We start from the raw sequence: 57,072 nt of genomic DNA on the forward strand, positions 1-57,072 counted from the left end.
AAACCAAAAATATAAATTCGGGGGGGGGGGGTGCGGCGTGGGCGCCCCCCGCGCCCCTTTGGCTTCTCGCTCAGCCGACCGGTCGCACCTTGACCGCGGAGGAGACCACAGTGTTTCCGCCCGGGTCCGAGACAGTCACCCGATAAGTCGCCCCGGATGATGAGTACGAGGACGCCGCGTCGGTATCGATGAATGACATCGTCGATCGTTCCCAGAATGGAACCGAGACGGTCCTCTTGTTAATGACGGTGTCATCTCGAGTCAACACATAGGTCAGCTTCAGGTCATCGCGATCCCACAACTGATTCCATGTCACGACGACCCTGCCGTCGGTCTGAGGATCTGCCGTCAAGCCGACAGCGGAAGGGCCGCCGACTGGGCCGACCTCATTCGGGGCGATGGAGGGAATTGCCATTCTGACCAGCCCTTGCTGGGGCCTGCCCGACGCCATAGGAAACTCGCCACCCAACGATATGTACTTGCTATTGCCCACCACAGACCACGCGGCCTGCTTCTGGGCCGTGTAGCTTCCGGTGCTCAACTGGGGGAACCAGTTGAGCAGGCCGGGGGCAGGTTTGCCCTCGAAATTCGTATAGGCCTTGGACGTCGTCTGGCCGTTCTTGGCGACAGTTCCTGCCGCGTTCTTGGTGACTGCGAGGGCTTGGAACCACCGTGTCCGCGGGGACGTGTCAGGGAAGCCGCCAATGTTGCTGCAGTAGTGGGGATGGCCGGCACTGTAGACGATATCGCCGATCGGCGCGACGCTGTAGGTGTCACCGTGGCAGTCTTGGAGCCATTTGAGGGTGCCGTCTTTACTGGAGGCGGCAAAGACCCCTTCGAAGTTGCCTTTTCCCCAGGTGTAGCCGGTGCCATAAACGGTGTTGCTGTCCGCGGCTAGACCCCAGACGCCTGCCTTGCTGTTGCCGTTCTTGACGATCTTGTTGACCTTCCAAGTCTTGGTCTTGCCGTTGCTGGGGCTGACAGCTCCGGATCCGGATGCCTTAGTCGAATTCAATTTCGAGAAGGATCCACCGGCGACTAGAAGTTTGCTCTTGGAAGTCAACACCAGCGCTCGCACGGTTGCGTTGGCCTTGGCCTTCCAGCTGGTGAGCTTTCCGGTCTTCGCGCTGATGGCGGCCAGACGAGTTCGTGCCTTCTTGTCCACTGAGGTGAACAGCCCCCCAGCGAATATCTTCTTGGAATCTGCTGCCAGCGCGTAGATCGGGCTGTTGAAAGACGGTTTGGGGGACTTGAGCGCACCGGTGGTGACATTCAGCGCTGCGAAACGGCCACGCTTCGTCGTACCCACCTTGGTGAAGGTGCCACCGACGTACAGAGTCTTCTTGTCGCTTGAGACCGCAAGGGCTCGAATGACACCGTTGAAGGCCTTCGGCGCGAATTTGGTGACCAGCTCTCCGGTGGTGATGTCATAGGCAAGCAGGTTGGACCGAGGGGTCTCCTGCGTCCCTGCGGGCGCGCCGGCCGGTCGGGCCGCCGTAAACTCGCCGCCGGCATACACGACATTGCCGATCATGACTTGCGTCCAGACGACACCGTTGATCTGCACAGTCGGCAGCGCGTCTGCGGTGACGGTGGCCGATGTGCGGTCGCGCAGTGGCGGGACAGCCGCGACCGCAGGTTGTGCTAGCGCAGCGGTTGCCGCGAGCGAGGTGGCGCCAAGTAGCGCGACCATGCGCAGGATGCCCCTCTTTCGTTGTGAATGTGCGTTACGTAGTCGCGGTTGAGCCACGATGTCGATCCCCCCGGTAGATCAGCCTCTTCGGGCGCGAGTCCCGTAGTAAGTTCCTCCGTCGGCAGCGTAGCGCGTCGTCCCTGTCGGCAACCTGTGAGCGTCCGTCCGGTTGGCTCAAGGTTTGCTCATCAGGCTCAAGATTCGCTCAAGATGGACGGAAGGCAATCCCGGACCGTGACCGCTAGACGATGTGATTCCTTCTGCTCAAAGCATCGGTACGATGATGGGGAGCCGAGGAGTGCCTCTGATGAAGATCACCGTTGTGGGGGCAGGCTATGTGGGCCTGGCCAATGCCATTTTGCATGCGGATCGACACAATGTTGTACTGCTGGATGTTGACCCCGTACGTGTAGCCGCAATTAATCGAGCTGAATCGCCAATTCGGGACAAGGGAATTGAAGACGTTTTGGCTGGAGGCGGTCTTGCCCTGAAGGCAACCACCAACGACGACGAGGCCTACGTGGATGCCGACTACATCGTGATTGCCACGCCAACGAACTACAACGCCAGAACCCACCTTTTCGATACGAGTTCGGTCGACCTCGTGGTAACGAGGGCTCTTGCCGTGAACCCGGCAGCGACGCTCGTGATCAAGTCCACCATCCCTGTTGGATTCACTGATTTGCTGCGCAGGCGACATCCGGGGGCGACGATCTTCTTTTCGCCAGAGTTCCTTCGTGAAGGGCAGGCGCTCTATGACAACCGACACCCGTCGCGGGTCGTGGTTGGCGACGACTCAGAGCGAGCCATGAGTTTTGCCGCCTTGATGGTCGAGGGTGCATCGGGCGCGGACGTGCCTGTGTTGACGATGACTTCAGCCGAGGCTGAGGCACTCAAACTGTTCGCCAACACCTATCTCGCCCTTCGGGTCGCCTACTTCAACGAACTGGATACCTATGCGGCGGTGCGCGGTCTCGACCCGGCGAAGATCATCCAGGGCGTCGGCCTCGACCCCCGGATCGGCACGCATTACAACAATCCTTCCTTCGGGTATGGCGGCTACTGCCTGCCCAAGGACACCAAGCAATTGCTGGCGAACTATGCGGAAGTTCCGCAGAATCTGATCGCGGCGGTCGTCGATGCCAACACCACGCGTAAGGACTTCATCGCCAGCGACATCTTGAGCCGTGGGCCTCAGGTGGTGGGCATCTACCGCCTGGTGATGAAGGCCGGCTCGGACAACTTCCGGTCGTCGTCGGTGCAGGGCGTGATGAAGCGGATCAAGGCCAAGGGCGTCGAGGTCATCGTGTACGAGCCGACCCTGGAGGACGAGCACTTCTTCAACTCCGAGGTCGTCCGCGATCTCGACGAGTTCAAGCGTCGGTCCGACGTCATTGTCAGCAACCGGCGGGCACCGGAGTTGGCTGACGTGGCAGACAAGGTCTACACCCGAGATATCTACGGCTGCGACTGAACGCGACGCTGCTCAGCCGAGGCGCCGTGCTTCCAGGTAGTACCGCTTGTCTTCGGCCTCGCCGAGGGAGAAGGTTTTCCGTGGAAGCGCACCGTCGGCGACGATGGAACTGAAGAAGACGTCCTTGGCGACCGACGGCAGCAGCACACCGAGATTGCCCGGCCTGCGGCCGAGTTCCTCGGTCACGTCGGCGCCGTGAATGTAGTCGACGTCCGCCGCGTCCTGGTCGACCAGCGCATCGATGACCCGTTGCAGGGTGCCTGCGGCGATACTCGCGGCAGGATCGTCCAGTGAGTAGAGGGCGAAGCCGTCCGCGTCGACGTAGCCGAACTGCTGAGCCTCCTGGCCCTCTATCTGTGCGAGGACATCGGTGAGATCGGTGGAGGTGATACGCGTGAAGCCGCCGCATTGAGCGGCAAGGGCTTGCTCGAAAACGGTTCGATCTGTGCCGAAGAGCACACGGTGGATCGGCTCGAACTCCAGCCCGGGGTCGTGGATGTTCTCCAGTTCGACAAGGCAGAAACGCGCCGGATGGTTCTCGAACTGCTTGGCCGTCAACGACGACTTGATGTTCTCCCAGATGCTCTTGGCGGTGGCGAAGCTGTGATTGCCGTCACCCATCGCGAACAGCAGCGGGTTGGCCGGGTCGAGATCGGCATGCAGCGCGCCGAGGCCGGCGGCGACCCGGGACAGGTCACCGGGGGAGTCCACGGCCCAGCCGGTCACGCGTCCGCCACCCAGCATCAGTTGGGTGTCATACAGCAGTGCCAGCCGGTCGGTGTCTGCCGTCAGTGGCTCGATCACGCGACGGGCGTCGTCGCTGATCAGCACCATGATGTGCGGCAGTTCGACTGCGGCCTCCTCGCGCACTCGAACGCGCGGTGGCAGTCGGTCGAGAATGGTGCCCTCGGTGGCGCGGATCAGCGTTCGGGCATCGTCCGCCCACGAGTAGTGCTCCAGATCGAGAGCGGCCATCAGGCCCCATCGAACCGCGCCGCGGTGGGTTTCGCGACGCACCAGAACCATGGTTTCCGGACGAGACTCGAACAATTCCTTGTCCAGGTACTGACGCATGGCCGAGTTGATCGCGCTGATCCGGGCCTCGGAATCGGGCTGACCGAGATAGACCTCCGGAAAGATCAGATTCAACGTCGACGGTTGGTCACCGACGATTCCGCGCACCTGCTGCCAATACTCGGGCTGGCTGGTGAACTGGTCACAGGCGACGACCGCCCAAGCGTTCAGGTCGATGCCTGGCCGGGGCAGCAGGATGTCCGGCACCCGCACCCCGACCCGTGCCAGCGTGGCGTGCAGGTCCATGGTGTTCACGTTAGCCAGCGCCGATCGGGCTTGTCGAAATCCAGTGGCCCACCGATGGTTGAGCTTGTCGAAACCCGTCTACCGGCAAATCAGCTCACTCGGACAGGTACTCAACCAGACGCAGATCAGCATCAGGAGGGATGAACCCGATGTTCTGCAGCTTCTCGAGCCCCAGCGTGCTGTGGATGGGCCGCGGCGCCATCGTCTTGCCGGCGAAGTACTCCGCGGTGGTCACCTCGGTGACGTCCGCAGCATCCCGGCCGCGCAACTCGAACACTCGCTTGGCGATCCCGGCCCAGCTCATAGTGGGTCCGGAATTGGTCAGGTTGTAAGTGCCTGCCGGGGCGTCGCTGCTGACCAGGTGAGCAATGCCCGCTGCCAAGTCGGAGGTGAAGGTGAGGCGTCCGAACTGGTCACCGACCACGCTCGGTTTCACTCCGCGATCGGCCAGTGAGGCCATGGTGCGAACGAAGTTGTTGCCGTCGCCGATCACCCAACTGGCGCGGACGATCCAATGCCGGGGGAGGGTAGCCACCAGTGCGTCGCCCGCTGCCTTCGTCTGCCCGTAGACCCCCAGGGGGCTGAGCGGCTCGTCCTCGGTGTGTGACTCGATCGTGCCGTCGAAGACGTAGTCGCTGGAGACGTGCACCAGCGGGATCCGGTGGGCACGTGCGACCTCGACCAGGCGTCCGAGCCCGGTCACATTGACGTTCCATGCGTCGCGACGTCCCTCGGCGGTCTCGGCCGCGTCCACAGCGGTGTAGGCGGACGCGTTGACGATCAACCCGACCTGGCTCCACGGCACCGCCCCGAATGTCGCAGGATCGGTGACATCGAAATCAGGACGCCGCAGCGGCGTCGCCTCGGGGAAGACGCGCAGCAGTGCCTGCCCCAGCTGACCGGACGCCCCCACCACCACGGTTCGCTTGGGTGCCATCGGTGTGACGTCCGCGAGCCGGGGATGGGCCTGGTCGGCAGCGGATATTTCGGCCTGGTCCAGCGGGATCGGCCAGTTGATCGCGACGGTCTCGTCGGCGAGGTTGAGATAGGTGTAGGAGCTGCGGGCCTCGGGGCTCCAGTGGTCGTTGACCAGGTAGGAGTAGACCGTGTCGGGTTCGAGCGCCTGGTAGCCGTTGGCGACTCCGCGCGGCACGAAGACCGCCTTGTCGGTGCCCATGTCGAGGGTGACCGAGGTGCCGAAGTTCTCCCCAGGGCGCAGATCGACCCAGGCGCCGAAGATGCGGCCGTGGGCAAGCGAGATCAGCTTGTCCCAGGGCTCGGCGTGCAAGCCGCGGGTGCTGCCGGCGGTCGCGTTGAACGACATGTTGTTCTGCACCGGACCGAAGTCGGGCAGGCCCAGTTCGATCATTTTGGCGCGCTGCCAGTTCTCCTTGAACCAGCCGCGGGCGTCACCGTGCAGCGGCAGGTCGAGAACCAGCAGGCCTGGGATTGCGGTGGTGGTGACGGTCAGGTCGGCCATCACTGTCCCGTCTTGGCGTACTTGGCTTCGGTCGCGGCCTTCATCGGACGCCACCAGGCCTCGTTGGCGCGGTACCAGTCGATGGTGTCGGCCAAACCCGAACGGAAATCGGGGAAGCGCGGAGTCCAGCCGAGCTCGGTGCGCAGCCGAGTGGCGTCGATCGCGTACCGCATATCGTGGCCCGGGCGATCGTTGACGTGATCGTAGGCGTCCGACGGCTGCCCGGTGAGTTCGAGGATCAACTCGATCACCGTCTTGTTGTTCAGCTCACCATCGGCGCCGATCAGGTAGGTTTCGCCGATCTTGCCCTTGTCGATGATGTCGAGAACGGCCGCGTTGTGATCATCGACGTGAATCCAGTCGCGCACGTTGAGGCCGGCACCGTACAGCTTGGGCCGGATGCCGTCGATCACGTTGGTGATTTGGCGCGGAATGAACTTCTCGACGTGCTGGTAGGGCCCGTAGTTGTTGGAGCAGTTGCTGATGGTGGCCTGGACGCCGAAGCTGCGCACCCAGGCGCGCACCAACAGGTCGGAACCGGCTTTGCTGGAGCTGTACGGGCTGGACGGGTTGTAGGGCGTGTTCTCGGTGAACTTCGCCGGGTCGTCGAGTTCCAGGTCGCCGTACACCTCATCGGTCGAAATGTGGTGATAGCGCTTCTCGTGCCGCCGCACGGCCTGCAACAATTCGTAGGTGCCGACCAGGTTCGTCTGAATGAATGGCGACGGGTCGTTGAGCGAGTTGTCATTGTGGGATTCAGCGGCGAAATGCACGGTGATGTCGTGGGATGCCACCAGTTCGTCGACCAGCGCGGGATCACAGACCGAGCCCACCGTGAGCCGGAACCGTTCTGCGGGTAGCCCCTCCAATGAGGCCGCGTTGCCGGCGTAGGTGAGCGCGTCCAGGACCGTGACCGTGTGGTCGGTGTGATCGAGGACATGCCGGACGAAATTGCAGCCGATGAATCCGGCTCCGCCGGTGACGAGAAGCGAGGACATGGGGGCCATCCTATTTTGGCTGGCGCCGGGCTTGCCCGGCTCTACCGATGGGATGGAAGACTCCACCGCACCGTGGAAGGATGCCGGTCATGCGTGGCATCATCCTGGCGGGCGGCTCCGGGACGCGTCTGCACCCCATCACCCTCGGTAGCAGCAAGCAACTGGTCCCGGTGTACGACAAGCCGATGATCTACTACCCGCTCTCGACGCTGATCTTCGCCGGCATCTCAGAGGTGCTGGTGATCAACACCCCGCACGAGCAGGAGGCGTTCCAGCGGCTGCTGGGTGATGGGTCCCAGTTCGGCATCTCGATTAGCTATGCGGTGCAGCCCGAACCCAAGGGTCTGGCTCAGGCGTTCACCATCGGCGCCGACTTCCTCGATGGCGAAGCGTGCTGCCTGGTGTTGGGCGACAACATCTTCTACGGCCAAGGCCTGGGTACCCAACTGAAGCGGTTCAACGACATCAATGGTGCGGCGGTCTTCGGCTACTGGGTGGCCGACCCGACCGCCTATGGCGTCGTCGAACTCGACGACAGCGGACTCGCGCTTTCGATTGAAGAGAAGCCACAACACCCGAGGTCGCACTACGCGGTTCCCGGCCTGTACTTCTACGACTCCGACGTGGTGCCGATCGCACGGAACCTGGCACCATCACCCCGGGGCGAGTACGAGATCACCGACGTCAACCGGGTCTATCTCGAACAGCGCAAACTGCAGGTATCGATTCTTCCGCGGGGGACAGCCTGGCTCGACACCGGAACTTTCGACTCGCTCAACGACGCCAGCAACTTCGTTCGCACGATCCAGGCCCGCCAGGGCCTCCAAGTAGGTTGCCCGGAAGAGGCGGCCTGGAGGCAGGGCTTCCTCTCTGACGACGACTTAGCCGGTCGGGCGGCAGCCCTCGCCAAGTCGGGCTATGGCGACTACTTGTCGTCGTTGTTGCTGCTGTAGTTAGCTGTCAGCCGCCCGTTTGGAGCAAGTCGTGTGATCAGTCACGCTTCTGAACACCTATCCTGAGTAGGGCTGCACTGTCTTCCTAGTCCCGGGCGAGGAGTCGTTGGCAGGGTCGTTTGGTCCAACACCCTGTGTGGCAGCGTGAACGCTTGGGCGGGCTTCATTCCGTTTCCTGGACTACCGCGTCGAAGATCCACTTGCGTCATCTGCCTATAAGCGCAGTCGAAGTCTTTGAACCCCCGATCCCAGGCGGCAGGGAGGTTGAAGTCACTTTCCCGACCGACCAGACCGCACGGAGGTGTTGGACACCGGGCGTTCCTTGATCTCACTGTCAGCCGGCAAGGAACATGAATGAACCGGTAGGGGCTGGCGCTGAGAGCGTCCGCCGTCCTGCCGCTTCGAGTAGACAGGAAACAACCTAGTAGCGCCTGACGCCACCCCCTCAGTCCGACAGACTCGGTCTCGTCATGGATTTGTTCGACGCGAGAGAGATATGTCAAAATGACAGGGCACACCTCACCCCCCGGAGGGACCGCCCCCAAAATGTCACGTGCGACTACCCCTAAGCCTGCAATTTTTCAAGTTGTCTCACACCGAGATGCCCCCATGTCGTGGGACCTCGCACCGATAGCCGAAATCGCTAATGTCGCACGACGGGCCGAAAGGCTCGTTGGCCTAGCAAGCAGCAATGCCCCCACCAACGGCGGGGTGCTCTGATGCGTCTTCTCGACTCGCCCCTCGCGCAGCGTGCACTGGCCGTGCTGGACGTCTCCAGCTGGCTGCTGGCAATTCTCGTGCTCCTTGTCGGACGCTACGACTTCGCGCTGGCCCCGGCCCAATGGTCGAGTGTGCTCTGGTATGCGTCCATCGCGGCGGTTCTTCAGCTCACGGTGGGTCTAGGTATGCGTCTCTACCGCGGCGTCGGACACATCGGCAGCTTCTCCGAGGCAACCGTGGCGGCACGCGTCGTGGCGGTGGTCGGCTTGCTCGTCGGTTTGCTGTCACTGCTGTCATCGCGCGATCTGCCGCGCGGCGTGGTGGTCAGCGTGCCGCTAGGCGCACTCGCACTGATGGGCGCTGTCCGCATCGCGGCACGCGCAATGGTGGCGCGTTCGCTGCGATTGCAGCGCCAGGCGTCCCGCGAGGACGTGCTCATCTACGGCGCCGGCAATGCCGGACGGCAACTGGCGCACTTGATCTTCTCGGATCCGGACGCGCCCTATCACGTGCTGGGCCTGATCGACGACGACCGGTCGAAGCGGCATCTCCGCTTCGATTTCGGGCGGGTGTTGGGTGATCGCTCCATGCTGCTTTCCCTGACCGAGAAGCTGGGCGTCAGCACGGTGATCCTGGCTATCCCGTCAGCTCCGCCCACCTTCCTGAAGAGGGTGTCGGACGATCTGGAGCGCGCCAACTTGAAGCTGCTGGTGCTGCCGCCGGTTCGCGACATCGTCGGCGGACGGGTGCAACTGAACCAGCTACGGGAGTTCGACGTCACCGACATGCTGGGCCGCGACCCGATCGACACCGATCTCGAAGCGGTCGCCGGCTACCTCCGGAACAAGGTCGTCCTCGTCACGGGAGCAGGCGGATCGATCGGCTCAGAGATCGCTCGCCAAGTTCACCGGTTTGGCCCCAAGGAGCTCATCTGTCTCGATCGCGATGAGTCCGGGCTGCACGCGGTTCAGTTGTCGATCTACGGCACGGCCCTGCTCGACTCCACGGACATGGCTCTCTGCGACATCCGGGATCGCGATGCTCTGGAGAGGATTTTCCGCACGCATCGTCCTGACGTGGTCTTCCATGCTGCGGCGCTGAAGCACCTGCCGATGCTGGAGAGCTACCCCGACGAGGGCTGGAAGACAAATGTACTGGGCACGCTCAACGTCCTCGAATGCGCCACTGCGGCCGGAGTGAGTTGCTTCGTGAACATCTCCACCGACAAGGCCGCAGACGCCACCAGCGTGCTCGGCCGGACCAAGCGCAAGGCCGAGCAGCTCACGTCGTGGTTCGCTGAGGACGGAGAACGGCGCTACCTCTCGGTGCGGTTCGGCAACGTGCTGGGCTCGCGGGGCTCGGTGCTGCACACGTTCCGGGCGCAGATTCGGCGCGGCGGCCCGGTGACCGTGGTCGATCCGGACATCACCCGGTTCTTCATGACGATTCCGGAGGCGTGCCAACTGGTGATTCAGGCCGGTGCCATCGGTGAGCCGGCGGCGGTGCTCGTGCTCGACATGGGGAAACCGGTGCGCATCGTCGACGTAGCGAAGCGAATGATCAAGGAATCAGGAGAGAAGATCGAAATCATCTACACTGGCTTGCGGCGTGGCGAGAAGATGCACGAGGTCCTGTTCAGCGAGGCGGAGGAGTCCATTCCCACCCAGCATCCGCTGATCGCTCGCGTGCAGGTGCCGGCGGTCGATCCGGATGAGATCCGGAGCCTGTCCGCAATGCCGAGTGCCTCACGGGTGCTTTCCGTAGTCGGCGGCACGGATCATTCCCCTGAGGTGCGGCTGATGGCCAAAGCCACGCCCGCGTGAGGCCCTTGTCACGTCAATGGACTATTCGCTTCAGCTAGGGGCCTGGTGGGTCATTGGCCTGGCTGGCCTGGTGAGCCTGGTATCGCCCGTGGCCCTGCGGCCGGTGCTCGAGCGGCACGGTATCATCGACCGGCCGAATGATAGATCTTCTCATATCCTGCCCACACTGCGGGCGGGTGGAGTCGCACCGCTGGTTGGCTTCTTACTGGCCTGCGCACTGCTCGCCACGTTGGTCGATGATCAGTCGCGATCGGTAATCGTGATCATTGGCGTGGGCGCCGCACTGGCGGGTTTCCTCGGTCTCGCCGAGGATGTTCACGGGTTGTCGGTAATCACCCGCGCCGCGGGCCACTTCGTGGTCGGCATCGCAATGTCGACCCTCCTCGGCGCGGTCTTCGCCGCCTCCTGGTGGCAGATTGCCCTCGGTGCGCTGGTGACGATGGTCTACGTAAACGTCGCGAACTTCATGGACGGAATCAACGGCATATCCGGATTGCACGGGTTAGCCGTCGGTGGCGCCTACGGGCTGTTCGGGTTGCTGTCGCAACTCTCCTGGCTGATGCTTCTGGGCATGGTCATCGCTGCCATTTTTGCTGTGTTCCTGCCATGGAACCTGCGGAAACCCGGGATCTTTCTGGGTGATGTCGGCAGCTACCTGCTCGGTTCGTCGATAGCAGGTGTGGGCATTGCTGCCTGGTTCGCCGGCGTCGATCCCGTCGCGGTGCTGGCTCCCGCCGCGATCTATTGCGCCGACACGATTTCGACGCTGATCAGGCGCATGCTGCGGAAAGAGCCAATTCTTCGCGCCCATCGCAGTCACACCTATCAGCGGTTGACCGACACCGCTCTCGCACACCTGCAGGTCTCCGCGATCGTGACATTCTTCAGCTTGGCCACCGCCGCCATCGGCATCCTAGTGCTGCGTGGTTGGCTTGCGCGTTGGCCAGGGCTGCTGCTGATGGCGGGCGTCTGCGCTCTATACCTCGCACTGCCGCGGCTTCGCGGCCATCGTTTGCCCAAGCCTGCAGCCGAACATTTGAAGCCATTCGAGCTTCCCGGCGCGATCCCCGCGCGGGTCGACTTCCGACCAGCGCGTTGGGCTGTGCTGGGCTCATCGGGCTTCGTCGGTGCGGCCCTGGTGTCTCATCTCCGGTCGCTGGGGTACGAGGTTGATCCGGTGCCGGCGCCCCGCCTCGTCCTCGACCCAGCCTCGGACGATGCCCAGGCCATCTCCGCGTCAGCACTCGGTGACGGCGAACTGGAAGCGCTGGCGTCCAGGCTTCAGGGCATCGACGTAGTGGTAAACGCCGCGGGTCTGGCCACCCCCGACGCTCCGCCCAGCGACGAGCTTTACGGGGCGAACGCGCTGCTGCCGGCCGTGGCCTACCACGCCGCCGAGCGCGCCGGCGTCCCACGGACGATCCACCTCAGCTCCGCCGCGGTGCAAGGCCATCGGCCCGTGCTCGACGAGACCGCCGACGCCTCGCCCTTTTCGCCGTACTCCAGGTCGAAGGCTTTGGGTGAGCGCGCGTTTCTCGCGGCTGGCCGGACGGGCAGTTCGGACGCGATCGTGATCCGTGCGACCAGCGTCCAGGGGGCCGGACGCCGGACGACGAAGTCCCTGCGCAGGATCTCAAGGTCGCCGCTGGCGAGCGTGGCGGGCGCCGGTCAGGAGCCCACGGTGGTCAGCAGCATCGACGGACTCGTGGACTTCATCGGCCGGGTCTCCTCCAGCACGGCCACCCTTGGCCCGATCCTGCTTCAGCCGTGGGAGGGCTTCACCGTGAGCGAGGTGCTTCGGGCCGCGGGTGGTGTCGAACCACGACATCTGCCGGCCTGGGGATGCCGAGCCCTGCTGGCCTGCACGCGACGGGTCGGCGGCGTAGTCCCCGAGATCGCCGGCGCCGGACGGCGCCTCGAGATGATGTGGCTGGGGCAACGACAAGCCTCTGCCTATCAGGCGGAATTCCCGGCGGTCCCACGCCATCGGCTTGAGTCGATCCTGGCCGAATCGGACGCCGCAGCATGAAGATTGGAATCCTCAGCCAATGGTTCGATCCCGAACCAGGCCCTGCTTCGCTGCCGGGCGTCTACGCTCGTGAATTCATCGCGTCTGGTCATGACGTGAGCGTCCTCACCGGCTTCCCCAATTACCCAACGGGCCGGATCTATGACGGCTATCGGCTGAGTCGGCGACGTCGTGAGTTTCGGGATGGGGCGGCGGTCACCCGAGTTGCGTTGTACCCGAGCCACAGTGCGTCCGCTCTCGGCCGCATCTCGAACTATGCCTCCTTCGCGGTGTCGGCCACGGCGTCCGGGGGGTCGGCGCTGCGAGGTGCCGATGCCGTCTGGGTCTACAACTCTCCGGTTACGGTGGGGCTGCCGCTTTTCTGGCATACCAGGGCAGGCCGCACGCCGTTCTTCTTGCATGTGCAAGACCTCTGGCCGGACTCGCTGATCGAGAGCGGCATGGTGCCGCGCGGGCAGTTCGGGAAGCTCGCGTCGGTGGCGGTCGATCGCCTGGTTCGCCTGACCGAGCGGCAAGCGGCGATCGTAGGAGTCAGCTCGCGAGGAATGCGCGAGGTCATCTTAGAGCGCCATCCTCGAATCGATCCGAGCAAATTGATCTACGCGCCCAATCCGACGAACGAAGAACTCTTCCGCTCGGCTGCCCTAGTTCGCGGCGAGCTTGGCCTGCGCGTCGAAGGAACCGAGAAGGTCGAGTTGATGTATGCGGGCGCCATCGGGGAGGTGCAGGGCCTGGATACGCTGCTCGACGCGGCGGCGATGCTGAGCGAGCACTCGCACATCCAGTTTTCCATCGTCGGCGATGGCATCAGCCGCGAGCGACTTGAGCGGCGCGTGGCGAGCGAAGACCTTCACAACGTCCGTTTCCTCGGCCGCGTCCCCCAGACTGCGATACCTGAATTGATCGCGCGAGCGCAGATCCAGATCGTTAGCCTGGCCGCAGCCCCGTTCCTCGCCTACACGACGCCGAGCAAGATCTCGGCACTGTTGGCGTCGGGCGTTCCCATCATTGGTCAACTGTCAGGCGATGGCGCGCGGCTCATTCGCGATTCCAGCGCCGGCACAGCGATCACTCCGGGCGATGCTTCAGGACTCTGCGCGGCCATCGTCGAGATGGTCGACGGCGGCCCCGCTTTGTGGGCGAAGCTGGGCGCCGCTGGCCGCGCCTATTACGAAACCAATTTGTCCGCCCGAGCGACCGCAGCCGCCATACTCCGCTCGCTGTTTCCGATCGAGGGAACGTCGTGAGGCGCGTTCGTCACCTCGGTCGCGGTGGCTCTGCTGCTGGCGATGCCGAAGGTCGGGATACGCGTCGATGCCGCCCGGAGCAGTGCCGAGGAACCGGAGTTGGCGGGCCAATCACATCAGAAGCGAGAATCGACCCAGTGCCACCCACTGAGCTGCCAAAGGATCCCCACACCAGATGAGCGAAAAGAAGACCGTGACCGTAAACCACACCATCAAGGACTCCGTCGTGGCCATCACCGGCGGAACCGGGTCGTTCGGCTCGACGATAGCGATGGATCTGCTCTCAAAGGGTGTGGGTGCCATCCACATCTTTAGCCGCGACGAGGCCAAGCAGGATGCCATGCGCCGGCGCATCGACGACCCGCGGCTGCGCTACTTCATCGGCGACGTTAGGGACGCCGACAGCGTGCGGCGGGCGGTCAGCGGCGCCGACTTTGTCTTTCACGCCGCCGCGCTCAAGCAGGTGCCGTCGTGTGAGTTCTTCCCTGAACAGGCAGTGAAGACCAACGTGCGCGGCAGCTACAACGTGATCGAGGCCGCGGCCAAGGCGGGGGTGCGCTCGGTGGTCTGCCTGAGCACCGACAAGGCGGTCTATCCGGTCAACGCCATGGGCATGACCAAGGCGCTGATGGAGAAGACGGCGCAGGCGTTCGCCCGGAACAACCCGCGGTCGGCGACCACCGTCTCGCTGACCCGCTACGGCAACGTGATGTACTCGCGGGGGTCCGTGATTCCGCTGTTCATCCAGCAGTTGCAGGACGGCAAGCCGTTGACGCTGACCGAGCCGCTGATGACCCGCTTCCTGATGTCGCTTCAGCAGTCCGTCGACCTCGTCTACCACGCGTTCTTCCACGCCATGCCCGGCGACCTGTTCGTCCGCAAGGCGCCGGCCAGCACCGTCGAGACGCTGGCGCGCGCCGTCGCCTCGCTGCTGGGCGAGGATGATCCGGAGATACGGGTGATCGGATCCCGGCACGGCGAGAAGTTGCACGAAACGCTGCTGAGTCGCGAGGAGATGGTCGAGTCCGACGACCAGGGCGAGTACTTCCGGGTTCCGTTGGACGCCCGCTCGCTGCAGTACGAGCTGTTCTTCGACGAGGGCGAGACCCGGACGGCGACCGTTAGCGACTACACCTCGGAGAACACCGAGCGGCTCTCGGTCGAGGAGACGAAGGATCTGCTGCTCACCATTCCCGAGATCGCGGCGCTCTTCGAGCGCTCCGTCGCCTGATGCGGATCCTGGTCACCGGGGCGTCCGGGTTCCTCGGCTGGCATACCCGGGTCCGGCTGCGAGCGGTCACCGACCACGACGTGATCGCCGTCGGAGCGGCGAACTGGCGCGATCTGCCGGAGCTCGTCGGGGCCGCCGACGCGGTGCTTCATATCGCCGGCATCAATCGGGCACCCGAGCGCCAGGTAGAAGTGGGAAACGCCCGGCTCGCCCGCGATCTTGCCGAGGCGCTCGATCGGGCGCCCGGAGCGCCCACCGTCCTCTACGCCAACACGATTCAGGCGGGCAACGGCACGCCGTACGGAACCGGCAAGGCGCAGGCCGCCGCGATCCTGGCCGAGGCGGCGGCGGCCAAGGGTGCGTCCTTCGTCGACGTCGTGCTGCCCAACCTCTTCGGCGAGCACGGCCGGCCCGAGTACAACTCGTTCGTCGCCACCTTCGTCCACAAAGTCGTCGCCGGCGAACCCCCGGAGGTGCAAGACCGTGAGGTGGCGCTGCTGCACGTCCAGGACGCCGCCCAGGCCTTCATCGACCAGTTGGGCAGCGCGGGGGTGCAGCGGGTGACGCCGACGGCCACGCCGACCGGTGTCGCCGCCGTGCTGGAGACCCTCCGGGCGCAGTTCGCCGCGTACCGGCGCGGCGAGATGCCGGCGCTGCGGTCGCGTCTGGAGGTGAACCTGTTCAACACCCTGCGGGCGGCGATGTTCCCCGCTCACTACCCGATCCCGCTGGTGCGGCACACCGATCAGCGCGGCAGCCTGGTCGAGACGGTCCGGGCGCACGGCAGCGAGGGCCAGACGTTCGTGTCGACCACGGCGCCCGGGGTCACCCGCGGCCAGCACTTCCACCTCCGGAAGGCGGAGCGGTTCGTGGTGGTCGGCGGCCGCGCCCGCATCTCGCTGCGCAAGGTGCTCACCGACGAAGTGGTCAGCTTCGACGTCGACGGAGCCTCGCCCGGCATCATTGACATGCCCACCCTGTGGGCGCACGAGATCACCAACACCGGCGACAGCGAACTGATCACGGTGTTCTGGACGAACGAACTGTTCGACCCCGAGGACACCGACACCTACCCCGAGGACGTCTGATGACCAAGGTCATGACCGTAGTGGGCACCCGTCCCGAGATCATCCGGTTGTCCGAGGTGATCAAGCGGCTCGATGCGACGGTCGACCACGTTCTCGTCCACACCGGTCAGAACTACGACTACGAGCTGAACGAGATCTTCTTCGAAGAGCTGGGGCTGCGCAGGCCCGACCATTTCCTCGAGGTCGATACCTCCAGCCTGGGCCACGTGCTCGGCGAGGTACTGATCAAGACCGAGCAGGTGCTGCTGCAGGAGAAGCCGGATGCCTTCCTGGTTCTCGGCGACACCAACAGCTGCGTCGCGGCCGTGATGGCCAAGCGGATGCGCGTTCCCGTCTATCACATGGAGGCCGGGAATCGCTGCTTCGACGAGAACGTGCCCGAGGAGACCAACCGACGGCTGATCGACCACGTGGCCGACTTCAACCTCGTCTACACCGAGCATGCGCGGCGCAATCTGCTGGCCGAAGGGCTGCACCCGCGCCGGATCCTGCTGACCGGGTCGCCCATGTACGAGGTGCTCACCGCCCAGCGTCCGGCCATCGATGCGTCCGACGTCCTCGATCGTCTGGGCCTCGACGAGCGCGGCTACTTCCTCGTCAGCGCGCACCGTGAGGAGAACGTCGACGACCCGGAGCGTCTGTCGGCGCTGCTGGACTGCCTCGAAGCGGTCCGCGAGGAGTTCCAGCTGCCGCTGCTGGTGTCGACCCACCCGCGGACCAGGCTGCGCTTGGAGGCGATGGGGCGGCACTCGAGCGACGACATCCGGTTCCACAAGCCCCTGGGCTTCCACGACTACAACAAATTGCAATTGAAGGCGCGATGCGTCCTTTCCGACTCCGGCACGATCGCGGAGGAGGCCACCGTGCTGCGGTTCCCCGCCATCACCCTGCGGGACTCCATCGAACGTCCCGAGGCCCTCGATGCGGGAGTGATCGTGATGACCGGCCTGGACACCGCCAACGTGCTGGAAGGCATTCGGGCGATGGACTCCACCTCGCAGGCTCCACGCGATTGCGATCCCGACGAGTACTGGGTGCCCAATTGCTCCTCGCGAACCGTCAACTACCTGCTCTCCACCCATCGGCGCCACCACGCCTGGGCCGGGATCCGTCGTGACCGCTGATCGGGGCCTGCCGCCGGAGACCAACGCCGCCGACCCGCACGACCATGGTGGCCAGGGCGGCGACCGCGTGCCGATGCTGCTGGTCGGGGGACTCTTCGACGACCGGCAAAGAGAGATCGTGGAGAGGGATTCGCTGGGCCCCACCCAGGCCGCGGCGGACGTCCTGCAGTGGGGGTTCGTGCGTGGACTGGAATCCATTCCGGAGGTATGCCTCACGATCGGGACGGCCCCGTTCGTCGGGTCGTACCCGAAGCGCTTCCGGCGTCCGTGGATCGAGAGCAGGCCCTTCGAGCACGGCGACGCCGGCCGGAACAGGCAGATCGGATTCCTCAACCTGCCGCTGGTCAAGCATTTCTCGCGGGCGGCCGCGCTCTCTCGCTTCGGCCGGCGCTGGGCCCGCCACCAGCCCGCCGATGGGGTTGCCCTTGGTTACTCGCTTAGCCTCGAGATCGTCTGGGCGCTCGCCGCGATCAAGAGGGCGAATCCGCTGCTGAAGGTCGGAGTGATCGTTCCCGACCTACCGGAATTCATGAATACCCAGGAGAAGCCGCGCCTGGACTATCGCATCTTGAAAGCGGTCGAATCGCGCCTGGTGAGGCACCTCATGTCCGCCTTGGACGCCGGTGTGCTGCTGACCGAGTCGATGGCCCGGAAGCTCCCGCCGAAGCCGCACGTCGTGATCGAAGGGATCGCGCCGCCGCCGGTCGACACGGCGCCGTCCTGGGCCGGGGTGTCCGACGCCGACCGGCAGGCCCTCAGCGGGCGAAAGGTCGTCGTGTATGCCGGAACCACCAATGTCCGGTACGGAGTCATCGAGTTGTGCCGCGCCTTCCGGGCGGTTCCCGGGGACGACCTCGCTCTGGTCGTCTGCGGCGCAGGCGATGGGGCCGAGCAGATAGCCGAGCATGCGGCGCTGGATCCCCGGATTCGGTACTTGGGGCAGCTCCCCCGGTCGACGGTCCTCACCCTCGAGAACTCCGCGACCATCCTGGTCAACCCGAGGTCGAGCAAGGAGGAGTTCTCCGCGTACTCGTTCCCGTCGAAGATCCTCGAGTACATGTCGACCGGAGTTCCGGTGCTGTGCTATCGGTTGGGCGGCATCCCGGCTGAATACGACTCGTACCTGACCTACGTCTCGGGCGACTCGGTGGACGACTTCGCCGCCTGCCTCCGAGAGATGCTGGGTTCGCCACCGGGGGAGTTGGCCGCCAAGGGGCAGGTCGCCAAGGAGTTCGTTGAGGCGGAGAAGAGTGCGGCGGTGCAGGCTCGCAAGATCGTCGCGTTCCTCACCCGCTCCCGCCCGGGCGCGCGGGCCGTCCGCGGCCTTCGGAGGGTCGACGCATGAGGATCTGCTTCATCATCGGCACGCTCAAGTTCAGCGGCGCGGAGAAGGTGCTGACCGCGCTCGCCTCTCACTTCGCCGAGCTCGGACACGACGTCCATGTCGTTCTCACGCTGGCGGGCAGAGGCGACGCGTCCGGCCCCGACCGCCCGTTCAGCACTCATGAGCTGGTCGCCGACGGCGTCCGCCCGGTGCGGATCCTCCGGCGGCTGACCCGGATCCGAGGAATCGTGGCGAAGGTGGCGCCCGACGTCTCGATCTCGTTCGGATACGCAAACAACATCAACACCATTCCCGCGCTGGTCGGCAACGGGGTGCCGCACATCGTGTGCGAGCGAAATAATCCGCTCTACGATCCGCCCGGGCGGGCCCCGGTCTGGATACGCCGCATCCTGTACCCGCTCGCCGCCGCGTTCGTATTCCAGACGGAAACGATCCGCGAGCTCTTCCCTCGCGGCATCCGGCGGCGCAGCGCGGTGATCGCCAACCCCGTGATCGACACGTTCCCCGACCGCCCCCGCGAGGACGGCGAAGGCTCGGAGCGAAGAATCGTCACGGTCGGCCGCCTGAGCGACCGGGACAAGAATCAATCGATGCTGATCAGGGCCTTCGCGCGGCTCTCCGACGACTTTCCCGATTGGGTTCTGGAACTGTACGGGGACGGCCCGGACAGGCAGCGGTACGAACGGATGGTGGCGGCCGTCGGGCTGCCCGACCGAGTCCGGTTCCGCGGTCAGGTGGACGACCCCGGTGCCGCCTTGGCGAGCGCCGACGTCTTCGTGCTTCCGTCGCGGACCGAGGGAATGCCGAACGCGCTCATCGAGGCCATGACGGCCGGTGTCGCGTGCGTTGCGACGGATTGTAGCGGCGGAGGTGCTGCCGCGCTGATAGTCGACGGCGTCAACGGGTTGATCTGCGCCAACGAGGACGAAGATGCACTGGTCGCCTCATTGCGCCGGGTGATGCAGGAGCCGGAGCTTCGGCAGGATCTCGGTCGCTCGGCCCGCCGCATCCGTGAGACTCATTCGCTCGAACGCATCGGGCGCGAGTGGTTGGAGACCATCCATGCGCAACTCCGATAGCCCGCGATCTCCCCGCTGGCTCGACCGGCTGGCCGAGGTGAACATCGTCGGCTTCATCATCTCCGCCTACCTGCTAGAGACGAGCGCGACCAGTACGTACTTCCAGGTGGCACAGGTCGTCTTGGTGGTATCGGCGTTCTGCATCGTCGTGCACAGTGCCCGATTCACGTCCGGTCTCCTCGTTCCGTGGGCCGGCGCGCTCTGGGTGACGGCCTCGGTGGCGGTGCTGGTGAATCAGGCCGAGTTCACCCCGGAGTTCCGAACCTTCGCGGTCAACTGCGTGCTGGCCGTCGCCCTCCTGCAACTGCTGTCGAGCGAACGGCGGGTGGTGCTCGGGCTGACCGCCTTCGGCATCGGCGGGCTGCTGGCCGCGGTCTCGCTGCTGGTCCAGATCGACCCGAGCGTGCCGATGACCTCCGACGTGTCCCAGGCGTGGAGCCTGCGCCTGGGCAGCAGCCTGCCCGGGGCCAATCCGAACATCGCGGGGATGTATCTGGCGATCGCCTTCGGTGCGGCGCTGAGCCGGGCGCTGGCGCCCTCAATGCGCCGCGTGCTGCGACTCTGTTGGCTTTCGGCGTCGGCGGTGATCTTGCTCGCGGCGTCCTTGACGGGCAGCCGAAAGGTGATGATCTACTGCGTCGTCGCCGCCGTGGTGCTGGTCGCGCACTTCAGCCTGCGCCTGCTGCCGATCCTGGTGGCCGCCGCAGCTGCGGTGGCCTGGGCGCTGCTGAACATCGAATGGCTTTATGTGATCGTCGGACACCGGTTGGTGGGCCAGGGCGACGTGACCGAGTCCGATGCACTCCGCGTCCAGGCTCTGGAGGACTCCATCGACGCGTTCCTGGCGCACCCGGAGGGTACGGGTTGGGGATCCTCCCAGCAGTTCCTCTCGGTGCTGAACTACACCCATAGCAACTATCTTGAAGTGCTGGTATCCGTCGGTTTGGTCGGGCTGGTCGCCTATTACCTCATCCACCTCCGGATCCTGAGTGGGGTCAGGCGGATGGGGGCCGTGGTCGGGCCGGCCATCTCCGCGTCGGTGATCGCAGGCCTCGCGCTGGACGTGGTGCAGGTGACCTACCTCTACAAGGCGCCCTTGCTCATGCTGACGCTGGGAGCCGCGGCATTCCGTCTCGCACCCCGGAAGACCCCTTCCGTCCCGGACCGCCGGACGACGAGGCGCGGCGGCGGCCACGAGCCGGCGCTCGGGCGCGCCCCGTCGCGCGCCGGAGTCGTCACCGGAAAGCGCACAGGCGTCGAGAATGTCCACCGCTGAGGGTCAGGGATTCGCCCGCGGAGCCCTGAGCTTCTCGGCCATCGTCGCGCTCGGCGCGGCCGTCGGCCTGTTCGTCACGCCGTTCACCACCCGGATGTTCGACCCCGCCACGCTCGGCAAGATCAACATGTTCGGTGCGTATCTCGCGCTGCTGCAGATCGTCTCGCTCGTCGGCCTGGATCAGGGCTACATGCGTTTCTACTCGGACAGCCCGAACTCTGCGTCGCGCCTGCTTCTGCTACGGCACTGCCTGATGCGATCGGTGCTCGCGTGGGCGCTGGTGGGCGTTGCCGCGTGGTTGCTCTGGGAGCCGATCTCCATCGGGATCGTCGGCATGCCGCAGGCAGAGATCCCGGCGATCCTGATCGCCGCCCTGCTCGGATCGGTGGTGTTTCGCTATGCCCAGGTCTGGAGCAGGGTGGCCGGCCGGGCCAGGGACTTCCTGCTGCTCACCGTGGCGTTCGCCGTCCTGACGAAGATATCCATCGTGTTGGCCGGCATCGTCGATTCCGGCTACCTGAGCGGGATCATGTTCCTCGGCGTGGGTTACGTGGTGGCCGGCATCTACGCGCTGGTCACCCTCCGGCAGGCTCGGACGACGGCGGACGCCGAGATAGCGACGCCACCCGCGGGACGCCCGCTGCTCGCGTACTCGTTTCCGTTCCTGGTCACGGGCCTGCTGGGACTGGCGTCCACCTCGCTCGTCTCCATACCGGTGGAGCGGATCCTCGGCTTCGAGGCCGTGGGTGTCTTCTATGCCGGCCTCTCGCTGGCTTCCTTCGTCGCCGTGGTGCAGATGGGTATTCAGTCGTACTGGTCGCCGTACGCCTACGCCGTCCACCGCTCGGGGGCCGACAGCCTGCGGGCGGCACAGCAGGCCGTCGCGCTGGTCATCTGCTCGGTCGGCCTGCTGTGCGTGGTGGCGACGCCCCTGTTGTTCCTGCTGCTCGGAGCCGCCTTCCGGGGGGCGGCCGAGTTCTTCGGGCTGTTGGTGGCTCCGCCCGTGCTGACCCTGCTGGGCGAGGTGGGCGGGGTGGGCCTGCTGCTGGCGAAGAGGAGCTGGGCGTATTCCGCGTCACAGATCGTGGGGGCGGTCGTAACCGTGGGTTGTTGCCTGTGGCTCGTTCCCGGGCGTGGACTCGTCGGGGCAGGTATGGCGATGACGCTGGGCGCCCTGATCACGGCAGTGTTGCGGATCACCATGGCCCGCTCGCACTTCCGCCCGTTCGCCCGCCCCGTCCTCGCGACGGTCACGATCGCGCTATTCCTCGGGGCGGCGTCCCTTCAAGCAGTTCCGGCGATGCCCAGCGGAACTCCGGTCGTGCTCTGCGCCGCGGCATGCCTCGCCGTCGTCCTGGTGATCAACCGCAGCGACGTGGCCAGGATCGCCGTGGCGTCGCGCAGGGAGCTGTTGACCCTGCTGTCGCGGCTCCGGGGGGCGTCCGTCGACAACAGGCGATGACGGACGCGCGGAGCTGCTCGGCGATCTCCTGAGCACCGGGCGGCTGGTGTGCGGTCGATCTAGAGCCGGACGGTGCGCGGATTCTTGCTGGCCCCGCGGGTGTCGAGGAAGATCGGGCTGCGGTCGGGCAAGTCCTCCAGGTCGTAGCACGAGTGGGCCTGCAGCAGCACCACGATCTGCGCTTCCTTCGCCGCTGCCACGGCGTCCGGCAGGCTTCGGAGTCGGACGCCGTTGCTCGCCTTGATCTCCCACTCCGGCACGAACGGATCGTGATAAGAGACCTCGGCGCCCCATTCCAGCAGCTGTTTCGCCAGCGGATCGGCGGGGCTTTCGCGACGGTCGGAGATGTTGGCCTTGTAGGTCACCCCGAGGAGGAGAACCCGTGCGCCGTTCACGGCGATGCGACGCTCGTTGAGCGCCTGCCAGATTCGGTTCGCCACGTAGAGCGGGGCAGCGGTGTTGATCTCCTCGGCGAGCTCGACCATCCGGAAGGCGTAGCCCAGCTGGGCCTTGACGCGATGGCTCAGGTAGGACGGGTCGACCGGGATGCAGTGTCCGCCCACCCCAGGTCCGGGGCGGAAGGCCATGTATCCGAAGGGCTTGGTGGCCGCGCAATCGATGGCATCCCAGAGGTCGATTCCCAGCTGGTGCGAGAACCGCACCATCTCGTTGACCAGCGCGATGTTGACGTGCCGGAAGGTGTTCTCGATCAGCTTGGCCAGCTCCGCCTCCTTGGCACCCTTGGCCTCGATCACGGTATCGACGAATGCCGCGTAGAAGTCGCGCGCCGCCCGGGTGCACGCCGGTGTCAGCCCGCCGACGACCTTCGGGGTGTTCTTGATGCCGAACTCGACGTTCCCGGGATCGATCCGCTCCGGAGAGAAGGCGATGTGCACGTCGGTGCCCACCCTAAGCCCACCGGCGACAACGAGCGGGGCGAAGACCTCCTCCGTGGTGCCCGGATAGGTCGTCGACTCCAGGATCACCAGCGCACCGGACGCCACGTGCTTACCGATCGCCTGGGCGGCGCTGGCCACGGGCCGCAGGTCGGGGCCGCCGTCGCTGCTCAGCGGCGTGGGCACGCAGACGACCACGACGTCCGCCGACGCGATGCAGCGAGGATCGCTCGACGCGGCATAGCCACCGCGGAGACCCGCCTCCAGCTCGGCGTCCGCGACGTCGTCGATGTGCGAGACGCCGGCGTTCAACTGCTCGACGACCGCGGAGTTGCTGTCCAGGCCGACCACCGAGAAGCCCTTCTCGGCGGCCCGGAGCGCCATGGGGAGACCGACGTATCCCTGTCCGATGACAACGAGATTCTTCCTCATCAGAGCTCCTTGAACCATGCGACGGTCTCGGCCAGTCCCTGCTCGAGGCCGATCGGCACCACCGCCGGGAAGAGCGAGCGAAGAACGGTGTTGTCCGCTTGGGAATGCTTGACGTCACCCGGGCGTGGTTGTCGGTGCACGACCTGCGCAGTCATGCCGGACGCCGCCTCGAGTTCGGCGATCAACTCGAGCAGGGTGGTGTTGGTGCCGAAGGCGAGGTTGACCGGTTCCGGGTGGGAGAGTCGTCGTTCGCTGGCATCGAGCAGCACGCGGCAGACCGTCCCCACGAAGGTGAAGTCGCGGGAATGGCCGCCGTCTCCGTTGACCGGCAATGGCTCTCCCCGCATCAGTGCGTCGATGAAGGTCGGAATCACCGCCGCGTAGACATGGCCCGCGCGCTGCCGCGGCCCGTAGACGTTGAAGAAGCGAAAAGCCAGGCTCTTCATGCCGAATGACTGCTGGTATGCCAGCGGATACTGTTCGGTGGCGAGCTTGGAGACCGCATACGGGCTCATCGGGCGAACCCATTCCCGCTCGCTCTTCGGCAGTGCGGGGTTGAGGCCGTATACCGATGACGACGATGCCGCCACCACGTGGGAGACCCCGCGCGCACGGGCTGCTTCGAGGACTGCCAGCGTTCCGGTGGCATTCGCGGCATGGGTGGCCACCGGGTCGCTGATACTGCGCGGCACACTGCCCAGTGCGGCCAGGTGCACCACGGAATCGACTCCGTCCATGGCGTCGGCCAAGAGGTCACCGTCGAGGATCGAGCCGGGAAGGAAGCGCAGGTCGAGTCCCTGCAAGTTTTCCTGGTAGCCGGTCGAGAGGTCATCGATGACGACGACCCGATGGCCGTGGGCCATGGCGAGCCGGGCGAGATTGGAACCGATGAAACCGGCTCCGCCGGTGATGAGCAAACGCAAAGTGGAGTCCCCTGGGGTGGGTGGGTGAAAGGGACGTACCTCACCCTAGTTGACCGGGTGAAGGACGCGATGAGCTTGGTCAGCGCGCGGGCTAATCGGATGGGCTGGGAGCCTGTGATTTCAGTGGACCGGCCGAACGGAATGCTCGCGTGCTCACTCCATCATGCATTGTTGCCAGCCGGCACCTTTGTGGGGCGCGTGCTGCGATGTAACCGATCGTGGTGAGGGGCACCCTTCGCCGCGGATTCGTGTTTGTAGTGGTAGTAGTAGCCGTCGCCGTTCCCCACCTTTGCCTTGTTCAGGACGATGCCGAGCGTGGTGCCGTTCACCTGGTCGAGGGTGGCCACCGAGTCCTCCAACTCGGGCACGGTCACCACACCGCTCCCCGCAACGATCAACGCCCCGCCGGTCATAGTGGAGAGGATCGCGGCATCGGTGACCGGCAATAGCGGAGCAGCGTCTATAACGACGATGTCATACACCGCGGTCACCTCTGCCAGCAGCCGCCTCATCGCGTCGGAGGCCAGCAACTCGGCCGGATTGGGCGGAATTTCTCCCGCGGCAACGACATGGAAACCCCCGCTTCCGATCGGCTGCACCACATCCTCGAGGGCGGCCCTCCCGATCAGCACGGTGGTTAACCCCACCGATCCTTCGATGTTGAGGTACTTAGCTACCGTGGAGCGGCGCAGGTCGGCGTCGATCAGGAGTACCTTCTTGCCACCCTCGGCGAGGGTGCTGGCGAGATTGATCGACGTGGTCGACTTCCCTTCGCCAGCAATTGACGAGGTGACGACAAACGAATTGCTCTCTGTCCCGTTGGCGACCTGGAGGAACTGCAGATTCGTGCGCAGTTTCCGATAGGCCTCTGCACGCAGGGAATGCGGATCGGTGAACATGACCAGTGGGTGCTCAGCGGCGTCCGGATCGAAGGGGACTTTCGCAATCACTGAGTGATCTGTGGCGCGGACCACATCATCTTCGGTGCGGATCGAGCGGTCGAGCGTGTTGCGTAGGACAGACTGCCCGAATCCAAGGGCGAGGCCGGAAAGGAGTCCGACCGCAAGGTTCAGCACGGTGCGAGGAGTAGTCTTTTCCAAGGGGATGGTGGCCGGAGTCACGATGGTGGCGACTACCGCGCGCTTACCGTTCGAGTCAGCAGGCGACAGTTGCTCGACCGTAGTAACCAACTGCTCGCTGGTGGCCTGCGCGATGCGAGCGCCCAACTCAGGGTCACCATCGACCACCGCAATCTCGATGAGTGCGGTATTGGTTGGGATGGATGCGCTCACCGAATCGGCCAGTTTCGCCGGAGTGATGTCGAGCTGGAGTTTCGTGATGACCGGCTGCAGCACGGTTGGGGTGGTTGCAACCTGCGCGTAGGAGCGCACCTGATTGGTGGCGTAGGTGGCGCCCTGTGCCAGTTCCGAGGCGGAGTCGCCACCGCGAACGGCGAGGAAGACCGCGCTTCGAGCGGTGTAAGTCGGCGGTGAAAGTAGCGTGACCATTGTCGCGCCGACAAGCCCGATCAGTGTGATTGCGACGATGCTGACCCAGTATTTGCGCAGCACGGCTACATAGTCGCGCAGTTCCATTCTTGGCGTGCTCCTTGGGGGGTGTTCCGCTACGGGGGGTTAGCGGCCGTCAGATTCTAGCGCCAAAGACCCGTGTTAACACAATCCACACTCTGCCGCGCCCGACCCGCCGTCAGAGATGCAGCACGATCTCCCTCCCCAGAGATGCGGCATGATCTCTCCTGTGACTAGCGAAACCGAGAATGATCGGCTCCGGGTACTCAGCGTGTGTGTCGGCAATATCTGCCGATCGCCCGTCTCGGAATTCCTGCTCCAACACGAGCTGGGTGACCGGGTGGAGTCGACCAGCGCGGGCACCCACGCCCTAGTGGGGCAGCCGGTGTATCCGCCGATGGCGTCCCGGCTGGACGCGGTCGGCGTCGCCCACGACGGTGCCGCTCGACAGGTGGACGAACCACTGCTGCGTCAGTCCGACCTCATTCTCACCATGACCCGGGAACTCCGCTCACGGGTGGTTGAGCTGGTGCCGGCCGCGGTGCGGCGAACCTTCACCCTCGCGGAGTTCGCCGAGATCGTGGCGGCCGCTCCGCACCTGGCGCACCCGCCGTCCGGGCGAGCCGAGCTGATCCCGCTGATCACCGCCGCCGCGGCCCAGCGGTCTGCCGTCGCCGGTCGGGGCGCCGACCTCGACATCGCTGACCCCTATCGACGGCAGGACGCCGACTATGCGGTGGCCTTCGAGCAGATCCGCCGGTGCGTAGCGGTGATCGCGGACGCGTGGCGCTGACCGATCGCCGCCGCGCCTGGTGGCAAAGTGGGCGCAATGAGGCGACTCGGGGTTCTTCTGTTCGCTGTGCTGCTGACGCTCGCGGCGTGTGCGCGGCAGGCGCCGGCGACCACGTCCGAGACGCCGGGATCTCAGGGCGTGCCGGCGGTGCGCGTCGGTGCCACGTCCGATCCGACCGTTCAGGTGCTGGCCGAACTGTATGTGCAGGCACTCTCGGGGAAAGGCAGAGCAGCCCAGGTCGTCGAGGTCGCTGACGACGTCAACGGCCAGGTGAGCCGGCTGATGGCCAACGAACTGGACGTCGTGCCGACGTTCGCTTGGTCGGCAGCCCAGTCGCTGCAGGTCGACTCGTCCGACCCGCAAACCCTGGTCTCCGACCTCGCCACCGCCCTGGACGGGGAGGTCGCGGTGCTGCAGCCGTCCAAGGTTGACCGGGCCTGGCGATACGTTGCGGCCAAGTCGAACGTCTCACTGCTCGACCTGACCAAGAAGACCAAGGTCGTCGCGCCCGAGCGGTGGCGCAAGGCGCCCGACGGCGAGGCCGGTCTGGCGGCGATCTATCAAGTGAAGCCGTCCGTCACCACGGTGGCGGGGGCCGATCGGCGGCTCGCGCTGGTGAAGGGGGGCACCATCGGAGTGTTCGACGGCACCGAACCGCAGAGCACGGACGCCGCGGTGAAGCCGGTCGACGACCCGAAATCCATGACCACCGCCGATCCCCAACTCGCGCTGCTGCGTCTCGACCTCGCTGGTGATGACACTGTGCTTGATGTCGTTCAGCAGTTGCATGGGGCGTTGGACAATGCGGCAATCATCGAGATCCGCAAGCGATCGGTGAACGAGGGCGTCCCGGCTGCGGTGGGGGAGTGGCTGAAGGCGCATCCGCTGAGCTGACCATTGGCGCGGTGGGAGATCCTGGCCTTCGCCGGGATGACGGTGGTCGGGCTGAGTCGGCGGCGGTCGCGGGTTGGCCGAGATCGGGGTCTCGACAAGCTCGACCAACGGTGGTTTCGACAGAGCCAGCCAACGGTGGTCGGGCTTCGACTAGTCGGGCCGTCGATTTGGCTTGTCAGCCGAACAACTCACCCCAGGTGCGCACGGAGACGATGCCGGTTTGCGGCAACTTGTACTTCTTCTGCAGGGTCCTGACCGCCTTGTCCGTCTTGGCGCCGAATTTGGTGCCACCGTCGACTTTGTAGCGACGGGCCTCGAGTATGTTGTGCACGGCCGCGACCTGGTTGCCCTTGGCGCCCTTCCGGACGTCGGGAGCGAGCCGGGTCAGGGTGAGCGGATCGGCTTTGCCGGTTGCTGTCAGCTTCCGCTTCTTCTGGTACGCCTTCACCGCTGACACCGTGTCGGTGCCGAAGTAGCCGGTGGTCTTCACCTTGTGGCCGGCCTTGATCAGCAGATTCTGCAGCGCTGTGATCTTCGCCCCGCGATCGCCCTTCTTGAGGGTGAGGGTGATGTGCAGGTCGTATTTGGTCAGTCCGTACTTGGTGATCAGTTTGTACACGCTGTCGGCGTACGACTTCTTGGACGACCAGCCTGCCTTCGCGATCGCGTTCAGGAACGCTTTGGGGCTGGTTGTCTTCATCGCCGACTTGTAGCGTCCGGTCGACAGCACCGCACCCTGGTCGGTGACCGAGTCGCTCATCGACTTGTACTTCCGGTATTTGGTTCCGTTCACCTTGAGGCAGCTCTTCGAGACTTTGCTCTTGGCTCCGCCGCACAGGATTCCGAAGTAGTTCTTGGCCTTCTTCGTCACCGTGCTCTTGCCCGAGTCGGAGTGGTACAGGCCCTGGGCGATCGTCACCGAGGCCGGCACCCTGGTGGTCGCCTGATTGCGCTGCGCCAGCGGTGCCAGTGAACTGATCAGGGCCTTGTTGGGGTCGGTCTTCGGCTTCTTGGGTTTCGGGGCCGGCTTCTTGGGTTTGGGCTTGGCTTTCGGCTTGCTGACGTCGAACCGGTACAGGTTCCAACGCTTCATGGTGTTGATCACCAGCGTCGAGTAGTTGGGGTCGGTCGCGTAGCCGGCCTTGTGCACCGCCTTGATGAACTTGTCCGGATCGTTGGTGTATTTGAATGCTGGGTTGTACCGGTCGGCGTAGTTGAGCAGCCGTCCGTGGTCGAGGAAAGACTTCTCCATTGAGGAGTAGGTGCGGAACTTGCTGACGTATTTCTTCTTCTTGCCCTTGATGTACTCGTACGAGGCGAGTGACACGCACCCCTTCTGGTACGGGCTGACCGCGGCGCTGCATTTGATGCCGAAGTAGTTCCGATACTTGGCGCTGAGCCCCGACAAACCCCAGCCCGATTCAAGAATCGACTGCGCGATCGTCACCGCACGCGGCACGCCGTATTTCTTCTTGGACGCCGTCGCGGCCTTGGCCGCCTTGGCGATGTACGCCTCGTAGTCGACGGCTGCTTCGCTGTCGTCGGCGCCCACGGTGGCTGTCGCGAGACCGGCGGCGGTGAGGGCGATCGCGAGGAGTCCGATGCGGATCCGGGCAGAGGGGTGAGTCATGGCCAGGTATTCAAACCCTGAGAAGTAGCTCAGAGCCAGCTTAAGTCTCGACCCCGCATCGACGGATGGCCTGATGAGTGCGCCCTGACTAGGTGATTCGCGTGCGCCAACCCTCAAGTGGCACCTGATGCTGGGTTCGAGTGGACCGAAAAGAACCGTCCCTGCGTACCGGTTTGCGGCGGGCCGGAGGTGAAGGTCTCGACAGGCTCGACCAGCGGTGCCGCGAGGGCCTCCGCAGGCTCGATCGCGGGGGTGGTGGGGCTACGGAGCCACTGGGATGCGGATGGTGAAGACCGTGTGGCCAGGGCGTGAGTCGACGGACGCCGTCCCGTGGTGCGCGGCGACCACGGCCGCCACGATCGCCAGACCCAGACCGGTGGACGAGCCGCCCTGCTTGCGTGCGCGGCTGACCTCCGCCCGGGTGAAGCGCTCAAAGACGGACGCCTGAAGCTCTGACGGCACTCCCGGTCCGTTGTCGGTGACCGTGATCACCGCCGTCCGGCCGTCCACCGCCACCGCGGTCTCCACCTGGGTGCCGGGCGGGGTGTGCGTCCGTGCGTTGCCCAGCAGGTTGGCGAGCACCTGATGCAGCCGGTAACGGTCGGCCAGCGCGACGACCGGCTCATCAGGCAGCGACAGCGACCAGCGATGGTCGGGGCCGGCGACGCGGGCGTCGCTGGTGGCGTTGAGCACGATCTCGGTGAGGTCGGTCGGCTTCAGGTCGAGAGCCGGTCCCGAATCCAGCCGGGCGAGCAGCAGCAGATCCTCCACCAGGGTGCTCATCCGGTCCGATTCGGACTCGATCCGGGTCATCGCGTGTGCCATCGCCGGCGACATGTCGGCCCGTTCGCGACGGGTCAGCTCGGCATAGCCGCGGATCGCAGCCAGGGGATTGCGCAACTCGTGCGAGGCGTCCGCGACGAACTGCCGCAGCTTCATCTCCGAGGCGTGCCGGGCCGCCAGCGCACCCTCGACGTTGTCGAGCATATGGTTGAACGCCAAGCCGACCCGTCCGACCTCGCTGACCGGGTCGGTGTCGGCCGGGCTCACCCGGACGATGCCCTCCACCTCGCCGGTCTCCAACGGCAGGTTCGACACCGTCGTCGCGGTGCCCGCGAGCCGATTCAGCGGGGCCAGGCTGCGGACCACCACGCCACGCGCGGCCACCACGGCGATCACGATCACCGCACCGGTGAGCAGCGCCTCGAAGATGACCAGCGAGGTCATCGCGCTGGTCACCTGGGCCAGCGGGATGCCCACGATCACCGTCCGGGTGTCGTCAGCACCGGCGGTCAATCGGTAGAGCCCGTAGTCGGCGAGCTGAATCGTGGCCCTGTCCCCGGGGTTCAGGTTGAGCGTCCCGAGCAGGTCGCGGGCCTCCACCGACAGTGAGGTGAAACGGGGGCCGAAGTTGCTGGCGCGATCGACCAGGATCACGCCCTGAATGGTGCCGCCTGACTCCTCCGCGATGATCGTGCCGATCTCCTGGCCGCCCGGACCCGGACCGCCGTTGCTGGGCCCGACCTGACGTGTGACGGCACGGTCGAGACGGGAATCCACCTGACCGACCTGGATGTTGTAGACGCCGAGGGCCACCACCGTGCTCAGCCCGATCGCCACGATCGCGACCAGTGCCGCGACCCGCACGACCAGCCGCCGTCCGAGAGTGCCCTTGGCGAGCGGTCGGACGGCGGAGGCCGGCTGCGGAGCCTCCGGCTGCGAGGGGACGGAGGCCTGCGGCAGGGGCGCCGACGGGGGAGGCGCCACGGGAGGAGTGCTCATTCCGCCGCCGGTTTGAGCACGTAGCCGGAGCCGCGCAGGGTGTGGATCATCGGCGCCCGGTTGGCGTCGATCTTCTTGCGCAGGTAGGAGATGTACAACTCGACCACGTTGGCTTGGCCGCCGAAGTCGTAGTTCCAGACCCGGTCGAGGATCTGCGGCTTGCTCAGCACCCGGCGCGGATTGCGCATCAGGTAGCGCAGCAGCTCGAACTCGGTGGCGGTGAGCTGAATCTCGTCGCCGGCCCGGGTGACCTCGTGGGAGTCCTCGTCGAGCACCAGGTCGCCGACCACCAGCTGAGAGCCGGGGTGCAGCGTGGTGGCGCCCGTGCGGCGCAGCAACCCGCGCAACCGGGCGATCAACTCTTCCAGCGAGAACGGCTTGGTGACGTAGTCGTCACCGCCGGCGGTGAGGCCGCCGATCCGGTCGTCGACCGCGTCCTTGGCGGTCAGGAAGATGACCGGCACATCGGGCTGCTCGGTGCGGACCCGGCGCATCACCTCGAGACCGTCGAAGTCGGGCAGCATCATGTCGAGCACGATGGCATCCGGACGCACCTCGCGGGCCACCTTGACGGCATCCAGGCCCGAGCCGGCCGTCGCCACCTCCCACCCCTCGTACCGCATCGCCATGCTGAGCAGTTCGGTCAGGCTGGACTCGTCGTCCACCGTGAGGACCCGGATCGGGGTGCCGTCCGGCCTGGTCAGTGGTTCGTTGCCACCGCGGGTGCTGGTCGTCATGTGTTCAATCTGTCAGCCTCCTGTGAGGCGGGGCTAGGCGCCCGCTGTGGGTTTCCTGTGAGTGCCGAGGGTAGTCGGTGGGATCGCTGGAATGATGGAAGGGTGCGCACGCGGGTGAGGGACGGCTGGCGGCTCGCGGTGGGCACGCTGACGATCCTGCGGGTGCCGCCTCCCAGCCGGGTCGATCGCGGGACGGCCGGGGTGGCCGCCGTCCTGGCCGCGCCGGCTTTCGTGCCGGTGTCGATGCTTGCCGCCCTGGTCGGCTGGGGCTTGTCGTTGGTGCTGCCCGGGGTGGTCTCCGCGCTGCTGGTGGTCGGGCTTGTCGCCTGGCTGACCCGGGCGATTCATCTCGACGGCCTGGCGGACACCGCGGACGGTCTCGGCTCGGGACGTCCGGCTGTGCGGGCGTTGGAGATCATGCGTCGCGGCGATATCGGGCCGATGGGTGTGGTCACCCTGATCGTGGTGCTCGGCCTGCAGGTGGCGTCCGTGGCGGTGCTGCTGGGGCGTCCGTGGGGTTGGCTGGCGGTCGCACTTGGGTTGTGTGCCGGACGCGGTGCCCTGGTGATCGCTGCTCGTCGTGGCGTGACGGCGGCCCGCAAGGACGGGCTCGGCGCCGTGTTCGCGTCCAGTGTGCCGGCGCCCGTCGCCGGCGTTGTCTGGCTGGTCCTGGCCGGCTTGCTGGTGCTGGTGAGCTGGCTGATGGGTGCACCGTGGTGGCAGGGTCTGCTCGCCGCCCTAGTCGGAGCCGCTTTCGCGGCGTACTTGGTGCGCCGGTCCGGTCAACGCCTCGGCGGGATCACCGGCGACGTCCTGGGTGCCGCGATCGAACTCGCCGCGACCGGCGTCCTGGTGGTGCTGGCTGCAGCCTGAGTGGGACGGAGGGACGGTTCTTTTCGTCCCACTTTCCGCGTTCGGGTGGGACGAAAAGAACCGTCCCCGCGTTCCAAGGTGCGTCTGAGACGGGTTCTCGCTGCGACCAAGGTCCGTCCCCCTGGATGCGAATTTCGAACGTGGAAGAACCGTCCCCGGATGTGCGAGAAGCGCTGAATCGGGAAGGAAATGGACCCCGGTCAGAGGTGCAGGGGGCGTCCGGCGACCATCAGGACGACGTCGTCGCTGACTGTTGCGAGTTGTTGGTTGGTGCGGCCGAGGAGGTCGGCGAAGAGGCGTCCGGACGGGTGGGCAGGGACAACGCCCCAACCCACCTCGTTGGTGACCGCGACGATCGGGTGTGGGTGGTCGCGCCAGGCGTCGAGCAGGTCCTGCACGGCGGTGTCGAAGAGGTGATGCCAGTCGTCGAACGGCTGGTCCCAGGTGCCCCAGGTGTCGATCGAGCGGGTGAGCCAGGTGCCGAGGCAGTCGATCAGCACCGGTGACGTGCTGGTGGTGAGAGCCGCGGCGAGGTCGACGGTTTCGACCGTCCGCCAATGCTCAGGGCGGCGCTGCTGATGGTTCCGGACGCGGGCCGCCCACTCCGGGTCGGACGCCGGATCGGCCGGGTAGCCGGGGGTGAGATAGGTCACCTCGCCGACCTCGGCGAGCAAGGACTCGGCGTAGCGCGACTTGCCCGAGCGCACCCCGCCGGTGACCAGCACCTTGTTCATGCGGCGACCCTATGTCGGACGGCGGCCGCTCAGCGGACGGAGAAGCCGCGCAGAGAAGGATCGGGGGTCGTCCAGTCGATGGTGTGGTCGGTGACGCGTCCGGGCCGTCCGCGACGGGTGGGTTGCTCGATCAGCGCCCGGATCAGGGTGCCCAGCGCCTCGGTCGAGCCCTGGGCATGCACCTCGACCCGGCCGTCCACCAGATTCTCCGCGTAGCCGGTCAGGCCGAGTTCGCGTCCCAGCCCCATCACCCACCAGCGGAACCCGACACCCTGCACGTAGCCGTCGACCCGAATCACCGCGCGTTCCATGGATGAACCCTATTCATTGACCGCGAGACCGCCCCCGCCTTGTGTCGCGTGCCACATGCGGACGGCGCCGCCGGGGGGGTGGCGGCGCCGTCGCGCGAGTGTTCTTGCTGAGTCAGGGAGCGAGCAACGGCTCAGTGCTGAGCCTTGTCGGCGGCATCGCCTGCCTTGTTTGCGGCGTCCTTGAACCCGTCCTTGACGGCTTCACCGGCCTGCTTGGCCTTGGCGCCGGCCTGATCGGCCACGCCCTCGGCTTGGAGACGCTCGTTGTCAGTGGCGTCACCGACGGCCTCTTTGACCTTGCCGCCGACCTCTTGAGCCTTGTTCTGGATCTTGTCGCCGATACCCATGCGTCCTCCTTTGTGATGCGGGGTGTGCTGCGGTGCGGTTGCACGTGTGGCCAGGCTAGGTCGGGGGATGGGTGTGCCCAATCACCCCTTGGGGTGGGCGTCTGCGGTGCTCAGAGGTCTCGACGGACGGGGGTGGACTGGGTCTCGACAAGTTCGACCAGCGGCTGTTCGGAGGAACTCGACTGGCGCTGCGGGCTAGGCGATGTCGGCGACGGTCGCACCCAGGGCACGGATCATCTCATCGGCGTCAACGCTCAGGGCGACACCATGGGCGCCGCTGCCCATCGACACCCGGCGTCCGGTGATCGAGGCGTCGGCGATGACCGGCAGGGCAGTGCGGGCGCCGAACGGGGTGATCGTGCCCCGTCCGTAGCCGGTGACCTCGCGGGCGGTGTCGGCGTCCGGCATCGAGAGCCGTGAGACGTCCAGCAGGGCCCGCAACTTCGGCCAGGCGATCACGGCGTCGCCGGGGACCAGCACGAACAGGTAATCGTCCGGGCCCCGCCGGACCACCATCGTCTTGACGATGTCGCGCGGCTCGATGCCACGTGCCGCGGCGGCCTCAGCCAACGAGCGCACCGGACCATGCCGAGTCACCCCGACGTCGAGCCCGAGCGATCGCGCGGCGAGTACCGCTGGCGGATCCTGAGCGGGCGCGTCCGAGCTGGAGGTGTCGTCCGGCATCAGGCGTGCAGGTAGCCCAGCAGGTGGTTGCGTTCGTCCAACAGCTGATCAATGCGGTGCTTGACGACGTCGCCGATGGAGATCACCCCGCGCAGTTCGCCGTCGACCACCACCGGTAGGTGACGGATGCGCTGATAGGTCATGGTGTGCGCGGTCTCTTCCAACGTGTCGTTGGGTGTGCAGGTGTGCACCGAGGTGGTCATGATCTCGCTGACCGGCACGGCCAGGACGGACGCGCCGAGGCTGCCGAGCTTGCGGACGACGTCGCGCTCACTGACGATGCCTGCCACGTGGACGCCGTCGGAGGAGACCACGACAGCGCCGATCCGGTGTTCGCCGAGCAGTGCGACCAACTCCTCCACCGTCGCGGTGGGTTCGACGGTGATGACTCCGGCGCCCTTGCTTCGGACGATGTCTTCGATCCTCATAACGGGAAGGTACCTCCCGGCCGGAGGGCGGGAAAGCGATTCGAGGAACTCCCATCTCGTCTCAGGCGGCCCGGCTCAGCATGCGGCCCTGCTGGCTCGACCCGTGGACGGCCCACTGGGGTCGGCCCGGCTCCCACGTGCTGGACGCCTCCGCACGAGCCGGTGATCGGCACCCGGTATTGTCAGCCTGCCGAGCCGCCAACCCCGCGCTCGCCTAACTATTTGCCGCTCGCCGAGTTCAGCGAGCAGTAAATAGTTAGGCGAGCGCGGGGGAGGGGCCGGAGGTTGCGGTGCCGCCTGGCGAGAGGAAGGTCATGACCGAACCATCGCCGATCACCCGCGCGGTGCGGGCCGGGATCGACACCGATCTGACCCACGGTGCCGTCGTGCCGCCGATCTATCTGAGCACCACCTACACGTTCGCCGAGTTCGGGGTGCCGCGTCCGTTCGACTACGCCCGGCGGGGCAATCCGACCCGCAGCGCGATCGCCGAGGCCATCGCCGGACTAGAGGGCGGCGCCGGCGGCGTGGTCACCGCCAGCGGCATGGGGGCGATCACCACGGTGATCACCGCGCTGCTCAAGCCCGGTGACGTGCTCGTTGCGCCGCACGATTGCTACGGCGGCAGCTGGCGACTGTTCGACGCGTTGGCTCGCAAGGGCAGCTTCGAGTTGGTACTCGCCGACCTGACCGACCCGGCGGTGGCCGCCGAGGTCATCCGGACGCGGAAGCCGACCGTGCTGTGGGTGGAGTCGCCGTCCAATCCGTTGCTGCGGATCAGCGACATCGCCACCCTGGCCGATCAGGGCCACGAGGTGGGCGCGACCGTGGTCGTCGACAACACGTTCTGCACGCCCCTGGGGCAGCAGCCGCTCGCGCTGGGCGCCGACCTGGTGGTGCATTCGGCCACCAAGTACCTCGCCGGACATTCCGACGTGGTGGCCGGCGCGATCGTCGGCGGTGACGCGGAACAGGTGGAGAACCTGGCCTGGTGGGCGAACTGTCTCGGCGTCACCGGCGGAGCGTTCGACTCCTACCTGGCGCTGCGCGGCGTCCGGACGCTGCACGCCCGGATGGCCGTCCACGAGAGCAACGCCGCCGCGGTCATCGACCTGCTCGGACGGCACTCCGCGGTGGCCGCCGTCCATCACCCGAGCCTGCCGGGGCATCCCGGTCATGAGCTGGCCGCCCGGCAGCAGCAGTTGTTCGGCGGCATCGTCACCTTCGAACTGCACGGCGGCCTGGGCGCCGCCAAGACCTTCATGGAGGGCCTGACCCTCTTCTGTCCGGCCGAGTCGCTGGGCGGCACCGAGTCGCTGGTGTCGCACCCCGGGACGATGACCCACGCCTCGATGCCGCCCGATGTTCAACTCGCCGCCGGCATCACGCCAGGCATGATCCGGCTCAGCGTCGGCATTGAGCAGATCGACGACCTGCTGGCCGATCTCGCCGACGCCCTGGATCGGGTGACCGCCTCCGCAGAGTGAGCTTCGGTGCTTTTCGCTCGGCTCGCAAGGTGTCTCGACAAGCTCGACCAACGCTGGCTTCAGAAGCCGGACCGGACCTGCTTCTTGCTCGGGCGCTCCACCAGGGCGCGCATCAGGAACATCAGGTTCGCGGGGCGCTCGGCCAGCCGGCGCATGAAGTAGGCGTACCAATCGGTGCCGAACGGTACGTAGACCCGCACCTGGTGGCCGAGGCCGGCCAGCCGGCGCTGCTCCTCGGAGCGGATGCCGAGCAGCATCTGCAACTCGTAGGACGACTGGCTCCGGTCGACCCGGTTGGCCACCGACCTGACGTGCTCGATCATCGCGTCGTCATGGGTGGCGAACAACGGACGTCCGGCGCCCTCCAGCAGGATCGTGGCACACCGCTTGTAGTTGCGGTCGATGGCGCTCTTCGAACGGTGCGCGACCTCGGACGGCTCGGCGTAGGCGCCCTTGCACAGCCGCACCCGCGCCCCCTGGCCGGTGTGTTCGGCGCAGTCGGTGCTGGTGCGGAACAGCATCGCCTGCAGCACGGCGGCCACCCACGGGTAGTCGGCGCGCAGCGTCCGGACCGTACGCAGGGTGGCGTCGGTGGAGGTGTGGTCCTCCATATCGACCGTCACGGTGGTACCGGCGCGCTCGGCGGTCGCACAGATGACCCGGGCGTTGTCGAGGGCCAGTTCGTAGCCGTCCTTGAGCAGTGAACCCAGCGCGGAGAGCTTGATGGACACCTCGACCCGGTCGGCCAGCCCTTCGGCGGCGAGCCGGTTCAGCAGTTCGACATAGGTGTCGGTAACCCGGTCGGCCTGGGTGACGGTGACGGTGTCCTCACCCAGGAAGTCGACGGTGGCCATCAGGTTGCTCGCCAACAGCGCCCGCACCACCCGCAGGCAGTCGTCGGTCGTCTCGCCCGCCACGAACCGCTGGACGACCCGTCGGGTCAACGGGAAACCGACCACGAGCCGCTCCATCAACGGGGCGCGGGACAGGCCCAGCAGCACCGACTTCAGCATCTGGCCTCCTCGACGAGGTCGTTGGCCCGCTGTCGAACCGGGCCAGCGTCACGCATCAGACACCCTAGTGGACCACCGCCATCTATGGGCTAGGTGCGCGGGTCAACGCGTCTGGTCTGGGCGCCCTCGTGTCGAACGGCGTCCGTGGGACGAAAAGAACCGTCCCTTCGTACCGGTTGTGGGACGAAAAGAACCGTCCCCTCGTACCGCAGACCGGTCAGCCGCGCAGGGAATGGGCGAAGTCGAGAAACTCGCGGGAGGCGAGGGAACTGACGGCGAGGACGGACCGGTCGGCGATGGTCGCCAGGACGGCGGGGTCGGTGTTGACCGCGACGAAGGACGCCTGCGCGGCTTCGGCGGCCAGGGCGTCCTGGGCGGTGTCGCCGAGCACGATCAACGGACCGTCGCCGGCGATGACTCGGGCCTGGAGGCCGAGTTCGGCGCGATCGCTGACGTAAGCGCCGGAGGCGAAGCAGTTCCAGTCGATGGCGTCCAGGTCGAATCCGGAGGTGCGCAGCTTGGTCCGGGCGCGCAGCGGCGTGTTGCCGGTCAGCAGGCCGTTGCGCCAGCCGAGCTTCTTGGTCAGCGCCAACGCCTCGTGGGCGCCCGGGACGGGGTCGCGCGGGGTGTGCTCGTAGAACTCGGCGGACAACCGGTCGAGCACCTCCAGGTATTCCTCCACCCGGGACGTCGCCAGTCCGGCCGCCGCCAGGTGCGCCTCGGCCAGCCGACGGTCGGTGAAGCCGTCCCGCGGGCCGGACGGGCTGACCGGCTCGACGCCCAACGCCTCCACGGCTTCGGTGAACAGGTCGGAGCGCCCCTTGGGGCTCTCCACCAAGGTGCCGTCGATGTCCCACAGAGCGGTGATCACCCGTTCACCCTAATGGTGCGGTTGGGTGGTCGTGAGATCCCGGCGTCCGCCGGGATGACGGGGTCGGGATCGTTGGTCGGGATGGGTTCGACAGGATCAACCGGTGGGGGCGAGGTCGCGCACCAGGTCGACGGTGAGGTTGTCCAGGTGCTCGAGGACGGCGGACGCCCTGGCCAGGACGTCTTCGGGTGGAGTCAGGAACGGACGCGGGACGGCGATCACCGGCATGCCGGCGTTCAGGCCGGCCTGGATGCCGCTGGCGGAATCCTCGATGACGACCGTGCGGGCCGGGTCGGCGTCCAGCTGGGAGGCGACCCAGAGGAAGGCGTCAGGGTGAGGCTTGCCGCGGGCCGTGCCCTCCTCGGTGGAGCGGGCGACGGCGATCAGGTCACGGACGCCGAGCGCCTGCAGGGCGTGCTCGATCAGATCGCGCGGCGAGGACGAGGCGACCGCCAGCGGCCAGTGCTCGGCCAGCCGGCGCACCACCTCGCGGGCTCCGGGCAGCACCGGCAGGTCGCGGTCGTAGCGTTCGATCAGTCCGTCGATGGTCCGCCGAGCGGCGATCTCCGCGGTGGGGCCGATGCCCACGACGTCCGACATGTAGCTGGACCATTCCCGGGTGCTCATGCCCATCATCGCCCGGCTCGCCGACTCCGGCCATTCGATGCCGTCCTGCGCGGCCAACTCGCGGCGCACCGACTCCCACACCGGTTCGGTGTCGATCAGGGTGCCGTCCAGGTCGAAGATGACCGCCTGGATCACGACTTCGCCCTCGCTGCCGACCGGTTCAGGAGGGGAGTCCGCGCAGCCGCACCGACAGGCAGGTCACGCAACCCTCGAGCTTCTCGAACTCGCTGATGTCGACCGGCACCGGGGTGTACCCGCGGGCGGCCAGCAGTTCGGCCGTCTTGGGTGCGGACGCCGAGATCAGCAGCCGGTTCTCGTTGAGCAGCACCACGTGGGCGCCGTCCGGCTCGGGCACCTCGAGATACTTCTCGAACACGGTCGGATCGTCGACGAACGACGGATGACCCAGCACGGTGCCGTCCGGCAGCGCGGTGACCGCCGACTTCAGGTGCAGCACCTTGGTGATCGGCACCTCGATGACCTGGGCGCCCAGCGGCTCCAGTGCGGCGGCCAGCTGGCGGGCGCCCTCAGAGTTGGTGCGGTCGCCGACCCCCACCCAGACGGTGCGGTCGTGCTTCAGCACGTCACCGCCGTCCAGGGTGCCGGGGCTGGTGATCCGGGCGATCTTGTAGCCCAGGCTGCGGACGGCCAACTCGGCACCGGGAATCTCGGCACGCCGCTCGGACGCGCCGGGGTTCGCGATCACCGCGACGTCGGCGTAGGCGACCATGGTGTCCTCGATGAAGACGCTGTCGGGGCAGTCCTCGGCGGGTGGGGCCTCAATGGTCTCCCAGCCGTTGGCTTCCAGGGTCGCCCGATAGCCCTCCCACTGCTGGATGGCCCGGTCGACGTCGATCGGCTGGGGTTCGATATGGGTCAGCAGTCCTTCGGTCAGACGAGGCGAAGGGCGCCGTACGAGAGCTCGCTGATGATGCACGCGCCCAGTGTGGCGCTTATGTCGCAAGCTGGACGGAGGACGCGCCGATGGCGAGACGGGTCGTCCGGCGGGACTTGCCGGAAACCGGCAACCGGGAGCACAGAGGAAGCGGACCGGTCCGGGCTCCGCGGAGCCCAATGGACCCTGTGCCGCGCACTACGATCGACACATGCGCGGCCTGGTCACCCTGACAGTCGACACCGCGCGGGAGCTGGCCGAGCCGTCCGGACGGGCACTGCAGTTCGTGGCCCGGCTCGATGACCGCCAGGCGCCGCTGGAAGCCCTGGTGGTGGGCCCGGAGGCGTCACGGCTGCTGGTCTACTTTCCGGGCTTCAACACCCCGCTCGGCCCGTGGGAGATCGCCAAATGCCGCATGCTGGCGGCGTCCTTCGGTGAGCCGGTGCTGCTGACCGAGATCCCCGGAATGAGCCGGTTCGGTGACAGCCTGCCCGGCAAGATCCGCAAGAGCATGCTGCGCGGCGAGATCGAAGCCTGGACCGACCTGATGGTCGACTACCAACTGGCCGCACTCGAAGCCGTCGGTTGGCCGCTGCCCGAACGGGTCGATCTGATCGGCTACTCGACCGGGTGCTCACTGGCGGTACCGGCGCTGCGGCGGTGGCAACAACTCGCCGAGGTCGGCTCGATGACGCTGATCGAACCGGTCGCCACCTTGTCGCGCAACCTGCTCACCCTCGAACTGCACAATCTCTCCGACGTGCTGCGGCAGCCGGCGAGCTACGCCACCAACCACGCCCACGACTGGGTGATGCGGGCACGACGCCGACAACTGCGCGAACCGTGGGTGCGGTACGGCCCGGTCGACCTGGTCGCCATCGCCCAGGTGCTGGCTCAACCGCACCTGCCCGGCGATCTGCCGCTGGACGGGTCACAGATCGTCAACCTGGTGCGTGGTGAACGGAGCGACCTGTGCCGCCGGGACTCGTTCCGGGCGCTGCACGCCCTCGCCCCGGACGCCGGACTCACCGTCGAGGTGGCCGGTTTCGGACACCCGCTGTGGCATTCCTTCCCGGTACTGGACGCCGTGGTGCCGCTGCTGGGCGAGACGGTCAGCAGGGCGGCGGCAGGGTGATCGAGTCGTCGGCACCCCGGTAGCCGATGGCGATCCGGGTCACCGTGCCGCTGCCGTCCACGATGTAGGCGATGTACTGGTTGGGTGAGGTCAACGCCCACTGGTTGACCGTCATATTGCCCTCGGTCATCACGGTCTGCTTCAGCGCGTCGCCGTAGATCGCCTGCAGGTTCGCCAACGGGGTACCCACCCGGACGCCGCGGCTGCTGGGGAACGCCGGGTTGCGGATGTCGATCGCACTGACCCGGCCGCCCGAGGCGTACACCTTCACATCGCCCAGCAGGTCGGTGGGCGACTGCGAACTGCAGGCGGTCGGCGCCTGTTGCAGCACGCCGAGTTCCACGGCGTCCGCCCAGTCGAGACCGAGCTTGACCGGTCCCAGTCCGTCGATGAGGAACGTCCAGCCCAACCGGTTGGCGCCGTCGTTCAGGCCGTCGGTCGGGGTGGGGGTCGGTGTCGGAGTCGGCGTCGGGGTGGGGGTCGGTGTCGCGGTCTTGGTCGCCGTCTTGGTGGGCTTCGGTTTCTTCGTGGTGCGGGTGGGGGTCGGGGAAGGCGTCGCCGAGGGGGTCGGGGTCGGGGTGGTCAGAGTGGGTGTGCTCCGGATCGGGACGGCCCGGCTCGGGTCCGCGGATTGCCGGACCAGGAAGAACCAGGCCAGGAACAGCACGATGACCCCGATCATCGTGCCCAGCGCGATCGCCCGTCCGACCGAGCCCTCACCGGAGGGCCGCTGGCCCGGAGCGTCCGGGCCTGCCGGAGGGGCCGGCGGTGGAGGCTCGGAACCCTTCCCGGACGCCGCGCTACCCGGTGAGGCCGCGGCACGAGGTGAGGCCGCGGCGCTGGTCGAGCCCGCGGGCGAAGTCGAACCGGTGCGCGCCGAAGCGGGGGGCGAAGTCGAAGCCGCGGGCGAAGTCGAAGCCGCGGAGGCGGCCCGCGGAGACGCCGCGGGAGGTCGCGGGGCCGATGGGGGAGGAGGCGAAGTCTTGGGCGATGTGGCTGAAGCGGTGCTCGGGGACGGGGCCGGAGCCGACACAGATGTCGCCGGCGGACGTCCCGCGGCGACCGATGGTCCCGCTGGGGTGGCCGATGCTCCCGCCTCTCTTGTCGCCCCGGCTGACGTCGCCGCCGATTCTGCTGACGTCGCCGCCGAGTCTGCTGGGGTCGACGGCGCTCCGGTCGGTGTTGCTGCGGATTCTGTTGGGGTCGACACTGCTCCAGCCGTTGCAGCCGATTCCGCCGGCACCTCCGGCGTCTCGTCGTCTGCCGGCTCGCCGTCCGAGGGGTCGTCGTCTGCCGGCTCGGCGTCCGAGGGTCGAAGTTCACCCCGGTAGGCGAGCCCTGCGTCGGCCTCGCTCTGGGGCTGGAAGATCCAGCTGCCGTCGGCCTCGGTCTCCTCGCCCCACAGGCTGGTGTCCTCGCCGGGATCGTCGGAACGATCGGTTGGCACGCTTGGTTCCCCTTCGTCGATTGCTGTCGCTACTTTTGCCGACGTCCAATCTGACATGCCCGCCCCGCCGGTTCGAGTCGGACGCCGCCGCGCGGGCCGTCCGTGACACCTCAGATTCGAGTGATCTCCCTTGCCGGACGGGGAAAGCGGCCGAGCCGAGGGATGAGTCTAAGAACTTCCAACCACCGATCGCGCACACCGGGAATACTCACAGCGCAGACATAGTTGAGTCAGGTGCGCTCAACTTTACGATTGAGCGTGTTAGGCTCAACAACGTGGCCGGCTGGAGCCGGCAGAAGAACATCACACAACTGGAGGAACACGCAATGGCTCGTGCAGTAGGCATCGACCTCGGCACCACCAACTCGGTCATCGCCGTCCTTGAGGGCGGCGAGCCCACCGTCATCCCCAACGCCGAGGGCGCCCGCACGACCCCCTCGGTCGTCGCCTTCACCAAGAGCGGCGAGGTGCTGGTCGGCGAGGTCGCCAAGCGTCAGGCGGTCACCAACGTCGACCGCACCATTCGTTCGGTGAAGCGCCACATGGGCACCACCTGGACCGTCGACATCGACAACAAGGACTACACGGCGCAAGAGATCAGCGCCCGCGTCCTGCAGAAGCTGAAGAGGGACGCCGAGGCGTACCTGGGCGAGCCGGTCACCAACGCGGTGATCACGGTTCCCGCCTACTTCTCCGACGCCGAGCGGCAGGCCACCAAGGAGGCCGGTGAGATCGCCGGCCTGACCGTCGACCGGATCATCAACGAGCCGACCGCGGCCGCCCTGGCCTACGGCCTCGACAAGGGCAACACCGAGCAGACCGTGCTGGTCTTCGACCTCGGTGGCGGCACCTTCGACGTGTCGCTGCTCGAGATCGCCGACGGCGTCTTCGAGGTGAAGGCCACCAAGGGCGACAACCGGCTGGGCGGCGACGACTGGGATCAGCGCATCGTCGACTGGCTGGTCAAGCAGTTCAAGAACGCCAACGGCATCGACCTGAGCAAGGACAAGATGGCCCGGCAGCGTCTGCAGGAAGCCGCCGAGCGCGCCAAGATCGAGCTGTCCTCCACCCAGGAGACCTCGATCAACCTGCCCTACATCACCGCCGGCGCCGAGGGCCCGCTGCACCTGGACGAGAAGCTCACCCGGGCCGAGTTCCAGCGGATGACCCAGGACCTGCTGGATCGCTGCCGCGCACCGTTCAACTCGGTCATCTCCGACGCCAGCACCTCGGTCGGCAAGATCGACCACGTCATCCTGGTCGGCGGCTCCACCCGGATGCCGGCCGTCGTCGACCTGGTCAAGGAGCTGACCGGCGGCAAGGAACCCAACAAGAGCGTCAACCCGGACGAGGTCGTCGCGCTGGGCGCCGCGCTGCAGGCCGGCGTGCTGAAGGGTGAGGTGAAGGACGTCCTGCTGCTCGACGTCACCCCGCTGAGCCTCGGCATCGAGACCAAGGGCGGCGTGATGACCAAGATCATCGAGCGCAACACCACCATTCCGACCAAGCGGTCCGAGGTGTTCACCACCGCTGAGGACAACCAGCCGTCGGTGATGATCCAGGTGTACCAGGGCGAGCGTGACTTCGCCCGCGACAACAAGTCGCTGGGCAACTTCGAGCTCACCGGCCTGATGCCGGCGCCGCGCAACGTGCCGCAGATCGAGGTCACCTTCGACATCGACGCCAATGGCATCGTGCACGTCCACGCCAAGGACCTGGCCACCGGCAAGGAGCAGTCCATGACGGTGACCGGCGGTTCGGCGCTGGGCAAGGACGACATCGACCGCATGGTCAAGGACGCCGAGTCGCACGCCGAAGAGGACCGCAAGCGTCGCGAGGCCGTCGAGATGCGCAACGAGGCGGACGCCCTGGCGTTCCGCACCGAAAAGCTGATCGCCGACAACGCCGAGTCGATCACCGACGACGTGAAGGCTCCGGTCGAGGAGTCCCTGGCCAAGCTGAAGGAAGCACTGGCCGGCGACGACAACGACGCGGTCAAGGCCGCCATGGACGACCTGAACACCAAGGCGTCGGCGATGGGTCAGGCGATGTACGCCGCCGCGCAGGCCAAGCAGCAGGCCGACGAGGCCCAGGCTCCCACCGCGGGTGCCGAGGACGCGTCGTCCAGCCCGGCCGACGATGACGTGGTGGACGCCGAAATCGTCGATGATGAGGACAACGACAAGAAGTGACGCTGTCGGCCGGTCCGTGGGTGAGCGCACCCGCGGACCGGCCGCGCAAAGGAGAATCCGTGAGCAAGCACGAGCAGCAGCCCGCAGCTGAGCCGACCCCTGAGTCGGCACCGGAGGCCCCGGAGACGGCGCCCGAGCCGGACACGTCCGTCGATTCCGCAGCCGGGGCGTCCGGCACCGCCCAGTCGGTGGTCGACGAGCCGATCGTGGCGGCCAAGATCGCCGAACTGGAGGAACTGGCCGCCGAGCGCACCCAGGACCTGCAGCGGCTGCAGGCCGAATACGCGAACTACAAGAAGCGGGTCGACCGTGACCGCGCGCTGTCCCGGCAGGGCGGTATCGAGGCGGTCGTTCTCGATCTGCTGCCGGTGCTGGACAGCATCGAAGCGGCCCGCGAGCATGACGAACTGACCGGCGGTTTCAAGCTGGTCGCCGACGAGCTGGAGCGGCTGGCGTCCAAGTACGGCCTGACCGTCTACGGCGAGGTCGGCGAGGAGTTCGATCCCAACGTCCACGACGCGCTGATGCAGGTGCCGATGGAGGGGATCGAGGTCACCACGGTCTCCGCGGTGATGCAGAAGGGCGTCCGGTTGAACGACCGGGTGCTCCGCCCCGCCCGGGTCGGCGTCGCCGAACCGGAATGACATTCCGCTGGTTGAGCTTGTCGAAACCACCGTCGGTCGAGCTTGTCCAGACCACAGATGAGGAACAACCGTTGGTCGAGCTTGTCGAGACCACGCACGATGTAGACACGAAAGGAGGCGTCAGGACATGAGCACCAAGGACTGGCTCGAGAAGGACTACTACAAGGTCCTCGGCGTCTCCTCCGACGCCAAGCCGGACGAGATCAAGAAGGCCTTCCGCAAACTGGCCCGGGAGAACCACCCCGACCAGAACCAGAACAACCCCACCGCCGAGCAGCGCTTCAAGGACGTCTCCGAGGCCAACTCGGTGCTGTCCGACCCGAAGAAGCGCAAAGAGTACGACGAGGCGCGGCGGATGTTCGGCGGGGGCGGCTTCCGGTTCCCCGGCGGCGGCCAGGGGCCGTCGATGGAGGACCTGTTCCGCAACGCCGGCGGCGGCCAAGCGGGCAACAACAACATCTCCGACCTGTTCGGCAACCTGTTCGGCGGCACCTCGACCCGGCGGACCACCACCAGCCGTGGGCCGCGCCGCGGGCAGGACATCGAGGGTGAGGCGACCATCGACTTCACCGATGCCGTCGCCGGTGTCACCGTCACCATGCAGACCGTCTCGGACGAGGCCTGCGCGGCCTGTTCGGGCACCGGGGCGAAGTCGGGGACGCTGCCGAAGGTGTGCCCGACCTGCCAGGGCAGCGGCATGCAGACCTCCACCTCCGGCGGCGTGTTCGCCGTCAGCGAGCCGTGCAAGGACTGCCGTGGCCGCGGCCTGATCGTCGAGGAACCCTGCCCGGTGTGCGCCGGTTCCGGACGTGGCCGGTCGACCAAGTCGATGCAGGTGCGCATCCCCGCCGGTGTCACCGACGGCCAGAAGATCCGGATCAAGGGCAAGGGTGGTGCCGGTGAGAACGGCGGCGCACCCGGCGACCTGTACGTGCTGGTGCACGTCCGGCCGCACAAGCTGTTCGGACGCAAGGGCGACAACCTCACCCTGACCGTGCCGGTGACGTTCACCGAGGCCGCTCTGGGCGCCGACATCTCGGTGCCGACCCTGTCCGGTCAGCGGGTGACGTTGAAGATCGGTCCGGGCACGCCCAACGGCCGCACCTTCCGGGTGCGCGGCAAGGGCGTCCACAAGGCCGACGGCAGCACCGGCGACCTGCTGGTGACCGTCGAGGTGCAGGTGCCGAACGCGCTCAACGACACCGCCAAGGAGGCGCTGGCCAGCTTCGCCGCCGCGATGGGCGACGACACCGATCCGCGCGCCTCGCTGTACGGAGGCTGAGATGGCCAGCTCGTCCGGCTTCCTGCCGCAGCGGATCGATTCCGACGCCCCGATCTTCGTGATCTCGGTGGCTGCGCAGCTGGCCGAGATGCATCCGCAGACGTTGCGCGGTTACGACCGGGTCGGCCTGGTCGTCCCGCAACGGACGCGGGGCCGCGGCCGGCGGTATTCGCTGCGCGACATCGCCAAGCTGCGGCACATTCAGCACCTGTCGCAGCGCGAGGGCATCAACCTCGAAGGCATCCGGCGCATCCTGGCGCTGGAGGACGAGCTGGACGCGCTGCGTGGTCAGCTGGCCAAGGTCGCCGAGCTGGTGTCGGAGTTGCAGAGCGAACCGCGGGCGTCCCGGGTGTTCACCGCGGCGTCCGCCGGCGACGTCCATCTCGGACGCCGGGCGGCCAGGCGTGCGACGCTGGCGCTGCCGGGCCGTCCGAGTGTCGTCGACCCCGAGGATCTCTGAGCCGGGTTCAGGCCTGCCGCGCGCGCCGGGCGCTGATGAACGAGCTGATGCCGAAGGCCAGGTAGATCACCAGCAGCAGGAACATCACCAGGCTGGTCCAGATGGCAGCCGGACGCTCAGCGGCGCCGGTGAACAGCTGGCCGACCTTGACCACGTTCATCAGTGAGCCGAGTACACCCAGCAGGGCCACGGCGAGGGCGCCGTGGATCGCATGCCGGTGCATTCGCGGCGTGTTGGCCAGCCCGCCGGCCGCAACCAGCAGGACCCCGACAAAGCTGGGGATCAGTGCGGTCATGCTGACCGCGCCAGTCATCCCGTAGGCGATCACACCGGTCAGGGTGAGTAGTGCGCCGATGGCCAGGGTGAGCTTGGTCATCAAGGTTTCGTCCTCTCGTCGTTAGGACGATCGTCTCACGGATGCGCGGGGACTCGCGGACCGGGCCGGCAGGTTGGGGGCGATGTGTCCTCCCACGACCACCCCTACCGCCAGCGCCCCGTCCGCGCCTACTTGATGACAAGACGACGTACGCGGGCCGGTTGATACGACGTTCGCGCAGCCAATGGCACAGAAACTGTCGCGCGCTACAGAAACTGTCAGTGGCGGCGCGCATGCTTGATGCATGACGTACCGCAGGCACACGATCGTTCCGCCCTACCTCTTGCGGCGGCTTGCCGACAGCGATGAATCCGGGGTCGCCGTCATCGCTCAACAGACCCTGCTCACCGACCAGTCGCTCCGTGACGGACGCGGCGCGCAACAACCTGCTGCCGGCTATCCGCGCACGGCGGTGTCAGTGGGGGAGGCCGCGCCCCGGCGCGAGATCAGCACCGCGAACAACACCGAAACCCTGCCGGGAACCGTGGTCCGTCGTGAGGGCGACGCCGCGACCGGCGACCTCGCCGCCGACGAGGCCTACGACGGGTTCGGCGCCACCTGGGAACTCTTCCACGACGCCTACGCGCGCGACTCGATCGACGGTGCCGGCATGCTGCTGCCCGGCACGGTGCACTACGGCAGAAGCTACGACAACGCATTCTGGGACGGTGAACGGATGGTCTTCGGCGATGGCGACGGCCAGATCTTCGGCCGGTTCACCGCCAGCCTCGAAGTGATCGGCCACGAACTCACCCATGGGGTGACCGAGCGCACCGCGGGACTGATCTACTCCGGTCAGCCGGGTGCCCTCAACGAGCACATCTCGGACGTGTTCGGCAGCCTGGTCAAGCAACGGCACCTGGGTCAGGACGCGGCGGCCGCCGACTGGCTGATCGGCGCCGACCTGCTGCTGCCCGGCGTCGATGGGGTGGCGCTACGCAGCATGATCGCGCCCGGCACCGCCTACGACGACCCGCGGCTCGGCAAGGATCCGCAGCCCGACCACATGGACCGCTTCGTGACCACCACCGACGACAACGGCGGCGTGCACATCAACTCGGGTATTCCGAACCGTGCCTTCGCGTTGGCCGCGCGGGCGATCGGCGGTCAGGCCTGGGTCGGCGCCGGCCAGGTCTGGTACGACGTGCTGACCGGCGGGCAGTTGGACGCGCGGGCCGATTTCGCACGGTTCGCGGCGCTCACCATCGACGCCGCCAAGACGCGTTTCGGTGACGGCAGTCCGGAACTTACGGCGATCGCGGAGGGCTGGCAGCAGGTGGGTGTGACGGCTGCCAGCACCGAACCCGGCCCGGTGCCGCCGGCCGCGACGGACGCCGAGCTGCTGCTGCGCCGCACCGGCGGCGTGACCGGCGTCGTCCGAGAACGTCGCACCAGCCTGGACGCGCTGCCGCCGTCCGATGCGAAGAAGTGGAACTCGCTGCTGAGTTCGAACGCCCTGGTCGACGTGGCCACCGGCCACCCGGTGCGGGACGGCTTCTGCTACCGGGTCGCCTGCGAAGCGCTGTCGGTCGACGTCACCGTCGCCGAGCAGGATCTGAGCAAGTCGCAGCGCCACCTGTTCCAACGGACGCTCCTCGACGAGAACAAATAGCCGCCACTGCCGGTCGAGACCTGCGGATGCGCTGATCAAGCTCTCCATCGTCATCCCGGACTTGATCCGGGATCTCTCCCTGGGAGCTCTCCCGCCGGAGCTCCCGGGTCGGAGCCCGGGATGACGTGAATGAGCAGCGCTTCCGGGTCGTGCACGCCGTTGGCCGAGCTTGTCGAGACCCTTCTGGACAAGCTCGACCGATCACGCGACTGGCCCTCGGTCGAGCCGCGGCCGATACTGGAGCGATCCACGGACAGGAGGGCCGATGGTCAAGGGAGCACCGAAGCAGGACGCCGGTGACGCGCGGCTGGCGATCAAGTCAGCCAAGAGCTACGGCGCGGGCGTTCCCGGCGTGGTCCGGGCGCTGGAGCACGCGGGTGCGCAAATGGGTGTCGTCCGTTCGGCGCTGACACTGACCGCGATCAACCAGAAGGACGGCTTCGACTGTCCCGGTTGTGCCTGGCCCGACCCGGACCACCGGCATGTCGCGGAGTTCTGTGAGAACGGTGCGAAGGCGGTCGCGGAAGAGGCGACGGTGCGCCGAGTGACCCGCGACTTTTTCGCCAGCCATTCGGTCGCCGATCTGGCCACCCGTTCCGACCACTGGCTCGGCCAGCAGGGACGGATCACCGAGCCGATGCTGCTGCGCGAGGGCGGCACCCACTACGAACCGATCGGTTGGGACGAGGCGTTCGACCTGATCGCCGGCGAATTGCAGGCGCTGAATAGCCCGGACGAGGCGATCTTCTACACCTCGGGCCGAACCTCCAACGAGGCGGCGTTCGCCTACCAGCTGTTCGTCCGGGCCTTCGGCACCAACAACCTGCCGGACTGCTCGAACATGTGCCACGAGTCCAGCGGCTCGGCTCTCGGCCAGACCCTCGGCATCGGCAAGGGCACCGTCACCCTGGACGACATCCACACCACCGAACTGGTGATCATCGCCGGGCAGAATCCGGGCACGAACCATCCGCGGATGCTGTCGGCGCTGGAGCGGACGAAGGCCAACGGCGGCCGGATCATCGCGGTGAATCCCCTGATCGAAGCCGGGTTGAAGGCGTTCCGGAATCCGCAGACCGTCCGAGGTGTGCTGCGCGGCGGCGTCGAACTGGCCGACGAGTACTGCCAGATCAGGCTCAACGGCGACCTGGCGTTCTTCCAGGGCCTGAACAAGCTGCTGCTCGAAGCCGACGCACTCGATCACGCCTTCATCGCCGAACACACCAGCGGCTTCGACGAGTTCCGCGCCCATCTCGACACCGTCGAGTGGGCCGACATCGAACGTGCCACCGGGATGAGCCGGGCCGACCTGGAGCGCGTCGCCGCGCAGGTGCAGGCGTCCGGGTCGATCATCGTCTGCTGGGCGATGGGCCTCACCCAGCACAAGAACTCGGTGCCGACGATCCGCGAGATCGTCAACTTCCTGCTGCTGCGCGGCAACGTCGGACGCCCCGGTGCGGGCGCCTGCCCGGTGCGCGGCCACTCCAACGTGCAGGGTGACCGGACGGTCGGCATCAACGAACGCCCACCGGCGGCGCTGCTGGACGCCCTCGACGGGCACTTCGGAATCACCTCGCCCCGCGAGCACGGCCACGACGTGGTCGCCGCGATCCGGGCCATGCGCGACGGCCGGTGCGGGGTGTTCCTGGCCGTCGGCGGCAACTTCGTCCGGGCGACTCCCGATTCGAAGGTCACCGAGGCGGCGATGCGCAATGTCGGGCTCACGGTGCACGTCTCCACCAAGCTGAACGGTTCGCACGCGGTGACCGGACGGCGGGCGCTGATCCTGCCCACCCTGGGTCGCACCGAACACGACCGCACCGGCGGACGGGAACAGTTCGTCACCGTCGAGGACTCGATGGGCATGGTGCACGCCTCCCGTGGACGGCTGGCGCCGGCCACCGACCAGCTGCGCTCCGAGGTCGACATCGTCTGTTCGATCGCGGAGCGCACGCTCGGCTCGGACCTCATCGACTGGGCGTCGATGCGCGCCGACTACGCCACCATCCGTGGCCACATCGAGGCCTGCATCCCGGGGTTCGAGCGCTACGAGGAACGGGTGAACACCCCGCTCGGCTTCGCGCTGCCGAACGGCCCGCGAGATTCGCGCACCTTCCGGACCTCCACCGGCAAGGCTCGGTTCACCGCCAACGAACTGGTCATCATCGACGTGCCGCCGGGGCACCTGCTGTTGCAGACGGTGCGCAGCCACGACCAGTTCAACACCACCATCTACGGCATGGACGACGTCTACCGCGGCGTGAAAGCAGGGCGGCGGGTGCTGTTCATCCACCCCGACGACCGGACAGAGCTGGGCTTCGCCGACGGGGACATTGTCGACCTGATCTCGATCTGGCCGGGCGATGCGGGCACCGAGGAGCGCCGGGCGCACGCCTTCCGGCTGGTCGACTATGCGACCGCGCGCGGCTGCGTCGCCGCGTACTTCCCTGAGACGAACGTGCTGGTGCCGCTCGATTCGGTGGCCGACGAGTCCGGGACGCCCACCTCGAAGTCGATCGTGATCCGGCTGGAGCCGGCCGGTGACGATCCGGTCGGGTGGCGTTGATGGGTCGAGTCACCCAGCGGACCCGGGTCGTTCGGGTCGAGCGGGACGCCGTCCGGCCCCGCGAGGACCGGCTGGCCGTCGAGGAGCCGCTCGAACTGCGACTGGGTGGACGTCCGCACGCCGTCACCATGCGCACCCCCGGTCACGACATCGAACTGGCCCACGGCTGGCTGCATGCCGAGGGCGTTATCGCCAGTGCCGCGGACGTGTTGCGGGCCCAGTACTGCGCCGGGTCGGTGATGGACGACGAGACCGGCACCGGGGTGAACACCTACAACGTGCTCGACCTGGTGCTGGCGGCCGGCATCGTGCCGCCGCCGGTGCGCGGCACGTTCACCTCCAGCGCCTGCGGCGTCTGCGGCGCCGATTCGATCGAAACCCTTTCCCGGCAGGGCCGGTGGGATCTCGGTTCCGATGAGTCGTCCGTGCCGGCTGAGTTGCTGCTGTCACTGCCGGACCGACTGCGTCCGTTACAGCGCACGTTCGAAGCCACCGGCGGCGTCCACGCCGCTGGCCTGTTCGACCTCGACGGCCGTGCGCTGGTCGTCCGCGAAGACGTCGGCCGACACAACGCCGTCGACAAGGTGATCGGCTGGGCCCTGCTGAATGGACGCCTCCCGCTGCGCGCCACGGTCCTGCAACTCAGCGGCCGCCTGTCCTTCGAGCTGGTGCAGAAGGCCTACCTCGCCGGCATCCCGATCGTCTCCGCCGTCTCGGCCCCCAGTTCCCTCGCCGTCGACACTGCCCGCCACCTCGGCCTCACCGTCGCCGGCTTCGTCCGCGGCTCGTCACTCAACCTCTACGCCCACCCCCACCGCGTCCGCACCTGAATCGAGGCCGGTCACGAACGTTGGGGGACGGTTCTCCCACGTCCGATTTTCGAACGATCGGGGACGGTTCTCCCACCTGCGATTTTCGAACGTTGGGGGACGGTTCTCCCACCTGCGATTTTCGAACGTTGGGGGACGGTTCTCCCACGTCCGATTTTCGAATGCGGAAGAACCGTCCCCGGCGTGCGAGTCTCGTGGTGACAGTTGTGGTGTGGCCGGGGCAGGCTGGGGGAGTGGATCTGGACGAGGCGGCCGCGGAGCTGTACGGCGTCGACCTGGACGACTTCATGGCGGCCCGGACGCGACTGGTGGCACAGTCCCGGACGGCCAAGGACCGTCCCCTCGCAACAGCGGTCGCGGCACTCAAGAAGCCGACCCGTTCGGCCTGGCTGCTGAACCTGCTCAGCCGACGATCCCCGGACGACCTCAACCAGCTCGAGGAGCTGGCCGGACGCCTCGCCACCGCTCATCACGCCGGCGACTTGGCCGCATTGCGTGCGCTGGGCGCCGAACGGACGAAGCTGGTCGGACAACTGACCGCGACGGCGGTGGCCGTAGGCGCAGAACGCGGTTATCAAGCGACCGAAGCAGTGAAAGGCGAAGTCAACAGCACCTTGTCGGCGGCTGTTGCCGATCCGGACACCCGAACCGAACTGCTTGCCGGACGGCTGGCGAAGGCGCATGTCTACTCGGGCTTCGGGCTACCGGCCATCGGGGCGTTTACCCCAGGAGAGGCGCCGTCCGAGCCGATGGCTGCGGCAGAACCGGCCGAACCCGCCACGGCCCTGCACACTCCCGAGGACGCCGAACGCCAAGCGGCCGTGGCCGCACGACAGCGTGCCGAACAGCTGGTCCGGGAGGCGTCCGACGAGTTGCGACGCGCCCGTGCCGGCTCTGACGAGGCGACCCGTCTCGAATCGGAGGCTCGGGAACGGCTCGATCGGGCCAGCCAGGAGGTTGCCGACCTGCGCGCTGAACTGCGCGCCGCCGAGGACGCGGAGGTGGTCGCGCGTCGCACCGCGACCGAGGCAGCGGACGGCGTCCACGAGGCGCGCGGCGCCGTCCAGCAGGCGGAACGGGCACTCGCCGACGCCACCCGCCAACTTGCCGTGGATGACCGCTGACCACGCCATCGTCATCCCGGACTTGATCCGGGATCTCTTTCCCACCTGAGATCCCCGGGTCGGAGCCCCAGGATGATGTGAGTGATCAGTGCTTCCCTAAAGCGCCGCCGGGTCGTAGTCGATGCAGGCCCGGCTGGTCCGCCGAGCCCCGATCAGCGCCACCACTTTCTGATGTTCGGGGTGCACGGCGTAGGCCTTGAGCGCGTCAGCATCTGTGAAGACCGAGTAGATGGCCAGATCGAAGGTGTTGTCGAGGCCGGGCTGCGCAGTGATCACCTCGAATTCGATGATCCCGTCGATCACCGCCGGCAATGCCCGCAACGCCTCTGCGACCAGCGCCACATTGGTCGCCTTGTCGGCGCCCTCGGCGTGCTCGGCGAACTCCCAGGCCACGATGTGCTTGATCATGCGTTCAACCTACTGGCCGGACGCCCCGCGCGTGGACCGAAAAGAACCGTCCCTCCGTGCCAACAGATCGTGCTGGAACCGTCTCCGGTGACCGAAGGAACCGTCTCCGGTGACCGAAGGAACCGTCCCCGGTGACCGAAGGAACCGTCCCCGGTGTCCAAGGGAACCGTCCCCGGTGACCGGGAGAACCGTCCCCTCGGTCACCGGGGTGGATGGCCTACCGTGGGCGCGTGGATGACTTCCTGGTGGATCGGGTGCTGCTCGCCGTCGAGCAGATCCCGACTGGGCGAGTCAGCTCGTACGGGGACATTGCCAAGCTGGTGGGGACTGGGCCGCGGCAGGTGGGCAGCGTGCTCAGCCGGTACGGCAGCGACGTGACCTGGTGGCGGGTGACCGGACACGACGGCACGATGGCGTCCGGGCTGATCGGACGGGCCCGCGAGCGTTGGGCTGAGGAAGGCATTCCGGTCAATGCGAGCCGAACCGGTTGCCGGATGGCCAGCTGTCGGGCAGACCAGGTTGCCCTTCGGCACGCTTACCGCCAGGCGCTCAACGCACTGCTGGCTCGAACCGGGACGGCGCTGCCCCGAATCGGTGCACCGGCTACCCGGGCACTGGCAACGCTCGAGATCAGCTACCTCGAACAACTGCTCGACCGGTCGCCGGAGGAGTTGCTCGCCGTGCACGGCATCGGGCCGAGGGCGATCGAGATCCTCGAGGACGCCCTCGCCGAGCACGGCTGGCGGCTGCGCGACAGCCCAGGAACCTGATCTGCCCGGACGCGAAACCCGGTAGCGGGTCAGTGGCCGTCGGCCGCCGCGATCGCCGCACGCATCCGGACCAGCTCGTCAGGGCTGGCTTCCCGCCCGATCGCCGGGATCTCGAACATGTGCCGGCGCAGCTCGGCAGGGAGGGCCGCGACCACCTCGGCCGGTGCGGTCAACGCCTTGTCGTACAGCACCAGACCCTGCACATAGAAGAGATCCACGAACTTCGCCCGACCGGCAGCGTCGCGCATCACATTGCCGGGATTGTCGTCCAGCGGACCGCACCACGGCAGTTCGGCCTCGGCCCGCCGATGGACGCCGTCGATGAGTGCCGCGGCCGCGGCCAGTCCGGGGTCGGCACGGTGCGCCGCGGGATCATGCAGGCGGCGGTGCCACTGCTGCGCGTCGTCGGCGGGCACGGCGTCCAGCAGTTCCATCACCATCAGTTGGCCGCCGCCGTCGAGGTTCCGGTGCGCGTCGAGCCGCGGCAGGTAGCGATTCCCGGCTCCCTCCCGATAGAGGGCGACGGTGAACGCGCAGGCTGGGTCGAAGGGACTCACCCGGGCCGCGAGCCGTCCGGCGGGGGAGCGGTAGGCACGCGCCCAGTCACCCTCACCGCAGGGCGTCCAATCCTGGGCGAGCAGCCAGGGCTCGACCTCGTCGTGGCGGGGCGGAGCGTCGTGCGCGTCCACCCAGGTCAGCAGCCGTCGCGTCTCGTCATCCACGGCGCAGACGATAGCCGTCTACTCGTCCTCGACCGGCAGCACCTCGAGCCGGGGGTATTCCGGCTTCCACATCCGCTGATAGATGTCGTTGATCGGGTCGGTCATCGGGGTGCGGGCCAGGCCCTGTTCCTCCGCAGTCCGCGCCACGGCGAGCGCGACCGCCGCGGCCACCAGCCGCAGGTCGCTCATCGCGGGCAGCAGCGAGGCGCCCGGACGGTACTCGTTCACCAGTCCGGCCAGGGCGGCAGCGGCGGCATGGATCATCTCGTCGCTGACCCGCCGCGCCCGCACCACCGAGACGCCGAGCCCCAGCCCCGGGAAGATCAGTGCGTTGTTGGCCTGCGCGATGGTGTGGTAGACCCCGTCGTGCCGGATGGTGCCGTACGGGCTGCCGGTCGCGATCAGCGCATGCCCGTCGGTCCACTCCAGCAGATCGGCCGGGTTCGCCTCCGAGCGCGAGGTGGGATTCGATAGCGGCAGGATGATCGGCCGCTCGCAGCCGGCGGCCATCGCCGTCACCACCGGACGGGAGAATGCGCCGGTCTGCGCCGAGGTGCCGATCAGGATCGTCGGCTGCACCGCTTCGACCACCTCCTGCAGAGTGATCGCGTGGGGGTTCGCGACCTGCCAGCCGTCCACCTCGGCACGGGTGCGGGCGTAGGGCCGCTGGAAGTCCCGGACGCCGCGGCTGTCCTCGACGATCAGCCCGCGGCGGTTGAAGGCGTAGAACGGCTGGAAACAGTCGTCGGCGTCGAGCCCGGCCCGGACCATCGACTCGCGGATGATGTCGGCGATCCCGACGCCCGCCGTGCCAGCCCCGTAGATGACCACCCGGTGCTGGGCCAGCGGCACCCCGGTCAGCCGGACGGCGGCCAGCACCGCCGCCAGCACCACCGCGGCGGTGCCCTGGATGTCGTCGTTGAAGGTGCAGACCTGGTCGCTGTAGCGGTGCAGGATGCGGTGCGCGTTGCCGGCCCCGAAGTCCTCCCAGTGCAGCATCGCGTGCGGGAACTGGCGCTTGACCGCGGTCACGAACTCGTCGATGAACTCGTCGTAGCGCGGGCCCCGGACCCGGGCATGCCGCTCGCCCAGGTAGACGCCGCTGTGCAGCAGGCCCAGGTTGTCGGTGCCGACGTCGAGCACGATCGGGACGGCCCGGCGCGGATGGATGCCGGCCGCGGCGGTGTAGACGCCCAGCTTGCCCAGAGCGATCTGGATGCCGCCGATGCCCTGATCGCCGATGCCCAGGATGCCTTCGGAGTCGGTGACCACCACC

The 57,072-nt window shown here is 67.0% G+C and carries 51 protein-coding genes (1 of these 51 only partly in view); 27 read left to right on the forward strand and 24 right to left on the reverse strand.

Annotation, left to right across the window (positions count from 1 at the left end; translation table 11 throughout):
• Positions 1-70: 70 nt before the first annotated feature.
• Positions 71-1,693: a hypothetical protein gene (locus QM624_RS00410; protein WP_415088087.1), complete on the reverse strand. Its 1,623-nt coding sequence runs from the start codon at positions 1,691-1,693 to the stop codon at positions 71-73.
• 307 nt (positions 1,694-2,000) lie between these two features.
• Here QM624_RS00410 and QM624_RS00415 point away from each other — a divergent pair, with 307 nt between their 5' ends.
• On the forward strand, positions 2,001-3,167 hold the full coding sequence (locus tag QM624_RS00415) for a nucleotide sugar dehydrogenase (protein ID WP_415088088.1): 1,167 nt from the start codon (positions 2,001-2,003) through the stop codon (positions 3,165-3,167).
• A gap of 12 nt (positions 3,168-3,179) precedes the next feature.
• On the opposite strand, the gene QM624_RS00420 is transcribed toward QM624_RS00415, so the two are convergent.
• From QM624_RS00420 to rfbB, 3 genes are all read right to left on the reverse strand, one after another.
• Positions 3,180-4,487 carry a DUF1015 domain-containing protein gene (locus QM624_RS00420; protein ID WP_415088089.1) on the reverse strand — a complete coding sequence of 436 codons (1,308 nt, stop codon included), beginning with the start codon at positions 4,485-4,487 and terminating at the stop codon, positions 3,180-3,182.
• A gap of 94 nt (positions 4,488-4,581) precedes the next feature.
• Entirely contained in the window at positions 4,582-5,967 is a 1,386-nt protein-coding gene (locus tag QM624_RS00425) for a sugar nucleotide-binding protein (RefSeq protein ID WP_415088090.1), read from the reverse strand.
• On the reverse strand, positions 5,967-6,965 hold the full coding sequence (gene rfbB, locus QM624_RS00430; protein ID WP_415088091.1) for a dTDP-glucose 4,6-dehydratase: 999 nt from the start codon (positions 6,963-6,965) through the stop codon (positions 5,967-5,969). Before rfbB ends, QM624_RS00425 begins: the two co-directional genes overlap by 1 nt.
• A gap of 89 nt (positions 6,966-7,054) precedes the next feature.
• Between rfbB and rfbA the strand changes: the two genes are divergently transcribed.
• The 11 genes from rfbA to QM624_RS00485 all read left to right on the forward strand — a co-directional run bounded on the left by rfbA (position 7,055) and on the right by QM624_RS00485 (position 22,342).
• Positions 7,055-7,918, forward strand: coding sequence for a glucose-1-phosphate thymidylyltransferase RfbA (gene rfbA / locus QM624_RS00435; RefSeq protein WP_415088092.1), 864 nt, complete (start codon positions 7,055-7,057; stop codon positions 7,916-7,918).
• A 719-nt stretch (positions 7,919-8,637) separates the two neighbouring features.
• On the forward strand, positions 8,638-10,461 hold the full coding sequence (locus tag QM624_RS00440) for a polysaccharide biosynthesis protein (RefSeq protein ID WP_415088093.1): 1,824 nt from the start codon (positions 8,638-8,640) through the stop codon (positions 10,459-10,461).
• Between the two features lie 70 nt (positions 10,462-10,531).
• Positions 10,532-12,490 (forward strand): NAD-dependent epimerase/dehydratase family protein, encoded by a 1,959-nt coding sequence (locus QM624_RS00445; protein WP_415088094.1) that lies wholly within the window; start codon positions 10,532-10,534, stop codon positions 12,488-12,490.
• On the forward strand, positions 12,487-13,737 hold the full coding sequence (locus tag QM624_RS00450; RefSeq protein ID WP_415088096.1) for a glycosyltransferase family 4 protein: 1,251 nt from the start codon (positions 12,487-12,489) through the stop codon (positions 13,735-13,737). The genes QM624_RS00445 and QM624_RS00450 overlap by 4 nt, the downstream gene beginning before the upstream one ends.
• A gap of 175 nt (positions 13,738-13,912) precedes the next feature.
• Positions 13,913-14,968 (forward strand): polysaccharide biosynthesis protein, encoded by a 1,056-nt coding sequence (locus tag QM624_RS00455; RefSeq protein ID WP_415088097.1) that lies wholly within the window; start codon positions 13,913-13,915, stop codon positions 14,966-14,968.
• Positions 14,968-16,056, forward strand: a complete 1,089-nt coding sequence (locus QM624_RS00460; protein ID WP_415088098.1) for an NAD-dependent epimerase/dehydratase family protein — start codon at positions 14,968-14,970, stop codon at positions 16,054-16,056. The genes QM624_RS00455 and QM624_RS00460 overlap by 1 nt, the downstream gene beginning before the upstream one ends.
• A complete protein-coding gene (wecB, locus tag QM624_RS00465) occupies positions 16,056-17,180 on the forward strand; it encodes a non-hydrolyzing UDP-N-acetylglucosamine 2-epimerase (protein WP_415088099.1) in 1,125 nt (374 codons plus the stop codon). The genes QM624_RS00460 and wecB overlap by 1 nt, the downstream gene beginning before the upstream one ends.
• Positions 17,170-18,525 (forward strand): glycosyltransferase family 4 protein, encoded by a 1,356-nt coding sequence (locus QM624_RS00470; protein ID WP_415088100.1) that lies wholly within the window; start codon positions 17,170-17,172, stop codon positions 18,523-18,525. The genes wecB and QM624_RS00470 overlap by 11 nt, the downstream gene beginning before the upstream one ends.
• The gene (locus QM624_RS00475; RefSeq protein ID WP_415088102.1) at positions 18,522-19,604 is read left to right on the forward strand and encodes a glycosyltransferase; all 1,083 of its coding nucleotides are present in this window, start codon (positions 18,522-18,524) and stop codon (positions 19,602-19,604) included. Before QM624_RS00470 ends, QM624_RS00475 begins: the two co-directional genes overlap by 4 nt.
• Positions 19,588-20,880, forward strand: coding sequence for an O-antigen ligase family protein (locus tag QM624_RS00480; protein ID WP_415088103.1), 1,293 nt, complete (start codon positions 19,588-19,590; stop codon positions 20,878-20,880). The genes QM624_RS00475 and QM624_RS00480 overlap by 17 nt, the downstream gene beginning before the upstream one ends.
• On the forward strand, positions 20,867-22,342 hold the full coding sequence (locus tag QM624_RS00485) for a lipopolysaccharide biosynthesis protein (RefSeq protein ID WP_415088104.1): 1,476 nt from the start codon (positions 20,867-20,869) through the stop codon (positions 22,340-22,342). The genes QM624_RS00480 and QM624_RS00485 overlap by 14 nt, the downstream gene beginning before the upstream one ends.
• A gap of 59 nt (positions 22,343-22,401) precedes the next feature.
• Here the strand turns inward: QM624_RS00485 and QM624_RS00490 are convergent, their stop codons facing one another.
• The 3 genes from QM624_RS00490 to QM624_RS00500 form a co-directional block, all read right to left on the reverse strand.
• Positions 22,402-23,670 carry a nucleotide sugar dehydrogenase gene (locus QM624_RS00490; RefSeq protein WP_415088105.1) on the reverse strand — a complete coding sequence of 423 codons (1,269 nt, stop codon included), beginning with the start codon at positions 23,668-23,670 and terminating at the stop codon, positions 22,402-22,404.
• Complete coding sequence (locus QM624_RS00495) at positions 23,670-24,587, reverse strand: NAD-dependent epimerase/dehydratase family protein (RefSeq protein WP_415088106.1); 918 nt, start codon at positions 24,585-24,587, stop codon at positions 23,670-23,672. The genes QM624_RS00490 and QM624_RS00495 overlap by 1 nt, the downstream gene beginning before the upstream one ends.
• A 167-nt stretch (positions 24,588-24,754) precedes the next feature.
• Positions 24,755-26,188, reverse strand: a complete 1,434-nt coding sequence (locus tag QM624_RS00500; RefSeq protein WP_415088107.1) for a polysaccharide biosynthesis tyrosine autokinase — start codon at positions 26,186-26,188, stop codon at positions 24,755-24,757.
• Between the two features lie 151 nt (positions 26,189-26,339).
• Between QM624_RS00500 and QM624_RS00505 the strand changes: the two genes are divergently transcribed.
• Together QM624_RS00505 and QM624_RS00510 are read left to right on the forward strand one after the other, a co-directional pair.
• The gene (locus QM624_RS00505) at positions 26,340-26,915 is read left to right on the forward strand and encodes a hypothetical protein (RefSeq protein WP_415088108.1); all 576 of its coding nucleotides are present in this window, start codon (positions 26,340-26,342) and stop codon (positions 26,913-26,915) included.
• A 36-nt stretch (positions 26,916-26,951) separates the two neighbouring features.
• Positions 26,952-27,809 carry a glycine betaine ABC transporter substrate-binding protein gene (locus QM624_RS00510; RefSeq protein ID WP_415088109.1) on the forward strand — a complete coding sequence of 286 codons (858 nt, stop codon included), beginning with the start codon at positions 26,952-26,954 and terminating at the stop codon, positions 27,807-27,809.
• 175 nt (positions 27,810-27,984) lie between these two features.
• Here QM624_RS00510 and QM624_RS00515 read toward each other — a convergent pair whose 3' ends face one another.
• The 3 genes from QM624_RS00515 to QM624_RS00525 all read right to left on the reverse strand — a co-directional run bounded on the left by QM624_RS00515 (position 27,985) and on the right by QM624_RS00525 (position 31,958).
• Complete coding sequence (locus QM624_RS00515) at positions 27,985-29,439, reverse strand: glucosaminidase domain-containing protein (protein WP_415088110.1); 1,455 nt, start codon at positions 29,437-29,439, stop codon at positions 27,985-27,987.
• 261 nt (positions 29,440-29,700) lie between these two features.
• On the reverse strand, positions 29,701-31,221 hold the full coding sequence (locus QM624_RS00520) for a sensor histidine kinase (protein WP_415088112.1): 1,521 nt from the start codon (positions 31,219-31,221) through the stop codon (positions 29,701-29,703).
• Positions 31,218-31,958 (reverse strand): response regulator transcription factor, encoded by a 741-nt coding sequence (locus QM624_RS00525; RefSeq protein WP_415088113.1) that lies wholly within the window; start codon positions 31,956-31,958, stop codon positions 31,218-31,220. Before QM624_RS00525 ends, QM624_RS00520 begins: the two co-directional genes overlap by 4 nt.
• Before the next feature lie 102 nt (positions 31,959-32,060).
• On the opposite strand from QM624_RS00525, the gene QM624_RS00530 reads away from it, so the two are divergent.
• Positions 32,061-32,831 carry an adenosylcobinamide-GDP ribazoletransferase gene (locus QM624_RS00530; RefSeq protein ID WP_415088114.1) on the forward strand — a complete coding sequence of 257 codons (771 nt, stop codon included), beginning with the start codon at positions 32,061-32,063 and terminating at the stop codon, positions 32,829-32,831.
• A gap of 200 nt (positions 32,832-33,031) precedes the next feature.
• Here the strand turns inward: QM624_RS00530 and cobU are convergent, their stop codons facing one another.
• The 5 genes from cobU to QM624_RS00555 all read right to left on the reverse strand — a co-directional run bounded on the left by cobU (position 33,032) and on the right by QM624_RS00555 (position 35,335).
• On the reverse strand, positions 33,032-33,565 hold the full coding sequence (gene cobU / locus QM624_RS00535) for a bifunctional adenosylcobinamide kinase/adenosylcobinamide-phosphate guanylyltransferase (RefSeq protein ID WP_415088115.1): 534 nt from the start codon (positions 33,563-33,565) through the stop codon (positions 33,032-33,034).
• 29 nt (positions 33,566-33,594) lie between these two features.
• On the reverse strand, positions 33,595-33,876 hold the full coding sequence (locus tag QM624_RS00540) for an acylphosphatase (protein WP_415088116.1): 282 nt from the start codon (positions 33,874-33,876) through the stop codon (positions 33,595-33,597).
• Positions 33,877-34,007: 131 nt separating this feature from the next.
• Complete coding sequence (locus QM624_RS00545; protein ID WP_415088117.1) at positions 34,008-34,223, reverse strand: CsbD family protein; 216 nt, start codon at positions 34,221-34,223, stop codon at positions 34,008-34,010.
• A gap of 195 nt (positions 34,224-34,418) precedes the next feature.
• Positions 34,419-34,907, reverse strand: coding sequence for an aminoacyl-tRNA deacylase (locus QM624_RS00550; RefSeq protein WP_415088118.1), 489 nt, complete (start codon positions 34,905-34,907; stop codon positions 34,419-34,421).
• Positions 34,907-35,335 (reverse strand): CBS domain-containing protein, encoded by a 429-nt coding sequence (locus tag QM624_RS00555; RefSeq protein WP_415088119.1) that lies wholly within the window; start codon positions 35,333-35,335, stop codon positions 34,907-34,909. The genes QM624_RS00550 and QM624_RS00555 overlap by 1 nt, the downstream gene beginning before the upstream one ends.
• 314 nt (positions 35,336-35,649) lie before the next feature.
• Here QM624_RS00555 and metB point away from each other — a divergent pair, with 314 nt between their 5' ends.
• Positions 35,650-36,822, forward strand: a complete 1,173-nt coding sequence (gene metB / locus QM624_RS00560) for a cystathionine gamma-synthase (RefSeq protein WP_415088120.1) — start codon at positions 35,650-35,652, stop codon at positions 36,820-36,822.
• Between the two features lie 59 nt (positions 36,823-36,881).
• Here the strand turns inward: metB and QM624_RS00565 are convergent, their stop codons facing one another.
• From QM624_RS00565 to ddaH, 4 genes are all read right to left on the reverse strand, one after another.
• Positions 36,882-37,835 (reverse strand): proline dehydrogenase family protein, encoded by a 954-nt coding sequence (locus QM624_RS00565; RefSeq protein WP_415088121.1) that lies wholly within the window; start codon positions 37,833-37,835, stop codon positions 36,882-36,884.
• 217 nt (positions 37,836-38,052) lie between these two features.
• Complete coding sequence (locus QM624_RS00570) at positions 38,053-38,706, reverse strand: HAD family hydrolase (RefSeq protein ID WP_415088122.1); 654 nt, start codon at positions 38,704-38,706, stop codon at positions 38,053-38,055.
• Positions 38,707-38,802: 96 nt separating this feature from the next.
• Positions 38,803-39,468, reverse strand: coding sequence for an HAD family hydrolase (locus QM624_RS00575; protein ID WP_415088124.1), 666 nt, complete (start codon positions 39,466-39,468; stop codon positions 38,803-38,805).
• A 25-nt stretch (positions 39,469-39,493) separates the two neighbouring features.
• A complete protein-coding gene (gene ddaH / locus QM624_RS00580; RefSeq protein WP_415088126.1) occupies positions 39,494-40,270 on the reverse strand; it encodes a dimethylargininase in 777 nt (258 codons plus the stop codon).
• A 169-nt stretch (positions 40,271-40,439) separates the two neighbouring features.
• On the opposite strand from ddaH, the gene QM624_RS00585 reads away from it, so the two are divergent.
• Positions 40,440-41,363, forward strand: coding sequence for an alpha/beta fold hydrolase (locus tag QM624_RS00585; RefSeq protein WP_415088127.1), 924 nt, complete (start codon positions 40,440-40,442; stop codon positions 41,361-41,363).
• Here QM624_RS00585 and QM624_RS00590 read toward each other — a convergent pair.
• On the reverse strand, positions 41,341-42,045 hold the full coding sequence (locus QM624_RS00590; RefSeq protein WP_415088128.1) for a hypothetical protein: 705 nt from the start codon (positions 42,043-42,045) through the stop codon (positions 41,341-41,343). The genes QM624_RS00585 and QM624_RS00590 overlap by 23 nt on opposite strands.
• On the opposite strand from QM624_RS00590, the gene QM624_RS00595 reads away from it, so the two are divergent.
• The 5 genes from QM624_RS00595 (at position 42,032) to QM624_RS00615 (ending at position 47,388) form a co-directional block, all read left to right on the forward strand.
• Positions 42,032-42,694 (forward strand): hypothetical protein, encoded by a 663-nt coding sequence (locus QM624_RS00595; protein ID WP_415088129.1) that lies wholly within the window; start codon positions 42,032-42,034, stop codon positions 42,692-42,694. The two genes, QM624_RS00590 and QM624_RS00595, sit on opposite strands and share 14 nt — an antisense overlap.
• A gap of 442 nt (positions 42,695-43,136) precedes the next feature.
• Complete coding sequence (dnaK, locus tag QM624_RS00600) at positions 43,137-45,002, forward strand: molecular chaperone DnaK (RefSeq protein ID WP_415088130.1); 1,866 nt, start codon at positions 43,137-43,139, stop codon at positions 45,000-45,002.
• A 59-nt stretch (positions 45,003-45,061) separates the two neighbouring features.
• Entirely contained in the window at positions 45,062-45,646 is a 585-nt protein-coding gene (locus tag QM624_RS00605; protein WP_415088132.1) for a nucleotide exchange factor GrpE, read from the forward strand.
• Positions 45,647-45,773: 127 nt separating this feature from the next.
• A complete protein-coding gene (gene dnaJ, locus QM624_RS00610; RefSeq protein ID WP_415088133.1) occupies positions 45,774-46,928 on the forward strand; it encodes a molecular chaperone DnaJ in 1,155 nt (384 codons plus the stop codon).
• A 1-nt stretch (position 46,929) separates the two neighbouring features.
• Positions 46,930-47,388 carry a heat shock protein transcriptional repressor HspR gene (locus QM624_RS00615; protein ID WP_415088135.1) on the forward strand — a complete coding sequence of 153 codons (459 nt, stop codon included), beginning with the start codon at positions 46,930-46,932 and terminating at the stop codon, positions 47,386-47,388.
• 7 nt (positions 47,389-47,395) lie between these two features.
• Here the strand turns inward: QM624_RS00615 and QM624_RS00620 are convergent, their stop codons facing one another.
• Complete coding sequence (locus QM624_RS00620) at positions 47,396-47,764, reverse strand: hypothetical protein (RefSeq protein ID WP_415088136.1); 369 nt, start codon at positions 47,762-47,764, stop codon at positions 47,396-47,398.
• A 244-nt stretch (positions 47,765-48,008) separates the two neighbouring features.
• On the opposite strand from QM624_RS00620, the gene QM624_RS00625 reads away from it, so the two are divergent.
• The 4 genes from QM624_RS00625 (at position 48,009) to QM624_RS00640 (ending at position 53,896) form a co-directional block, all read left to right on the forward strand.
• On the forward strand, positions 48,009-49,376 hold the full coding sequence (locus tag QM624_RS00625) for a protealysin inhibitor emfourin (protein WP_415088137.1): 1,368 nt from the start codon (positions 48,009-48,011) through the stop codon (positions 49,374-49,376).
• 265 nt (positions 49,377-49,641) lie between these two features.
• On the forward strand, positions 49,642-51,942 hold the full coding sequence (locus QM624_RS00630; protein ID WP_415088138.1) for an FdhF/YdeP family oxidoreductase: 2,301 nt from the start codon (positions 49,642-49,644) through the stop codon (positions 51,940-51,942).
• Positions 51,942-52,772, forward strand: a complete 831-nt coding sequence (gene fdhD, locus QM624_RS00635; RefSeq protein WP_415088139.1) for a formate dehydrogenase accessory sulfurtransferase FdhD — start codon at positions 51,942-51,944, stop codon at positions 52,770-52,772. The genes QM624_RS00630 and fdhD overlap by 1 nt, the downstream gene beginning before the upstream one ends.
• Positions 52,773-53,005: 233 nt before the next feature.
• Positions 53,006-53,896 (forward strand): hypothetical protein, encoded by an 891-nt coding sequence (locus tag QM624_RS00640; protein ID WP_415088140.1) that lies wholly within the window; start codon positions 53,006-53,008, stop codon positions 53,894-53,896.
• A gap of 96 nt (positions 53,897-53,992) precedes the next feature.
• Here QM624_RS00640 and QM624_RS00645 read toward each other — a convergent pair whose 3' ends face one another.
• A complete protein-coding gene (locus QM624_RS00645) occupies positions 53,993-54,304 on the reverse strand; it encodes a Dabb family protein (protein ID WP_298134840.1) in 312 nt (103 codons plus the stop codon).
• Between the two features lie 230 nt (positions 54,305-54,534).
• Between QM624_RS00645 and QM624_RS00650 the strand changes: the two genes are divergently transcribed.
• Positions 54,535-55,074, forward strand: a complete 540-nt coding sequence (locus tag QM624_RS00650) for an MGMT family protein (protein ID WP_415088141.1) — start codon at positions 54,535-54,537, stop codon at positions 55,072-55,074.
• A gap of 29 nt (positions 55,075-55,103) precedes the next feature.
• Here QM624_RS00650 and QM624_RS00655 read toward each other — a convergent pair whose 3' ends face one another.
• Together QM624_RS00655 and QM624_RS00660 are read right to left on the reverse strand one after the other, a co-directional pair.
• Positions 55,104-55,796, reverse strand: a complete 693-nt coding sequence (locus QM624_RS00655; RefSeq protein WP_415088142.1) for a hypothetical protein — start codon at positions 55,794-55,796, stop codon at positions 55,104-55,106.
• An 18-nt stretch (positions 55,797-55,814) separates the two neighbouring features.
• On the reverse strand, positions 55,815-57,072 hold the 3' portion of the coding sequence (locus tag QM624_RS00660) for an NAD-dependent malic enzyme (protein ID WP_415088143.1). It continues 473 nt past the right edge of the window; only the last 1,258 of its 1,731 coding nucleotides appear in the window; the start codon falls outside the window, past its right edge; its stop codon occupies positions 55,815-55,817.

It is taken from the genome of Micropruina sp. (assembly GCF_047606365.1).
Taxonomy (GTDB): Bacteria; Actinomycetota; Actinomycetes; order Propionibacteriales; family Propionibacteriaceae; genus Micropruina.

Bases quoted from the DNA above. Each gene is read 5' to 3' on its own strand.
- QM624_RS00410 (WP_415088087.1), bottom strand. From the start codon at position 1,693: ATGGTCGCGCTACTTGGCGCCACCTCGCTCGCGGCAACCGCTGCGCTA.
- QM624_RS00415 (WP_415088088.1), top strand. From the start codon at position 2,001: ATGAAGATCACCGTTGTGGGGGCAGGCTATGTGGGCCTGGCCAATGCC.
- QM624_RS00420 (WP_415088089.1), bottom strand. From the start codon at position 4,487: ATGGACCTGCACGCCACGCTGGCACGGGTCGGGGTGCGGGTGCCGGAC.
- QM624_RS00425 (WP_415088090.1), bottom strand. From the start codon at position 5,967: ATGGCCGACCTGACCGTCACCACCACCGCAATCCCAGGCCTGCTGGTT.
- rfbB (WP_415088091.1), bottom strand. From the start codon at position 6,965: ATGTCCTCGCTTCTCGTCACCGGCGGAGCCGGATTCATCGGCTGCAAT.
- rfbA (WP_415088092.1), top strand. From the start codon at position 7,055: ATGCGTGGCATCATCCTGGCGGGCGGCTCCGGGACGCGTCTGCACCCC.
- QM624_RS00440 (WP_415088093.1), top strand. From the start codon at position 8,638: ATGCGTCTTCTCGACTCGCCCCTCGCGCAGCGTGCACTGGCCGTGCTG.
- QM624_RS00450 (WP_415088096.1), top strand. From the start codon at position 12,487: ATGAAGATTGGAATCCTCAGCCAATGGTTCGATCCCGAACCAGGCCCT.
- QM624_RS00455 (WP_415088097.1), top strand. From the start codon at position 13,913: ATGAGCGAAAAGAAGACCGTGACCGTAAACCACACCATCAAGGACTCC.
- QM624_RS00460 (WP_415088098.1), top strand. From the start codon at position 14,968: ATGCGGATCCTGGTCACCGGGGCGTCCGGGTTCCTCGGCTGGCATACC.
- wecB (WP_415088099.1), top strand. From the start codon at position 16,056: ATGACCAAGGTCATGACCGTAGTGGGCACCCGTCCCGAGATCATCCGG.
- QM624_RS00475 (WP_415088102.1), top strand. From the start codon at position 18,522: ATGAGGATCTGCTTCATCATCGGCACGCTCAAGTTCAGCGGCGCGGAG.
- QM624_RS00480 (WP_415088103.1), top strand. From the start codon at position 19,588: ATGCGCAACTCCGATAGCCCGCGATCTCCCCGCTGGCTCGACCGGCTG.
- QM624_RS00485 (WP_415088104.1), top strand. From the start codon at position 20,867: ATGTCCACCGCTGAGGGTCAGGGATTCGCCCGCGGAGCCCTGAGCTTC.
- QM624_RS00490 (WP_415088105.1), bottom strand. From the start codon at position 23,670: ATGAGGAAGAATCTCGTTGTCATCGGACAGGGATACGTCGGTCTCCCC.
- QM624_RS00500 (WP_415088107.1), bottom strand. From the start codon at position 26,188: ATGGAACTGCGCGACTATGTAGCCGTGCTGCGCAAATACTGGGTCAGC.
- QM624_RS00505 (WP_415088108.1), top strand. From the start codon at position 26,340: ATGATCTCTCCTGTGACTAGCGAAACCGAGAATGATCGGCTCCGGGTA.
- QM624_RS00510 (WP_415088109.1), top strand. From the start codon at position 26,952: ATGAGGCGACTCGGGGTTCTTCTGTTCGCTGTGCTGCTGACGCTCGCG.
- QM624_RS00515 (WP_415088110.1), bottom strand. From the start codon at position 29,439: ATGACTCACCCCTCTGCCCGGATCCGCATCGGACTCCTCGCGATCGCC.
- QM624_RS00520 (WP_415088112.1), bottom strand. From the start codon at position 31,221: ATGAGCACTCCTCCCGTGGCGCCTCCCCCGTCGGCGCCCCTGCCGCAG.
- QM624_RS00525 (WP_415088113.1), bottom strand. From the start codon at position 31,958: ATGACGACCAGCACCCGCGGTGGCAACGAACCACTGACCAGGCCGGAC.
- cobU (WP_415088115.1), bottom strand. From the start codon at position 33,565: ATGAACAAGGTGCTGGTCACCGGCGGGGTGCGCTCGGGCAAGTCGCGC.
- QM624_RS00540 (WP_415088116.1), bottom strand. From the start codon at position 33,876: ATGGAACGCGCGGTGATTCGGGTCGACGGCTACGTGCAGGGTGTCGGG.
- QM624_RS00545 (WP_415088117.1), bottom strand. From the start codon at position 34,223: ATGGGTATCGGCGACAAGATCCAGAACAAGGCTCAAGAGGTCGGCGGC.
- QM624_RS00550 (WP_415088118.1), bottom strand. From the start codon at position 34,907: ATGCCGGACGACACCTCCAGCTCGGACGCGCCCGCTCAGGATCCGCCA.
- QM624_RS00555 (WP_415088119.1), bottom strand. From the start codon at position 35,335: ATGAGGATCGAAGACATCGTCCGAAGCAAGGGCGCCGGAGTCATCACC.
- metB (WP_415088120.1), top strand. From the start codon at position 35,650: ATGACCGAACCATCGCCGATCACCCGCGCGGTGCGGGCCGGGATCGAC.
- QM624_RS00565 (WP_415088121.1), bottom strand. From the start codon at position 37,835: ATGCTGAAGTCGGTGCTGCTGGGCCTGTCCCGCGCCCCGTTGATGGAG.
- QM624_RS00585 (WP_415088127.1), top strand. From the start codon at position 40,440: ATGCGCGGCCTGGTCACCCTGACAGTCGACACCGCGCGGGAGCTGGCC.
- QM624_RS00595 (WP_415088129.1), top strand. From the start codon at position 42,032: ATGACCCCGATCATCGTGCCCAGCGCGATCGCCCGTCCGACCGAGCCC.
- QM624_RS00590 (WP_415088128.1), bottom strand. From the start codon at position 42,045: ATGATCGGGGTCATCGTGCTGTTCCTGGCCTGGTTCTTCCTGGTCCGG.
- dnaK (WP_415088130.1), top strand. From the start codon at position 43,137: ATGGCTCGTGCAGTAGGCATCGACCTCGGCACCACCAACTCGGTCATC.
- dnaJ (WP_415088133.1), top strand. From the start codon at position 45,774: ATGAGCACCAAGGACTGGCTCGAGAAGGACTACTACAAGGTCCTCGGC.
- QM624_RS00615 (WP_415088135.1), top strand. From the start codon at position 46,930: ATGGCCAGCTCGTCCGGCTTCCTGCCGCAGCGGATCGATTCCGACGCC.
- QM624_RS00620 (WP_415088136.1), bottom strand. From the start codon at position 47,764: ATGACCAAGCTCACCCTGGCCATCGGCGCACTACTCACCCTGACCGGT.
- QM624_RS00625 (WP_415088137.1), top strand. From the start codon at position 48,009: ATGACGTACCGCAGGCACACGATCGTTCCGCCCTACCTCTTGCGGCGG.
- QM624_RS00630 (WP_415088138.1), top strand. From the start codon at position 49,642: ATGGTCAAGGGAGCACCGAAGCAGGACGCCGGTGACGCGCGGCTGGCG.
- fdhD (WP_415088139.1), top strand. From the start codon at position 51,942: ATGGGTCGAGTCACCCAGCGGACCCGGGTCGTTCGGGTCGAGCGGGAC.
- QM624_RS00645 (WP_298134840.1), bottom strand. From the start codon at position 54,304: ATGATCAAGCACATCGTGGCCTGGGAGTTCGCCGAGCACGCCGAGGGC.